The sequence below is a fragment of the Pseudoxanthomonas sp. SGT-18 genome (assembly GCF_003931645.1).
Classification (GTDB): Bacteria; Pseudomonadota; Gammaproteobacteria; order Xanthomonadales; family Xanthomonadaceae; genus Pseudoxanthomonas.
Genome location: NZ_RRYJ01000002.1, coordinates 109,912 through 164,677, shown reverse-complemented (window position 1 = coordinate 164,677; position 54,766 = coordinate 109,912). Strand labels below are relative to the sequence as shown.

Sequence of the window (54,766 nt, the reverse complement as noted above, 5' to 3'; positions counted from 1 at the left end):
GCCATGATGGCGCCCCTTCTTTTTCACGGCGCCTGCACAATTCCCATACGTATTCATATTTCCGGGATAATCAGGGACTTGCGTATATACAATGCAAATCGGACGGCATTTACCCGATAGAGAAAAACTTCTGAAATAACGAATAACTCAACAATTATTTTTTCCTGAAGGTCCTAGCATTCTGGCGTCCCCCAAAGCGCAGGTGGCCGTATGAATGACAGGATCGTCATCCCCCGCAACCGCCTCACCGCTGCCCTGGTGATGGCATTGCTCGCACCCCTCGCCAGTCCCGCCCTCGCCCAGGAATCCGGGTCCCAGGACGGCGCACCCACCCAGCTGGACCAGGTGATCGTCACCGGCTCGCGCATCGCCCGCACCGGCTTCATCACCCCCGCCCCGGTGACCGCGGTCACCGCCGAGGAAATCCGCGGCACCGGCGCCACCAACATCGGCGACCTGATGGCGCGGATGCCGGCGCTGTCGCCCACCTACACCCTGGGCAATTCCACCCGCTTCATCGGCACCGCGGGCCTCGGCCTGCTGGACCTGCGCGGCATGGGCACGTCCCGCACCCTGGTGCTGGTCAACGGCCGCCGCCACGTGGGTGCCAGCCCCGGCTCCACCGCGGTCGACGTCAACACCATCCCGGTGGAATGGATCGAGCGCGTGGAGGTGATGACCGGCGGCGTGTCGGGCGTGTACGGCGCCGATGCGGTGGCCGGCGTGGTCAACTTCATCCTCAAGAAGGACTTCGAGGGCATGGAGTTGCGCGGCCAGCACGGCATGGCCGACGAAGGCAGCTTCGACCGCTCCTTCGTCAGCTTCACCGCCGGCAAGAACTTCGCCGACGACCGCGGCAACGCGGCCTTCTCGCTCGAGTACAGCACCCAGGACCGCTTCGGCCGCGGCGACCGCGAGATCGGGCGGCGCTTCATGGTCTCGGTGCCCAACCCGGACTTCGACCCCAGCCAGCCGCCCAGCCAGCGCAACCCGCAGAACGTGTTCGCCAGGCCCGGCGGCAACCACTCAATCTCCTACGGCGGCGTGTTCACCATCGGCAGCTTCAACGTCAACAACCCGACCAACCGCTACCTGTTCAACCCGGACGGCACGTTCCGCCGCGCCCGCTACGACGGCGTGGTGGTCAGCCCGACCTCATGCGTGGACTGCGATTTCGCCGACCTCAACGCGGTGGCCGACCTGGAGCCGGCGTTCGACCGCTTCAGCGCCAACTTCCAGCTGAACTTCGAGCTCAACGAGAACCACCGCATGTTCTTCGAGGGCAAGTACAGCAAGACCGAGTCGAACTTCTACGGCCAGCCGGCGTTCGACCAGCCGATCCGCATCCGCCGCGACAACGCCTTCATCTCGCCCGAGCTGGGCGCGCTGATGGACGCCAACGGCCTGACCCAGCTGCAGGTCACCCGCTTCAACGTCGACGCCGGCCGGCGCGGCGAGGACGTGGACCGCCAGACCGTGCGCGCGGTGTTCGGCTTCGAGGGCAACCTCGGCGAGGACTGGACCTACGAGGCATCGGTCAACTACGGCCAGTCCAAGATCGACCGCCGCAACCTCAACAACCGCATCAACGAGCGCTGGCACGCCGGCCTGGACGCGGTGCGCGACGAGAACGGCAACATCGTCTGCCGCGCCAGCATCGACGAGGACGCGGTCAACCCGCACACCGGCACGCGCTACTCCAGCTTCGCCAGCAACGGCTGCATCCCGTTCAGCGTGTTCGGCGACGGCGCGGTGGCGCGCACGCCCGAGGCGATCGCCTGGTTCAACACCACCTCGCTCAATTCCTCGACCCTGGAGCAGAACGTGGTGGCGGCCTCGGTGGCCAACAGCCGGCTGTTCTCGCTGCCGGCCGGCGACGTGGGCTTCGCCGCGGGCGTGGAGTACCGCAAGGAGAAGAGCCAGGAGAACACCGACCCGCTGGCCGCGCTGGGCCTGACCTTCCTCAACGCCATCCCCAGCCGCGGCGGCGAGTACGACGTCACCGAGGTGTTCGCCGAGACCACCATCCCGCTGCTGGCCGACCTGCCCGGCATCTACAACATGTCCCTGGACCTGGCGGCGCGCCACTCCGACTACAGCAGCATCGGCGAGACCCTGGCCTGGAACATCGGCCTGAACTGGGAAATCATCGACACCCTGCGCTTCCGCGGCACCTTGGCGCGGGCGGTGCGCGCGCCGAGCATCGGCGAGCTGTACAACCCGCAGTCGGAGAACTTCGCGACCATCAACGACCCCTGCAACTACCAGCCCACCAACCCCAACCGCCCGGATACCGCCGAGGACCGCGCCCTGCGCGTGGCCAATTGCAGCGCGCTGGGCATCCCGGAAGGCTGGATCGACACCTTCAGTGCCAGCCGGCCGGGCGTGAGCGGCGGCAACCCGGACCTGGAGGAAGAGCGCGCCCGCAGCTGGACCCTGGGCCTGGTATGGCAGCCGGACTTCATCAACGGGCTGGGCGTGTCGGTGGACTACTGGAACATCACCCTCAAGGACGCGATCGGCGCGGTCAACGCGCAGACCCTGGCCACCCGCTGCGTCGACTCGCCCGGCGGCATCGGCAACCAGTTCTGCGCCATGATCACCCGCGCCCCGGTGGGCGGCTACGTCGACCCGCAGGGCCGCGACTTCCCGGCCTACTCGATCACCCGCTGGGTGGCGCTGAACGAGAACCTGGCCAAGTCGCGCCGGGTCGGCGTGGACCTGGAGATCGACTACCGCTACAACCTGTTCGGCGCCAGCGCGGTCTCGCGCTTCGTCGGCACCCGCCTGCTGCAGTCGCGGGAGTGGCAGTTCCAGGACTTCCCGGACGAGTTCGACGAGAACGTCACCTACTACACCGACCCGCGCTGGCGCGCCACGCTGGACAACAGCTTCGAGTTCGGCAACTGGAGCGCCAGCTGGAACATGAAGTACGTCGACGGCAACCTGCGGGTCCAGCCCAAGAGCTACAACGCCAACCCGGGCTCGGCCAGGCCGATCATGAATGGCTCGTACACCTACCACAACCTCCGGCTGGGCTACACCTTCCCGGAGAGCGAGCTGAACGTGTACCTCGGCATCGACAACGCCTCGGACAAGGACCCGCCGCTGAACTACTTCGGCGCCGACATCGGCAGCGCCAACTACGACAGCATCGGCCGGTTCTTCTACATGGGCGCGACCTACCGCTTCTGAGCGCCGCCGCGCACGGGCCCGGCCCCGCCGGGCCCGTGCGCGGCGGCGCCGGCAGCCGCCCGGCGGGCCCGGAGCGCCCGGCATGCGATAATCGGCGGTCCCTTTCCCCACCGACCGCCATGTCCCGCTCCGTCCTCGTCACCAACGCCCTGCCCTACGCCAACGGCCCGCTGCACCTGGGCCACCTGGTCGGCTACATCCAGGCCGACATCTGGGTCCGGGCGCGGCGCATGCGCGGGGACGCGGTGTACTACGTCTGCGCCGACGACACCCACGGCACCCCGATCATGCTGGCGGCGGAGAAGGCCGGGGTCACCCCGGAGGCCTTCATCGCCCGGATCAAGGCCGAGCACGAGCGCGACTTCGACGCCTTCGGCGTGGCCTTCGACTGGTACCACTCCACCCATTCGGAGGAGAACCGCGAGCTGACCGGGCGTTTCTACGCCGCCCTGGAGGCGCGCGGTAGCATCGAGCGCCGCTCGATCGAGCAGCTGTACGACCCGGTCAAGCAGATGTTCCTGCCCGACCGCTACGTCAAGGGCACCTGCCCGCGCTGCAAGTCCCCGGACCAGTACGGCGACAACTGCGAGGTCTGCGGCGCCACCTACGGCCCCACCGACCTGATCGATCCGCGCTCGGCCGTGTCCGGCGCCACCCCGGAGCTGCGTGCCTCCGAGCACTTCTTCTTCCGCCTGGGCCAGTACACCGAGGTGTTGCGCGAGTGGCTGGCCGGCGACGTGGCCCTGCCCGGGGTCAAGGCCAAGCTGGCCGAGTGGATCGAAGGCGAAGGCGGCCTGCGCGACTGGGACATCTCCCGCGACGCACCCTACTTCGGCTTCGAGATCCCCGGCCACCCCGGCAAGTACTTCTACGTGTGGCTGGACGCGCCGATCGGCTACTTCTCCAGCCTGCTGGCCCTGGCCCGCAGCGGCAAGGCCGGCGGCTTCGACGAGGCGGCCATGGAGCGGCTGCTGCAGCCGGGCGACCACGCCGAGCTGCACCACTTCATCGGCAAGGACATCGTCAACTTCCACGGCCTGTTCTGGCCGGCGGTGCTGCACGGCAACGGCCTGCGCAAGCCCGACCGCCTGCACGTCAACGGCTACCTGACCGTGGACGGGGCCAAGATGTCCAAGTCGCGCGGCACCTTCATCATGGCCCGCACCTACCTGGACGTGGGCCTGGACCCGGACGCGCTGCGCTACTACTTCGCGGCCAAGTCCTCCGGCGGCGTGGACGACCTGGACCTCAACCTGTCCGACTTCGTCGCCCGCGTGAACAGCGACCTGGTCGGCAAGTTCGTCAACATCGCAAGCCGCTGCGCCAAGCTGCTGGACGTGCACTTCGGCAACCAGCTGCCCGCGCCGGGCGCCGACACCGGCACCAGCGGGGGCTGGGCGCAGGACGCCGAGCAGCTGCTGGCCCAGGTGCGCGAGGCGCTGGCCGGCGCGCCGGAGCTGTACCAGCACGACAACTTCGCCGCCGTGGCCCGCAACGCCATGGCCGCGGCCGACCTGGCCAACGAATACATCGCGCGCACCGCGCCGTGGGCGCTGGCCAAGGACCCGGCACGCCGCGCCGACCTGCACCTGGTGCTGGGCACCGCGCTGCAGGCCTTCGCCGACATCGCCGGCGTGCTCAAGCCGATCGTGCCGGCCACCATCGCCCGGGTCGAGGCCTGGCTGGGCACGGAGCTGGCGCTGGACCGCCGCACCGGGCTGGCCGGCCGCACCCTGGCCGCCTACACCCCCCTGTTCACCCGTATCGACCCCAAGCTGATCGACGCCATGACCGAAGCCTCCAAGGACACCCTCGCCGCCGCTCCCGCCGCCCAGCCGGAAAAGAAGGCCGAGGCGAAGAAGGACGCCGCGCCGGCGGCCAGCGCGCCGCAGTACATCGGCATCGAGGACTTCGCCAAGCTCGACCTGCGCATCGGCAAGGTGCTGGAGTGCGGCTTCGTGGAAGGCTCGGACAAGCTGCTGCGCTTCCTGCTGGACGCCGGCGAGCTGGGCCAGCGCCAGATCTTCTCCGGCATCCGCGCCAGCTACGGCGAACCGGAGAAGCTGGTCGGCCGCAACGTCGTGTTCATCGCCAACCTGGCCCCGCGCAAGATGCGCTTCGGCATCAGCGAGGGCATGATCCTGTCGGCCGGCTTCGACGGCGGTGCGCTGGCCCTGCTGGACGCCGACGAAGGCGCCCAGGCCGGCATGCCGGTGCGCTGATCCGCACTGCGGCCTGCGCCGCCCGGTGGCGCAGGCCCATCCGCGGGCGCGGCAACGGCGGCACCCGCAACGGCGGCCCGCGCCGCCCCATGCAAGGGACGCGAGGGAGGCCGATGGAACTGGCCCTGGTCGACTTCGACCACACCGTCACCACCTGCGATACCTACGGCCGCTTCCTGCGCCGCCTGGCCACGCCAGGGCAGCTGGCACGGGCGCGCTGGACCATCGGCCCCTGGGTGGCCGGCTACCGGCTGGGCCTGGTGTCGGCCTCGGCGCTGCGCGTGCGGGCCACCCGCAAGGCATTCGCCGGGCGCGACGCTGCCTGGGTCCGCGCCGCCGGCGCCGACTACGCCGAGCGCGAACTGCCGGGCCTGCTGCGGCCGGAGATGATGCAACGCATCGCCGCGCACCGCGCCCGCGGGCATACCGTGGTGATCGTCTCCGGCTCGCTCGACGCCTTCCTGGCGCCGTGGTGCCGACGGCACGGGCTGGAGCTGGTCTGCAACCGCCTGGAAAGCGTCGATGGCCGCCTGACCGGCCGCTACGCCGGCGGCGACCGCGGCGCGCACAAGGCAGACGACATCCGCGCCCGCTACGACCTGTCGCGCTACGCGCGCATCCACGCCTACGGCGACAGCCGCGAGGACCAGGCGATGCTGGCGCTGGCACACGAACGCTGGTGGCGCGGCCGGCGCATCGCCTGAGGCGCCGGATCAGTCGGCCGGCACAGGCTCGAAGAACACCGGCACGAAGCGCCCGTGTTCGAACACGAAGTAGTGGCGGCCATGGCCAGGGCCGTCCCCGAGCCGGCCGCTGACCACCAGCAGGCGGCTGTCGGCGCGGTAGTCCAGCATCTCGCCCTCGCCCGCCCAGCAGCAGGCCGCGCCCGGCAACTGCACCAGCCGCCCGCTGCCGCGGTCGGCGGCCAGCAGCCGCAGGCAGTCGGTGCCGCAACCCCATTGCACCAGCACCTGGCCGCCGGCGAAGTCCGGCGCGCCGGCCAGGGCCTCGCGCAGCACCGGTTCCAGTTCGCGCAGCTCCGGCGCCTGGATGTCCGGCGCCACCGGCGCCGTGTAGGCCTGCACCGCCACCGCGTGCGCCGCGTGGGCCGGCGGCTGTGCGGCCAGCGGCGCGGCCGCCAGCAGCGCCGCCACCGGCCAGATCCGTTTCCAGGACATCGGTTGCCCTCCTCTCGTCCACGCAGCATGCGGCGCCGCGGCGCGTGTGTACAGGCGGCGCAGCGGCGATAATGGCCGGCCCGCCGCATCGCCCGCGCATGTCCGCTCCGCTTCCGCCCCTGGTCGAACGCCTCGACCGCCTGCTGCCGCAGACCCAGTGCGGCCAGTGCGGCTATCCCGGCTGCCGCCCGTACGCCGAGGCCATGGCCACCGGCCAGGCCGGACCGGACCATTGCCCGCCCGGCGGCGACGAGGGCGCGCGTGCGCTGGCACGGGTGCTGGGCGTGCCGCCCGTGCCCTACGACCGCAGCCGCGGCCAGTGCAAGCCGCCGGCGGTGGCGGTGGTGGTGGAGGCGGACTGCATCGGTTGCACCAAGTGCATCCAGGCCTGCCCGGTGGACGCCATCATCGGCGGCCCGAAGCTGATGCACGTGGTGCTGGATCCACTGTGCACCGGCTGCGAGCTGTGCGTGCCCGCCTGCCCGGTGGACTGCATCGTGATGGAGCCGGCGCCGGCCGCCTGAGGCCGGCGCGGAACGCTAGCGGCCGGCGCAGGCGCGGCACACGCGCTCGACCCGGTACCCCTGCGCGCGCAGGCGCTCGACCAGGCCGTCGCTGCCCAGCAGGTGCAGCGCGCCGACCACCACCAGCACGTCGCCCTGGCCCCGCTCCAGGCGTTGCCGGATCTGCGGCAGCCAGGCCTCGTTGCGGGCCACGTTGATGTGCCGGTACAGCTCCGGGTACTGGCGCCGCAGGTCCTCGCCCAGCAGCCGCCACAGGCCCTCGGCATCGCCGCGGCGCCAGGTGCGGTACATGGCCTCGATGGCCTCGTCCCCGGCCTCGGCCTGCGCCAGGGACTGGTCCAGCATCTGCACCTGGGTGGCCAGCGGCATCCCGGCCAGCACCGCGATCTGGTCGGCCGCCCGCTCCAGCCCGGACGCCGGCTTGCCGGCACTGGCGGCGGCCTGCATCAGCTGCCGGTCCAGGCCCAGCGCCGGGTCGAAGCCCATCCGCTGCAGCTGCCCGATCGCCAGGGTGAGCCCCAGGAACCACGGCTCGACCCCGGACAGCTGCGCCAGCGGCAGGCCGGTGGCGGCGGCGTGCGCCTGCATCCGCGCCCACAGCGCCGGCCCCAGGTCGTCCTGCAGCGTGCCCGGGCGCTTGCGCAGCGCGGCCCGCAGCATGGCGGCCGCAAGCGTGGGCGAGGTCGCCTCGTCCGGCGCCAGTTCGAACACCAGTGCGTCGGCGGCGGCGAAGGCGTCCTCGACCTCGGCGGCCAGCACCTCGTCGCCGGGGCGCAGCATGTGGAACGAGCCCAGCAGGTACACGGAATTGTCCGCGTCGGAGACCTTCCACAGCAGCGGCACCGGCGGCGCGGCCAGCACCGGCAGCGTCAGCAGCAGCCCCAGCAGCAGTACCGCCAGGCGGGCGAAGCGACGGGACGGGCCGCAGGCGCGGGGAAACAGGGCGTGCATCGGCGCTCCCGGGGTCAGTGCACGTTCCCGGTGTAGTTCTTCTCGCCGGCGGTGATCGCCAGGTCCAGGCGGTTCTCCGGCGGTGGCAGCGGGCAGGTCGCAAACAGGGTGAACGCGCACGGCGGGTTGTAGGCGCGGTTGAAGTCCAGCACCACCTTGCCGTCCTCGCCCGGCCAGTCGGCGTCGAGGAAGCGTCCGGCCGGATAGCTGCCGTGGCCGCTGGTGCGGTCGGCCAGCACGAAGAACAGGCCTTCCTCCGGCCCGCCCAGCGCCTCCAGGCGGAAGCTGCGGCCGTCGCGCTCGAACTCGACGTAGCCGGGATTGGGCGAGTCGTTGCGGGTGCCGACGATGTCGGCGATCGGCAGGGTCTTGCCCGGCGGATGCGGCACGAAGCGCGCCTCGATCCGCCAGGCCGGATCGGCCGGCCAGTACTGCAGCCCGGCAAAACCCACCCGGGTGGGCGCGTCGGCGTGGCGCACGCGCAGGGCATGGCGGTTGCCGCGCTGGACCAGGGTCAGCCTGCCCTTGTCGCCGTCGAAGCCGATCACCGCCTTCTCCGGGTCATGGTCGCTGTAAAGCCGCACCTTGCCCCGCAGCGGCTCGCCGTTGAGGGTCAGCTCCACGCCCTGCTCCGGGGTGAACCAGTAGCGGCCGTCGTCGTCGCGGGTGACCAGGCCCATGCGCTCCGGGCCGAAGGCCAGGCGCATGTTGCTGGCGATGCGTTCGCCGCTGCCGATGTAGTGCGCCTTCAGCTCCAGCCAGTGCAGGCCGACCAGGCTGGTCCAGCCGTCCGGCCGCAGCAGCTCCTGCTCGCGCTCCCGGCGCCAGGCCTCCTGCCCGGCCTGGAACACCGCCGCGGCGGCCGCGCGCTCGGCCTCGGCGGAGATATCGTCGCTGCCCGCCTCGCCGCCGCAGCCGGCCAGCGCCGCCAGCAGCGCCGCCATCCCCATGGCGCGCAGGGCCCTCATCTTCCCCTCAGGAACCATCGATCGATTTCCCCCAGCGTGAATCGCGCCCAGGTCGGGCGCCCGTGGTTGCACTGCCCGGAGCGCTCGGTGGCTTCCATGTCGCGCAGCAGGGCGTTCATTTCCGGAATGGTCAGGCGCCGGTTGGCGCGCACCGCGCCATGGCAAGCCATGGTCGAAAGCAGCTCGTCGCGCGCGGCGGCCACGCGGCGGGTGGCACCGTGCTCGCGCAGGTCGGCCAGGACGTCGCGCAGCAGCGCTTCCGGATCGGCATGCGCAAGCAGCGCCGGCACGCTGCGCACGGCCAGGGTCTGCGGGCCGCTGCGGGTGACCTCGAAGCCCAGCTCGGCCAGGGTCTGCGCCTCGCACTCGGCGACGTCGGCGTCGCGCTCGCCCACCGCCAGCGACAGCGGCACCAGCAGTGGCTGCGCGCGCAGGCCCATGCCGTCGTGCGCGGCCTTCAGGCGCTCGTAGCCGATGCGTTCGTGGGCGGCGTGCATGTCCACCACCACCAGGCCGTCGGCGTTCTCGGCCAGGATGTAGATGCCGTGCAGCTGCGCGATCGCGTAGCCCAGCGGCGGGATCTCGCCGCTGCCCTCGGGCAGGGCCTGGTCCTGGCGTGGCAGCGGCGGCGCGGCCGGCGTGGCCCCGTCCGCCTGTCCGTACAGCGCCGCGTACGCGCCCATCGCCTCGTCCACGCGCAGGCCCAGCGGCTGTGGCGCCGGCGTCCACGGCACGAACGGGCGGGCACCGCCATCGCTCACGGCCGGTGCGGCAGCGGGCGCGGCGCCGCCCCAGGCCGCGGCCGGCTGGCCGGCGGGCATGGCGGCGGCGACGCCGGCCTCCATGCCGGCGCGGGTCTGCGCCAGCGCCTCCTGCAGGGTGCGGAACACGAAGTCGTGGATCAGGCGGGCGTCGCGGAAGCGCACCTCGTGCTTGGCCGGGTGCACGTTGACGTCCACCCGGGTCGGATCCAGCTCCAGGAACAGCACGTAGGCCGGCTGGCGGCCGTGGTAGAGCACGTCCTGGTAGGCCAGCTTCACCGCGTGGGCGACGTTGCGGTCGCGCACCGCGCGGCCGTTGACGTACAGGTACTGCTGGTCGGCGCTGGCACGCGAATAGTGCGGCTGCGCGATCCAGCCGTGCAGGCGCAGGCCGGCGCCGCTGTGGTCGATGCGCAGCGCGCTGCGCGCGAAGTCGTCGCCGAGGGTCTCGCCCAGGCGCGCGGCCGCGTCCAGGTCGCCGGCGCGGTAGCGGCGCGAGGGCTTGCCGTTGTGGCTCACCCGCAGCTCCACGTCCGGGCGCGCCAGCGCCAGCGAGCGCAGCCATTCCTCGATGTGGCCCAGCTCGGTGCGCTCGGCGCGCAGGAACTTGCGCCGCGCCGGCACGTTGTAGAACAGGTCGCGCACTTCCACCGTGGTGCCCGGCGCGTGCGCCTTGGGCACCACCTCGCCGATCTGGCCGCCGTCCACGTGCAGCGCCGCGCCGTGCTCGGCGTCGCGGGTGCGCGAGGCGAGCATGAAGCGGCTGACCGAGGCGATCGAGGGCAGGGCCTCGCCGCGGAAGCCGAGGGTGGCCACCGCTTCCAGGTCGTCGAGCGAGGCGATCTTGCTGGTGGCGTGGCGGCTGACCGCCAGCGGCAGTTCCCCGGGCGGGATGCCACCGCCGTCGTCGCGGATCCGGATCAGGCGGATGCCACCCTCCTCCAGGTCGATGTCCACGCGCGTGGCGCCGGCGTCGAGGGCGTTCTCGACCAGTTCCTTGACCACCGAGGCCGGGCGTTCGACCACCTCGCCGGCGGCAATCTGGTTGATCAGGGTGTCGGGAAGCTGTCGGATCGGCACGGCATCACGGCGGCGCGCAGGCCGTCAGGAGGATCAGGCGTGATGATAGCCGCCGCGCCGCCGGCGCGCCGGCCCGCGCTTGGATCAGGGCGTGCCGCCCGCGCCGCCGGCCGCGGCCAGGTCGGCCTCGGCGCGCATCGCGAACAGCGTGCCCGGCGGCGGCTGCCGGCTGAAATAGGTGGTGATGCCTTCCAGCACCGCGCCGGCGACCTTGCGCTGGAACGCCGGGTCGGTGAGGCGCTTCTCCTCGTCCGGATTGGAGATGAAGGCCGTCTCCACCAGCATCGCCGGCATGTCCGAGGTGCGCAGCACGGCGAAGTTGGCGCGCTCGATGTTGGGCTTGTGGTTGTTGCCCACGCGCTTGAGGCCGCCGAGCACGTGCAGGGCCGCGTCCTCGGAGGCGCGCATGTGCCCGCTCTGGGCCAGGTCCAGCAGCACGTTGGCCAGCACCGCCTCGGTCTGCTGCAGGCGCACGCCGCCGACCAGGTCGGCGGCGTTTTCCTTGTCCGCCAGCCAGCGCGCGCGCTGCGAGGAAGCGCCCTTGGTCGACAGCACGTAGACCGAGGAGCCGCGCGCGTTGCGGTTCTCGGCCGCGTCGGCGTGGATCGAGATGAAGATGTCGGCCTTGGCCGCGCGCGCGCGCTGGGCGCGCATCGGCAGCGGGATGAACACGTCGCTGTCGCGCACCAGGAAGGACTTCAGGCCCGGGGTGGCATCGATCTGGCGCGCCAGCTCGCGCGCCATGGCCAGGGTCACGTCCTTCTCGCGCTTGCCGGTGGGGCCGATCGCGCCCGGGTCCTGGCCGCCGTGGCCGGCGTCGATGGCCACGATCAGCGGACGCGCGGCGGCGGCATTGACCGCCGGGCGCACCGGCGCGGGCGCCGGGGTGGCGGCCGGCGGCGGGGCATTGTCGGTAGCGGGCGTGGCCGGCGTGGTGGTCGCAGGCGCCGGGGTGCCGGCCAGCGCACCGGCGCGGCCCTCGAGGATGGCCTGCGGCGAGACCGCCGCCGGTGCCGGCTGCGCCGGCTGCGACGCCGGCTCGCTGGCACGGCCGGCCCGCACCACCTGCGCGGTCAGCAGCGCGGTGGCACGCGCGGCCTCGGCGCGCGCGGCCGCATCGCTGGCCGGCGCGGGCGTGTCGCCGGAACCGGAAGCGGTGGCGGCTGGAGCCGCGGCGACCGTGGCCGGCCCCGGCCCGGATGGGCTGGCAGCGGTAGCCGGGGTCACCGGGCCGTCGCCCGGCCATTCGATCACCAGGCGCGCGCCTTCCGGCGTGGGCTCGGCGCGCACCGGCAGGCTGGCCACCGGCGCGGCCAGTTCGAACACGATGCGGTAGGTGCCTGGCACCGGCTGCCCGGTGCGCACGTTGGTCACCAGGCCGGCAGGGGCCGGCAGCTTCAGGCCCGCGGCGGCGTGCGATTCGGGCAGGTCCAGCACCAGCCGGTGCGGCCCGCTGAGGCTCAGGGTCTTGAACTGCCCGGCGCCGTGCAGCTGCACCTCGGCGCGGGTTCCGGTGGGCCCCTGCTGCAGGCTCAGGCCCTTCACCTCGCCGGCCAGGGCATCGCCCACGCAGCCGATCACGGCGAGCACGAGGCCCGCCGCCAGCACGCCAAACCGGGCGAGGAGGTGGCACATGGGCCGGATTCAATCACCAGCCGGCGTGCATTGCAAGTGAAAATCCTTTAAGAATCCGCCACCTGGGGGATCTTTTTGCGATCACCCGGCAGGAACGCCCTGCAACCGCCCGTTCAGGTCGAGGGCTGACAGCCAGGCCTGGCCCGCCGCGGAGCGGGCTTCCAGGCGGGCGCGGCGCCCGGCTCCGGCGACCGCCAGGTGCACTTCCAGGTCCGGCGCCGGCAGCGCGCCCTGGCCGCGCTCGGGCCACTCCACCAGCCACAGCGTGGCCTCGTCGCCGTCCAGGCCGAGGAAGTCCAGCTCGCCGGCATCGGCGATGCGGTAAAGGTCCAGGTGCCAGGCCTCGCCGCCGGGCACCGGGTAGCGCTCGACCAGGGTGTAGGTGGGACTGCGCACCGGCCCCTGCACCCCCAGCGCGCGCAGCAGCGCGCGTGCCAGGCTGGACTTGCCGGCGCCCAGGTCGCCGTGCAGGTGGACCACGGCCGGCTGCGGCCGGCTCGCGGCCAGGGCGCGGCCCAGTTCGTCGGTGGCCTCGGGACCGGGAAGCTCGATCAGCATCGGGAAACTGCCTGCAAAGAAGGGGGATTGGCCAGCCGCCGCAGCCACGGCAGCAGGTCCGAGGGCAACAGGCCACGCTGGCCGCCGTCGGCTGCCGCGGCGTCACCGGCGGCACTGTGCAGCAGGGCGCCGGCACAGGCGGCCTGGAACGCGTCCAGCCCCTGGGCGCGCATGGCGGCGATGGTGCCGGTCAGCAGGTCACCCATGCCGCCGGTGGCCATGCCGGGATTGCCGGCGTCGAGCACGCAGGGCAGTTCGCCCGGCGCGGCGATGATGCTCCCGGCGCCCTTGAGCACCACCACGCAGCCGTAGCGCTGCGCCAGCGCGGCCGCGGCGACGTAGCGGTCCGCCTGCACCGCGGCGGTGCTGCTGCCCAGCAGGCGCGCGGCCTCGCCCGGATGCGGGGTGAGGATCGCGTCGCCCAGTGGCATGGGCGCTTCGGCCAGCAGGTTCAGGGCATCGGCATCGAGCACGTGCGGCAGGTCGCTCTCCAGCACCTTGCGGAACAGCGCACCGCCCCACCACGAGCTGCGCCCCAGGCCCGGTCCGCAGGCGACGACGCTGGCGCGCGCCAGCAGCGGCGCCAGCGCCTCGGCATCCTCGACCGCGTGCACCATCGCTTCCGGGCGCCGCGCCAGCAGCGCCGGCACGTGCGCCTCGCGCGTGGCCACGCTGGCCAGGCCGGCACCGCTGCGCAGCGAGGCTTCCACCGCCAGCAGCACCGCGCCGCCGCTGCCGTGGTCGCCGCCCACGCACAGCACGTGGCCGGCGCGGCCCTTGTGGCTGTCGCGCGGCCGCGGCGGCAGCCATTGCGCCAGCGCGGATGCATCCAGCAGGCGCGCGCATGGCGGCGCCACCGCCGCGTACGCCGCGGCGTCCACGTGCAGGGTGTCCAGCAGCAGTTCGCCGGTGTGGTCCAGGGCCATGCCGGTGCGCAGGCCGCTGTGTTCGACGATGAACTGCAGGGTGCAGTCGGCGCGCAGGGCGACGCCCGGCGCGCTGCCGCGGTCGGCGTCGATGCCTGAAGGGACGTCGAGCGCGAATACCGGCGCCTGCGCCGCGTCCAGCGCCGCGACCAGAGCGGCCACTGGTTCGCGCGGCGCCGCCTCCAGGCCGATGCCCAGCAGCGCGTCGACCAGCAGCTCGGCATCGTCCAGCGCGCAGGGGAAGTGTTCCAGGGTGCCGCCGATGCTGGCGTAATCGGCCGCGGCACGTTGCGCCAGCGGCGTGCGCGGCTGCACGCCGGCCGGCAGCACCACGCGCACGTCCAGGCCGGCCTGCAAGGCCAGCCGCGCCAGCACGTAGCCGTCGCCTCCGTTGTTGCCACTGCCGCAGGCCACCACGATCCGGCGCGCATGCGGCCAGCGTTCGCGCAGCACCCGCCAGGCAGCTTCGCCGGCGCGTGTCATCAGCACGTAGCCGTCGCCGCCGAGCGCGGCGGTCGCCTCCTGGTCGATCCGGCGGGCGGCGCGGCTGTCGAACAGCAGGGTGGCGGAGGCAGGCATGGCGCAATTCTAAGCCGCGGGCGCCGGGGCCGGCGTTGCGGCGGCTCCTATAATCGGCGCATGTCCCCCACCCCGCCCGCAAGCCCGGCCCAGCCCGCGGCGATCGACCTCGTCGCTGCCGCACGGCGAGTGCGCGAGCTGGCGCGCGAGCACGGCTTCCAGCGCTGCGGCATCAGCGGCGTGGACCTGGCCGAGGACGAGGCCCACCTGCGCGACTGGCTGGCCCAGGGCCTGTACGGAACCATGGACTGGATGGCGCGCCATGGCACCGCGCGCAGCCGTCCGCGTGAACTGGTGCCGGGAACGGTGCGGGTGGTCTCGGTGGGCCTGGACTACGGCCAGGACGGGGACCAGGCCTGGGCCACGCTGGCCGATGGCCGCCGCGCCTACGTGGCCCGCTACGCCCTGGGCCGCGACTACCACAAGCTGATGCGCAACCGGCTGCAGAAGCTGGCCGAACGCTTGCAACGGGAATTCGGCGCCTTCGGCTACCGCGTGTTCGTGGACTCGGCGCCGGTGCTGGAGCGCGCACTGGGGCGCAACGCCGGGCTGGGCTGGATCGGCAAGCACACCTGCCTGATCGACAAGGACGGCGGCTCCTGGTTCTTCCTCGGCGAGATTTACCTGGACCTGCCGCTGCCGGTGGATCCGCCGGCCAGCGCGCATTGCGGCACCTGCAGCCGCTGCATCCCCGCCTGCCCGACCGGGGCGATCACCGCGCCCTACCGGCTGGATGCGCGGCGTTGCATCTCCTACCTGACCATCGAGCACGACGGCCCGATCCCGGAGGAGCTGCGCCCTGCGATCGGCAACCGCATCTTCGGCTGCGACGACTGCCAGCTGGTGTGTCCCTGGAACAAGTTCGCGCGGCGCACCGACGAGCCGGACTTCCGCGCCCGCAACAACCTCGACCAGGCCACCCTCGCCGAGCTGTTCGCCTGGGAAGAGGAGGAGTTCCTGCGCCGCACCGAGGGCAGCGCGATCCGCCGCAGCGGCCACGAGCGCTGGCTGCGCAACATCGCCGTGGCCCTGGGCAACGCTCCGACCACGCCGGAAGTCGTCGCCGCGCTGGAATCGCGCCGCGAGCACCCTTCGCAGCTGGTACGGGAGCATGTGGCCTGGGCGCTGGAGCGGCATCGAGGGGCGTGATTGGTGATTGGTGATTTGGGGGGCGCTGCCGGGCGCCGCGACGGCTCGCTCTGGGCTGGCCGCCCGGAGCGCCTCCGGCACCACGCACGCTGCCGCGCTATCCTGTCCCGCCGAGCCGTACGCGCCGATGTCCGAGCAGAACCCCGTCCTCACCCCCGCCCAGCTCAACACGCTGGCGCGCGACCTGCTGGAGAGTGCCTTCCCGCTGGTCTGGGTCGAGGGCGAGCTGGGCAACGTCACCCGTCCGGCCTCCGGGCACCTGTACTTCAACCTCAAGGACGCGCGCGCCCAGGTGCGCTGCGCCATGTTCCGGCCCAAGAGCCAGTGGCTGAAGTTCGTGCCGCGCGAGGGCATGAAGGTGCTGGCCCGCGGCCGGCTCACCCTGTACGAGGCACGCGGCGACTACCAGCTGGTGCTGGACCACCTGGAGGAAGCCGGCGAAGGCGCCCTGCGCCGCGCCTACGAGGCGTTGAAGGCGAAGCTGGAGGCCGAGGGCCTGTTCGACCCCGCACGCAAGCACCCCCTGCCGCGCTGGGTGCGGCGCCTGGCCGTGATCACCTCGCCCACCGGCGCGGCGGTGCGCGACGTGCTGAGCGTGCTCGGCCGCCGCTGCCCGCTGCTGGACGTGGAAATCCTCCCCAGCCTGGTCCAGGGCGAGACCGCCGCGGCGCAGATCACCTCGCTGCTGCAGCGCGCCGGCGCCAGCGGCCGCTACGACGCCATCCTGCTGGCGCGCGGCGGCGGTTCGCTGGAAGACCTGTGGGCGTTCAACGACGAGCGCCTGGCGCGTGCGATCGCCGCATCGCCGGTGCCGGTCGTCTCCGCGGTCGGGCACGAAACCGACTTCACCCTGGCCGACTTCGCCGCCGACGTGCGTGCGCCCACGCCGTCGGTGGCCGCCGAGCTGCTGGTACCGGACCGGCGCGACCTGCTGGCGCGCATCGGCGTGCTGCACGGCCGCCTGCGCGCGATCCAGGGCCATCGCCTGCGCCAGGCCATGCAGCGTGCCGACCGCGCCGCGCTGCGCCTGCAGGCACAGTCGCCGCAGAACCGGCTGCGCCTGCTCGGCCAACGCCAGGAAGCCCTGCGACGCCGGCTGGAAGCACGCTGGCGCGAACAGCTGCAGCACCAGCACGCACGCCTGCGCCACGCCGGCGCGGTACTGCGCGCCCACCATCCGCAGCGACGCGTCGCGCAGCTGCGCGAACGCCTGCTGCGCCTGCAGTCGCGCCCGCAGGCCGCGATCGCCCGGATCCTGCAGCGCGATGCGCTCAAGCTGCGCGCCCTGGCGCGCTCGCTGGAAGCGTGCAGCCCGCTGGCCACGGTGGCGCGCGGCTATTCGATCGTCACCCGCGGCGACGATGGCGCCCTGGTGCACTCGGTCGCCCAGGTCGCGCCGGGCGACCGCGTGCAGGCCCGCCTGCGCGACGGCACCGTGGCGCTGACGGTCGGGTCGGTCACACCGGATCCGCCGTCACGGCCGTGAGCGGGCGCATCCGCGCGGCGTCTGTCACCAGGCCGTCATCCGGCGGTAATCGCCCCGGCATCGACCGCAGGCAGGCTGGAAGCGCAACCGGAGACGGCCCATGCGCTACGCCCTCGTCACCGAAACCTGGCCACCCGAGGTCAACGGGGTCGCACTGACCGTGCAGTCACTGGCCTTTGGCTTGCGCGGGCGCGGCCATGCGGTCGAGGTCGCCCGTCCGCGCCAGCCCGGTGCTGGCCCGGACGAAGGCCTGGAAACCCTGCTCCTCCCCGGCGCGGCGCTGCCGCATTACCCCGGCCTGCGCATCGGACTGCCCGCATCCGGCGCGCTGCACCGGCAGTGGCGCCGCACGCGACCGGACACGGTGTACATCGCCACCGAAGGCCCGCTGGGGTGGTCGGCACTCCGCACCGCCAGGCGCCTCGGCATTCCGGTCGCCAGTGGCTTCCATACCCGCTTCGACCACTACATGCGCGACTACGGCCTGGCCTGGCTGCAGCCGGGGGCATTGCGCCTGATGCGCCGTTTCCACAATCGCGCCGACGCCACCCTGGTGCCGACCATGGAGCTGGAGCAGGCGCTGCGCACGCAGGGTTTCTCGCGCGTGGTGCGGCTGGCGCGGGCGGTGGACACCACGCAGTTCACGCTGTTCCGTCGCGACACGCACCTGCGCCGCGACTGGGGCGCCGATGCCGCCACGCCGGTGGTGGTGTACGTGGGGCGGATCGCAGCGGAGAAGAACCTGGACCTGGCAGTCCGGGCGTTCCGCGCCCTGCAGCGGCAGCGCGCGGATGCGCGCTTCGTGTGGATCGGCGACGGCCCCCTGCGCGAGGCGCTGGCGCGCGGGAATCCCGACTTCGTGTTCTGCGGGATGCAGCGCGGGGAGGCATTGGCGCGGCACTTCGCCAGCGGCGACCTGTTCCTGTTCCCCAGCCTCAGCGAGACCTTCGGCAACGTCGTCCTCGAAGCGATGGCCAGCGGCGTGCCGACCGTGGCCTTCGACACCGGCGCCGCCCGCGAACACCTGCATACCGGCGTACACGGGCTGCTGGCGCATGACGACGCCGGCTTCATCGCCGCCGCCGTCGCCCTGGCGGGCGATGCCACCCTGCGCCGCGAGATGGGCGTGGCGGCGCGCACCGCGGTGCTGGGGCTGCGCCCGGAACAGGTCGCGGCCGACTTCGATGCCCTACTGGCGACGCTGGCCCGCCGTGGAGCCCTCGATGCACCTCTCGCCGCCTGATCCGCTCCCCGCCGAGCTGCCGGCGCGCGCCGGCCCCGGTGCACGCCTGCATGCACGCGAGCAGCGCTGGTGCCTGCTGGCCAACCGCATGTGCATGCGCAGGTCGGTGCGCGGCTATTTCGCCTGCGTCAGCCGCCTGGGCGACGGCTTCGCCTGGTACGCGCTGATCGCCTCACTGGCGGTGCTGGGCGGCGAGGGCGGCCGCCTGACGGCCCTGCACATGGCTGCCGTGGGCCTGGCCTCGCTGGCGTTGTACCGTGGCCTCAAGCGATGGACCAGGCGACCGCGCCCGTTTGCCGCCGACCTGCCATCCGCGCATGGGTCGCGCCGCTGGACGAGTTCAGCTTCCCCTCCGGGCACACCCTGCACGCCGTGGCCTTCAGCGTGGTGGCCCTGGCCCATTATCCGGTGCTGGCGCCGCTGCTGCTGCCGTTCAGCGCCTCGGTCGCGGCCTCGCGGGTGGTGCTGGGGCTGCATTATCCCAGCGACGTCCTGGCCGCCATCGCCATGGGCCTTGCGCTGGGCGGCGGTTCGCTCTGGCTGGCGGGCGTTGCCTAGCCGGACGCGCCAGGCAGCGCATCGAAGCCTTCCACCCGCGCGCGCACGATTGCCGGTGCGAGCTGCGCCGGCCAGTCGCGGTCGTTGGCGACCTGGGCGGTGAGGCGCGTGTCTTCCAGCCGCGCGAAGTCGAGCTCGGCGATCGCCCATTCCTGGCCGGCACCGGCGCTGGCCAGGATGCCGTCGGCCGGGAAGCCCACGTCCATCGGCGCGTAGATCGCCGCGTCGCCGGTGTTCGTATCCAGCGCCGGGCTCCAGGGCGCGTCGCCGGCGGTGACGGCCTGGGCGACGAAGAAGCGGTTCTCCAGCGCGCGCGCCAGGCAGCCCACGCGCACCCGGGTGGCTCCGGCGGCGGTGTCGGTGCAGCTGGGCACCAGCAGCAGGCGCGCGCCGGCCTCGTACTGGGCGCGCACCGGCAGCGGGAACTCGCTGTCGTAGCAGATGCTGATGCCCGCGCGCACGCCGGCCACATCCACCACCTTCAGCGCCTCGCCGGGCACGATCACCCCGGTCCGCTTCTCGAAGCCGGTCAGCTGCAGCTTATCCTGCCACTGGTGGCCGCCATCGGGCGCGAACAGGTCGGCGCGGTTGCGATGGCGGCCGGCGCCGATGTCCAGCAGGAAGCTGCCGGCGACGATGTACATGCCCAGCTCTCGGGCGAGGCCGGAAAACAGCGCCAGCCAGGCCTGGCGATGCTGCTGGATCGCCTGCAGCGAGGCGTGCAGGTCGGCGTAGACCTGCGGCCCGTGGATGGCCGCCAGCTCCAGCGACAGGTATTCCGGCAGCACCGCGACGCGCACGCCCTGCGCCGCGGCCTGTTCCAGCAAAGCGCGCTGGCGCGCGGCAAACGCCTCGAAATCCGCGGGCTTGCCGACTTCGTAGCGGCAGGCGGCAACTTTCATGGTTTCTCCTTCCAGTCGCGCGACCAGAAGGTCAGCGCATGTTCGATTTCGCCCCTGCCGATCTCCTCCCACGCCAGGCGGACGGCCAGTCCCGGCAGGCGCGCATAGCCGCGGCCGTGCCAGAACGCATCGTTGGGCCGGTACCCGGGCGGGCGGCGCGGATCATCCGGATCGCGGTCCACCGCGCAGAACGCGGTGAAGCGGAAGCGGCCAAGCCTGCGTGCATGGGCCTCGCGTTCGTCGAAGAAGGCATGGCCCACGCCCAGTCCACGGTAGGCGGGCAGCAGCACCGACTCGCCGAAGTAGAACACCTCTTCGGCCGGCAGGCCGGCGTGCTGCAGCGGCGCGGCGAACGCCTCGGCGTCGTCCAGCAGCGGCAGGCCGGTGGAGGCGCCCACCACGCGGCCCTCGTCCAGGGCCAGCACCAGCACGCTTTCGCGCGAGGCGACGTAGGGTTGCAGGTACTGGCGCTCGTAGTCGCTGGAACTGTCGCCTTCGTACAGGTACGGCCAGTCGCGGAATACGGCCACCCGCAGGCGGGCGACCTCGTCGAGCCAGGGTTCGATGTCGGCACCGTGGACGGTGCGGATCCGGGGCTTGGATGGCATGCGCGGATTCTACGCGCCTGCGCGCGGCGCCTTCAGTCGGCGCCGCGCCCCAGGCGCTGCAGCTGCGCGGCCATTTCCCACGATGCGAGCGGGCGCGGCCCGAGGTGGTGGGCGAGCACCGCGCGCAGCGGCAGGCGCAGGCTTGCCAGGTCCTCCGGACCCGGCTGCACGTCGGCGGCCAGCGCCAGCAGCGCGGCGCCGGTGGCGGCGGCGTTGCGCTCGCCGTGGCCGCGGTCGCTGAGCAACCTTCGCGGGCCGTGTTCCGGATCGAGCCGGTAGCGCGCGGCCGGGTCCAGCGGCTGGCCGTCGCCGTCCACGTCCAGCTCGAAACCCACGCCGAGGGCGCCGAGCAGGTCGCGCTCGAAGCGGCGCAGGGTCCAGGCCAGGGAGCCGGCGTCGGCCAGCGCGGCGCGGGTGCGGGCGTAGGCCCCGAACAGTTCCGGCAGCGGATCCTGGCGCGGCGCCAGGCGAAGCACCAGCTCGTTGAGGTAGAACGCGGCCAGCTGCACCTGCCCGCCCAGCCGCGGCGCGGCGTCCACGGCCTCGGCGCCGCGCAGCTGGGCCAGTTCGCCGGCCAGCACCGCGTCGTAGCGGATGTGCTGCAGCGGCTGCAGCGCGGCGCGCAGCACCTGCCGCTTCGGCGAGTTCACCCCGCGCGCGACCAGCCCCAGGCGGCCGTGGGTGGCGCTGAGGACCTCGACCAGCAGGCTGGTCTCGCGCCACGGGCGGGCATGCAGGACGAAGGCGCTGTCGCCCTCGATGCGCATGTCAGTCCCCGCCGGCCATGCGCGGCTTACTCCTGGCCGTAGCCGAAGGCCTTCAGCGCGGCCTCGTCGTCGGACCAGCCCTCGCGCACGCGCACCCAGGTCTCCAGGAACACCTTGCGCCCGAACAGCCGCTCCATCTGCTGCCGCGCCTTGCTGCCGATCTCGCGCAGGCGCGCGCCGCCCTTGCCAATCACGATCGGCTTCTGGCCCTCGCGCTCGACCCAGATCACCGCGCCGATGCGCAGCAGCGCGCCATCCTCGGCGAAGCGCTCGATCTCCACGGTGGTGGCGTACGGCAGCTCGTCGCCGAGCTGGCGCATCAGCTGCTCGCGCACCAGTTCGCCGGCCAGGAAGCGCTGGCTGCGGTCGGTGATCTCGTCCTCGTCGTAAACCGGCGGTGCCTCCGGCAGCTGCGCCAGGATGTCGGCGACCAGGTCGTCCAGGCCCTTGCGCTTGAGCGCGGAGATCGGATGCACGGCCGCGAAATCCCGGTCCTTCGCCACCTCGGCCAGGAACGGCAGCAGGGTGGTCTTGTCCTTGAGCCGGTCGACCTTGTTGACCACCAGCACCACCGGCACGCCGGCGTCGTGGAGCACGTTGAACGCCAGCGTGTCCTCCTCGTCCCAGCGCCCGGCCTCGACCACCAGCACCGCCGCGTCCACGTCCTCCACCGCGCCGCGCGCGGTGCGGTTCATCACCCGGCTCATCGCCGAGGCCTTGAACCGGCCCTGCTCGCGGTGCAGCCCGGGGGTGTCGACCAGCAGCATCTGCCCGCCCGGCACCGTGGCGATGCCCAGCAGGCGGTGGCGCGTGGTCTGCGGGCGGTTGGAGACGATGCTGACCTTGGCCCCGACCAGGGCGTTGACCAGGGTGGACTTGCCGACGTTCGGGCGGCCGACGACGGCGACGCTGCCGCAGCGGTGGGGGGCTTCGTTGTTTCCGGGATTCACTTGTCGGACCGTCTATGGCTGCCGGAGCGGGGGCTCCAGCCGTTCCAGCACCGCCGCGGCCGCGGCCTGTTCGGCCAGGCGCCGCGAGGTGCCCTGCCCTTCGGCGCTGGCCGGAGGCTCGCTCAGGGTACACCGGGCGAGGAACACCTTGGCGTGTTCCTCGCCGCTTTCGGAGACCAGCTCGTAGGCCGGCAGCGGCTTCTGCCGCGCCTGCAGCCATTCCTGCAGGCGGGTCTTGGCGTCCTTTTCCGGCTTGCCGACCGGCAGCGCCGCCAGCGCCTGTTCGAACCAGGGCAGCACGACCGCGCGGCAGGCCTCGTAGCCGGCGTCCAGGTAGATCGCGGCGACCACGGCCTCGACCGCGTCGGCCAGGATCGAATCGCGGCGGAAGCCGCCGGACTTCAGCTCGCCCGGCCCCAGGGTCAGGCGCTCGCCCAGCTCCAGCTGGCGGGCGATCACCGCCAGCGAGGCTTCGCGCACCAGCTCGGCGCGGGCCCGGGTCAGCACGCCCTCGTCGGCCTTGGGCCAGCGCTGGTACAGGGCCTCGGCGGCGATCAGGTTGACCACCGCGTCGCCGAGGAATTCCAGCCGCTCGTTGTGCGGCGAACCGGCGCTGCGGTGGGTCAGCGCCTGCTGCAGCAGCGACGGATCGGCGAACGCATGGCCGATCCGGTCGCGCACCAGCTTGCGGTCATTCCTCGCCACTACCGCGCCGCGTAAGGGCCTGGCGGGTATCAAAGTTGCCCACCACGTCCAGGTTGTAGATCAGGGGCCGGCGCACCTCGTAGGTGACGCGCATCACCCAGCCGCCGTTGGCGCGCTCGAACTTCACGTTCTGCGGCTTCACGTTCTCGGAATAGTTGATGTACAGGCGGCGGAAGAACAGCTCCTGGATCCGCTGCGGGCTCATGTCGGCCACGCCCGGCTCGTTGGACAGGCCCTTCATCGCCGACCGCACCGCATAGTACTCCTGGTACATCGGGAACAGCTTCATGCCGACGTAGGCGGCGAACCCCAGCACCGCCAGCACCATCAGGAACCCGACCAGGCTCAGACCGCCTTGCTTGCGCTTCATTGCCATTCCCCCAACCGGCGCCTTGCGCCTTACTTGATCCTCGTCCCGATCCGTCCCGGATCGAAACTCCCCGTGCAGAACCAGCCCTCGCAGTTCAGCCAGATCAGGAACGCCTTGCCGCGGAGGTTCTCCTCCGGCAGGAACGACGTCTGGGTCCAGAACCGGCTGTCCTCGCTATTATCACGATTGTCGCCCATCACGAAATAGTGGCCTTCCGGCACGGTCCACTCGCCCTGGCCAGCGGGCGCGGCGCGGTCGATCCACTCCAGCACGCGGTGGTCGCGCCCGGGCAGGTGCTCGGTCAGCAGGGTCGCGCCGTCCATCTCCGCGCCGCGGCCCTTGCCCACGTACTGGCCGATCGGGGTGTAGCGCACCGCCTCGCCGTTGATGTACAGGGTGTCGCCGTGGAAGGCGATGCGGTCGCCCGGCAGGCCGACCACGCGCTTGATCCAGTTCTGGTCCGGGTCGTGCGGCGGCTTGAACACCACCACGTCGCCGCGTTCCGGCTCGCCCAGCGGCACGAACTTGCGGTTGGTCACCGGCAGGCGCAGGCCGTAGGAGAACTTGTTGACCAGGATGAAATCGCCGATCAGCAGGTTCGGCATCATCGAGCTGGACGGGATCTTGTACGGCTCGGCGACGAAGCTGCGCAGGACCAGCACCGCGGCCAGCACCGGGAAGAACGCGCGCGAGTAGTCCACCACCGCCGGCTCCTCGTCCAGCAGGCCGGCGCGGGCGGCGCGGCGCCGGGCGAAGAACAGGCGGTCCAGCAGCCACACCAGGCCGGTGGCGAAGGTCAGGACCACCAGGCCGATCTCAAACCATTTCATGCTCGTTCCTTGGCGAGGGAAACCGGGACCGCGGCGCGCGGGAGCGGCGCTCGGGGCATCACTTGCTGTCCACCTGCAGCACGGCCAGGAAGGCCTCCTGCGGGATCTCCACGCGGCCGACCTGCTTCATGCGCTTCTTGCCTTCCTTCTGCTTCTCCAGCAGCTTCTTCTTGCGGGTGATGTCGCCGCCGTAGCACTTGGCCAGCACGTTCTTGCGCAGCGCCTTGACCGTGGTGCGGGCGATGATCTGCGAGCCGATCGCGGCCTGGATCGCCACGTCGAACTGCTGGCGCGGGATCAGGTCCTTCATCTTCTCGCACAGCTCGCGGCCACGGCGGTCGGCGTGGGTGCGGTGGACGATGATCGACAGCGCATCCACCCGGTCGCCGTTGATCAGGGTGTCCACGCGCACGAACGGACCGGCGTCGAAGCGCAGGAAGTGGTAGTCCAGCGAAGCGTAGCCGCGGCTGACCGACTTGAGCTTGTCGAAGAAGTCCAGCACCACCTCGGCCATCGGCAGTTCGTAGCTGATCTGCACCTGGCTGGCCATGTAGGTGATGCCGATCTGCACGCCGCGCTTTTCCTCGCACAGCTTGATGACGTTGCCGATGTACTCCTCGGGGGTGAGGATGTTGGCGCGGATGATCGGCTCGCGGACCTCCTGGATCAGGTTGGCCTGTGGCAGCTTGGCCGGGTTGTCCAGCGGCACCACCGTGCCGTCGGTCTTCAGCACCTCGTACACCACGGTCGGCGCGGTGGTGATCAGGTCCAGGTCGTACTCGCGCTCCAGGCGCTCCTGCACGATCTCCATGTGCAGCATGCCGAGGAAGCCGCAGCGGAAGCCGAAGCCCATCGCCTCCGAGCTCTCCGGCTCGAAGCGCAGCGCGGCGTCGTTCAGGCGCAGCTTCTCCAGCGCCTCGCGCAGGTCCGGGTAGTCCTCGGCGTTGACCGGGAACAGGCCGGCGAACACGCGCGGCTGCATCTCCTGGAAGCCCGGCAGCGGCGCCGGGGCCGGGTCGGCCGCCAGGGTCAGGGTGTCGCCCACCGGGGCGCCGTGTACGTCCTTGATCGAGGCGGTGATCCAGCCCACCTCGCCGGCCTTGAGCACCGGCAGTTCCTTGCGCTTGGGGGTGAACACGCCGACCTTGTCCACCTCGTGGGTACGGCCGGTGGACATCACCAGGATCTTGCTCCTGGGCCGGATCTCGCCCTGCATCACCCGCACCAGCGAGACCACGCCCAGGTAGTTGTCGAACCAGGAGTCGATGATCAGCGCCTGCAGCTTGTCGGTGTCGCGCGGCTTCGGCGGCGGGATGCGGTGGACGATGGCCTCCAGCACCTGGTCCACGTTCAGGCCGGTCTTGGCGCTGACCGCGACCGCCTCGGAGGCATCGATGCCGATCACCGCCTCGATCTCGGCCTTGGCGCGCTCGATGTCGGCGGTCGGCAGGTCGATCTTGTTGAGGACCGGCACCACCTCCAGGCCCTGCTCCACCGCGGTGTAGCAGTTGGCCACCGACTGCGCCTCCACGCCCTGGGCGGCGTCGACCACCAGCAGCGCGCCTTCGCAGGCGGCCAGCGAGCGGCTGACTTCGTAGGAGAAGTCGACGTGGCCCGGGGTATCGATGAAGTTCAGGTAGTAGGTGTTCCCGTCCTTGGCCTTGTACGGCAGGGACACGGACTGCGCCTTGATGGTGATGCCGCGCTCGCGCTCGATCGGGTTGGAATCGAGCACCTGGGCTTCCATCTCGCGCGCTTCCAGGCCGCCGCACAGCTGGATGATGCGGTCGGCGAGGGTCGACTTGCCGTGGTCGACGTGGGCAATGATGGAGAAGTTGCGGATGAACCGCATGGAATCTGCAGACATGAGGGGCGGCGGTCTCGGCCGTCGTCGGGTAGCGGCGGATTATCGCACGCCGCGGGGGCATCCACGGATGTCCCCGCCGCCCCGCGCCCGCGGGCATGCGCCGGCGCCCGGCCGCACGGGCCGGGCGCCGCGCCGGATCAGTCTTCCTGCACGGTGAGGGCGACGAAGCTGGTGGCGCCGGCCGGAGTGCGCACCAGCAGCATCACCGCGTCGCCGGCCGAGGCCGACTTCAGCTCGCGCTCCAGCGCGGCCACGCTGCCCACCGGGGTGCGGCCCACCCGCAGGATCACCATGCCGGGCGACAATCCGGCCTCGCGCGCCTCCGGGCTCAGCACGCCGGTGATGCGCACGCCCTCGTTGTTGCCCAGGCCCAGCTGGCGGCGGGTGGCGGCGTCCAGGTCGGCCACGCGCAGGCCGATCCGGGCCGCCGGCGACACCGCCGCGCCGGAGCTGCTGCCGGAACCGTCGCGCAGGCCCGGCCGCTGGGCGTCGCTGGTCAGCTCGCCCAGGGTCACGTTCAGCTCGCGCTTGCGGCCGTCGCGCACGATCTCCAGCCGCGCCTTCGAGCCCGGCGGGAGCATGCCGATGATCGGCGGCAGGTCGGCGCTGCTGTTGACCGGGTGGCCGTTGACCGCGGTGATCACGTCGCCGATCTCCACTCCGCCCTTCTCCGCGGCGCTGCCCGGCTCGACGCTGTTGACCAGCGCGCCGGCGCTGCTGGACAGGCCCAGCGCCTTGGCCCGGGCCGAATCGATCTCCTGCACCACCACGCCCAGCATGCCGCGGCTGACCTTGCCGGTCTTCTTGATCTGCTCGGCCGCGTTCATCGCCAGGTCGATCGGGATGGCGAAGCTCACGCCCATGTAGCCGCCGGAATTGCTGAGGATCTGCGAGTTGATGCCCACCACCTCGCCGGAGGTGTTGAGCAGCGGGCCGCCGGAGTTGCCGCGGTTGATCGCCACGTCGGTCTGGATGAACGGCACGTACTGCTGACCGCGGCCGCCGCTGCGGCCCAGCGCGCTGACGATGCCGGCGGTGACCGACTGCTCCAGGCCCAGCGGCGAGCCGATCGCCACCACCCACTGGCCCGGGCGCAGCGAGGAGGAATCGCCCAGGCGCAGGGCCGGCAGGCCCGCGGCCTCCTTGCCCTCCAGCTTGAGCAGGGCCACGTCGTAGCCCTCGTCGCTGCCGACCAGCTTGGCCTGGAACTCGCGGCGGTCGGACAGGCGCACGGTGATCGATTCGGCGCCGTCGACCACGTGGTGGTTGGTGAGGATGTAGCCGTCGCCGATCAGGAAGCCGGAGCCGACCGAGCGGCCCGGGGCGGCGTTCGGAGAAGGCATGCCGAAGCCGGGGCCGAAGAAGCGGCGGAAGATCTCCGGGATCTCCTCGTCGTCCGGCATGCCGCGGGCGGCGGTGCGCGCGCCGATCCGCGCCTCGATGTTGACCACGCCCGGGGTCACCTGCTCCACCAGCCGGGTGAAATCCGGCAGGCCCGTCACCAGCGGCGCGGCGGGTGCGGCCGGGGCGGCGGTGGCAGCGACGGCGGCCGGCGCGGCCGGGGCCGGCGACGGCTCCCGGGCGCACGCGACCAGCGGGATGCTCAGCGCCAGCGCGGCCAGCAGGGGGTTGCGCACACGTGCAGTCATGTAATGGACCTCATCGCTTGCATTGGGAATGGGCCGGCACGCCCCGCCGGCGCCGCCCCGGCAAGGGGCAGCCCGCGGTCACGGCAGGAAGGCCCGGGAAGCCGCTCAGCGCGGCGCGTCTTCGCTTGCGGCCGGCGGCTCGGCCAGATCCGGCCTGGCGTCCCCGCCCGCGGGCGCCGGCAGGGCCGGCTCGAACGGATAGAAGGCGCGACCGGCCGATTGTGCCCCCGCGTTGCCGAAGCTGGCGGTGAAGGCGCCGGTCGCCGGCTGCGGCAGCACCGCCCGCGGCCACGGCCGCGCATGCGGCGCCACCGCGGAGGCAAAGGGATCCTCGTTCGCAGCCTGTCCGGCGAACGGCGCGGCCGGCAGTTCCGCGGCCACCACGGTCATGGCGTCCGCCGGGGCCAGGACCTCGCGCGCCGGCTCGGCCAGCGGCAGCGGCTCGCGCACCACCGGCTGCACCCGCGCCGGACGGCGCGAGGCGGCCGCGGCCGCGGCGGCGACCACGGCCACGGCCGCCGGCTCGGCGGCGGCCAGGTGGGTCGCCGGCGCATCCTCCGGAGTGGCATCCCGGGCGGCCGGGGCCGCCTCGGCGACTACCGGCGCTGCCGGCAGTTCCGGCGTGCTGGCCACGGTCGGCGCGGACGCCGCCGGCAGCGCGCCCGGATCGCGGGCCTGGCCCATGAACAGGGCCACCACCGCGACCGAGGCCGCCAGCGTCGCGGCGCCGCCGCCCCAGCGCATCCAGCCGTGGCGCGCGCCGCCGCGGGTGCCGGTGGCGGCCACCGCCGCCGCGTCCTCGCGCACGGCCAGGGCCACCGCCTCGGCGAAGCCGGGGGCAGCCATGCGCCCGAGCCGGCCGCGCATCACCTGCCCGTACAGCTGCCAGCGTTCGTAGCTGTCGGCCAGTTCGCGGTCGTGCTCCAGCCGGCGCAGCAGGAAGCGGGCCTCGTCCGGGGCCAGCGCGCCGTCGACCAGCGCTGAAAGCTGCTGGCGATAGTGGAGTTCAAGCCGGTCGACGCCGGGGGCGTCGTTGCGGGGGCGGATGTCCTGGCTCATGTTCTGTTTCGTTCGCGGGTAGCGCTTTGGACCTCGAGCAGCGGCCGAAGTTCGGCATCGATCGCTTCCCGGGCACGGAAGATGCGCGAGCGGACCGTGCCGATCGGGCAACCCATCTTCTGCGCGATCTCCTCGTAGCTCAGGCCGTCCACCTCGCGCAGGGTGATGGCGGTCCGCAGTTCCTCCGGCAGCGCGTCCACCGCCTTCATCACCGTGCGCTCCAGCTCCTCGCGCATGGCCTCGCGCTCGGGGGTGTCGGTGTCGCGCAGGCGGGTGCCGACGTCGTACTGCTCGGCGTCGCTGGCGTCGATGTCGTCCGTCGGCGGGCGCCGGTTGTGGGCGACCAGGTGGTTCTTGGCGGTGTTCACTGCGATCCGGTGCAGCCACGTATAGAACTGGGCGTCGCCGCGGAAGTTCCCGATCGCGCGGAAGGCGCGGACGAAGGTGTCCTGGGCGACGTCCTGGCACTCGCTCCAGTCCGGCACGTAGCGGCCGATCAGGGCGACGATCCGGTGCTGGTACTTGCGCACCAGCAGGTCGAACGCGGCCGTCTCGCCACGCTGCACGCGACGGACCAGTTCGAGGTCCAGGTCCTGGGGTGAATCCTTTTGCGTTCCTTCGGCCATGCCGGGCCGTACTCCTGTCGGCGCGGCCGAGCCGTGCCCTGTGACCGCCGTTGCCGGGAAAAGTTCAGCGGCCTGGCGCGGACCGCTTCCGGATCTCCACATTGTGACGTGCTGCCGTCCGCCCATGCAGGAACTTAACCGCCCGCCGCTTACCGTCGCGCAGGCCGCCCGCCGGCCGCGCGCGCCTTCTCCTGTTATGGGATTTGACGCGGCGGAAACAACCTCGGGATGATAGCCGCCCCTTCCATACACAACCGGATGGTGCACCCATGCTCCCAGGCCTCGACGGACTCCGATTCAGCCACTGGCAAGCCGCCAGGCGCGACGACGGAGTCGTGGTACTGGCGCTGGACCGGGCCGACGCGGCGGTCAACGCGCTCTCGCAGGACGTCCTGATCGAACTGGGCGACATCGTCGAGCGCCTGGCGATCGACCCGCCCAGGGGCGTGGTGTTCCGTTCGGGCAAGGCCAACGGCTTCATCGCCGGCGCCGACCTGAAGGAGTTCCAGGAATTCGACCGCAAGGGCACGGTCAACGACGCGATCCGCCGCGGCCAGGCCGTGTTCCAGAAGATCGCCGAACTGCCCTGCCCGACCGTGGCCGCGATCCACGGCTTCTGCATGGGCGGCGGCACCGAACTGGCGCTGGCCTGCGACTACCGCGTGGCCAGCAATGATCCGTCCACCCGCATCGGCCTGCCGGAAACCCAGCTGGGCATCTTCCCGGGCTGGGGCGGCAGCGCCCGCCTGCCGCGCCTGGTCGGCGCCCCGGCGGCGATGGACATGATGCTCACCGGCCGCCGCCTGGCCGCCAAGGCCGCGCGCAACATCGGCCTGGTCGACAAGCTGGCCGAGCCGGCGGTGCTGGAGGACGTGGCCGCCGCGCTGGCGCTCAAGGGCCTGGAGCGTCCGTTCGGCCAGCGCTTCAAGGGCTGGGCCACCAATACCTGGCTGGCGCGCAAGATCCTGGCCCCGCAGATGGCCAAGCAGGTCGCGCGCAAGGCGCGCAAGGAGCACTACCCGGCCCCTTACGCCCTGATCAGCACCTGGGAGCGCAGCGGCGGCGCCGGCATCCAGGCCCGCCTGGACGCCGAACGCAAGGCCGTGGTCAAGCTGGCCGCCAGCCCGACCGCGCGCAACCTGATCCGGATCTTCTTCCTCAGCGAGCGGCTCAAGGGCCTGGGCGGCAAGGAGCATGGCATCGCCCACGTGCACGTGGTCGGCGCCGGCGTGATGGGTGGCGACATCGCCGCCTGGGCGGCCTACAAGGGCTTCAGCGTCACCCTGCAGGACCGCGAGCAGCGCTTCATCGACGGTGCCCTGTCCCGCGCGCAGGAGCTGTTCGGCAAGCGGGTCAAGGACGCGGCCAGGCGCGCCGAGGTCGCCGCGCGCCTGCAGGGCGACCTGGCCGGCGACGGCGTGGCGAAGGCCGACCTGGTGATCGAGGCGATCATCGAGAACCCCGACGCCAAGCGCGAGCTGTACCAGTCGCTGGAGCCGCGGATGAAGCCGGACGCGCTGCTGGTGACCAACACCTCCTCGATCCCGCTGGACGAGCTGCGCGGCCACATCGCGCGCCCGGCGCAGTTCGCCGGCCTGCACTACTTCAACCCGGTGGCGCAGATGCCGCTGGTCGAGATCGTCCGCCATGCCGCGCTGGATCCGGCCACCGAGCAGCGCCTGGCGGCGTTCTGCAAGGCGCTGGACAAGTTCCCGGTGCCGGTGGCCGGCACCCCGGGCTTCCTGGTCAACCGCGTGCTGTTCCCGTACATGCTCGAGGCCGCGCACGCCTATGCCGAGGGCATCCCCGGCGCGGTGATCGACAAGGCCGCGGTGAAGTTCGGCATGCCGATGGGCCCGATCGAGCTGATCGACACCGTCGGCCTGGACGTGGCCCAGGGCGTGGGCGCCGAGCTGTCGCCGTTCCTCGGCCTGTCGCTGCCGGAGGCGCTGTCCACGGTCGAGCCGGGCAAGCGCGGCAAGAAGGACGGCCAGGGCCTGTACAAGTGGGAGAAGACCGAGAAGGGCAGCAAGCCGGTCAAGCCGGAAGTGCCGCAGGGCTACAAGGCCCCGGACGACCTGGAAGACCGCCTGGTCCTGCCGCTACTCAACGAGGCGGTGGCCTGCCTGCACGACGGCGTGGTCGACGATGCCGACCTGCTGGATGCCGGCGTGATCTTCGGCACCGGCTTCGCGCCGTTCCGCGGCGGCCCGATCCAGCACATCCGCGCCACCGGCGCCGACGTCCTGCTGGAGAAGCTCAAGGCCCTGCAGGCACGCCACGGCGAGCGCTTCGCCCCGCGCCCGGGCTGGGACAGCCCGCTGCTGCGCCAGCCGCCGGCATAAGCGGCGGCCCTGCCGCGCCGGCGCCCGCGCACCGGCGTGGCCGGCCCCTGGAAGACAGGACCGGGCGGCCCATGGCCGCCCCGTCCCGTTTCCATGCCCGGCACCGCTCCGGGCGGCCTATTCGATCCCGGCTTCGTCCAGCATCCGCCGCAGGAACGCGACCTGGGCGTCGCGGCGGTCCGGCCCGTCGTAACGGCGCACGATCCACCACTGCCGCGCGCTGGTGGATTGCCCCGGCTCCAGGGCCACGTAGGGCGCGTGCACCTCCAGCTCCATCAGGCTCGGATAGGCCGGGTCCGGGCGCCAGTCCAGGTACAGCTCGACCTGGCCCTGCTCGGGGTGGATCCGTTCCAGCGGCTGTTTCTCGAAATGGATCACGAAGGCCTGCCCGGCGTTGAAGCCGGCGATCCAGCCGGCCTGCGGCTGGATGAACACCTTGCCGCGGCGGCCCAGCAGGCCCTCGCCCGGCGGCAGCAGCTCCAGCGAGAACAGGCCGTCGTCGCTGCGGCTCACCAAGGCGTCGTAGCCGCCGTCGGTATCCGAGCGCACGCGCACGCCGCTGCCATCGGCGGCCACCGGCACGTACACCCGCGTCTGCGGCGGCACCCGCGAGTTGAACCAGATGTCGCGCGCCACCGGTTCCTTGCGGATGTTGCGCATGTCCACCACCAGCTCGGCGCGGTCGTGGGCGAGGTTGAACGACTGGGTCAGCTGCACGCCGCTGACCGGGCTGGCCGCGCCCTCCACCACCAGGCGGGCATCGCCCTGCTCCAGCACCTTCGCCGGGGCATGCGCCAGCCACGGATCCGGCGGCCAGATCGCGCCGGCCTTGCGCCGCGCCGGGTTGAGGGCCTGGTGCGTCCACCACTCCGACTGCGGCCCGACCCAGACCTCGTGGCCCAGGTAGGGGATGTTGTCGCCGTCGGCGCGCACCTGCGGGTCCGGCTCGGCCTGCACCGCCGGGCCCTCCAGCAGCAGGTTGGGCGCGCCGGGCAGCGACAGGTGCAGGATGCGCCCGCCCAGCCGCGGCGATACGTCCATCTGCAGCGCGGGGCCCTGCAGGCGCATGCGCAACGGCACCGGCGGCTCGGCCGCGACCGCGGCCAGCGAGGCCGCGCCCAGCAGCGCGGCCAGGAGGGACTTGCGCACGTGGAGTCGGGTTTCGGGCATATGTACCCCCTGGGGTTGTCCGGCCTGCCCGCGTCCGCATGCAGCGGGGGACGCCCCCGCCGGGCAGGTCACATGGTGTGGGTGGGCTTGTCGCCGTTGAGGGTGCCGGCGAGCAGGGTCTCGATCCGGTTCTTGACCGCCTCCCCGTCGGTGCCTTCCGGGAACTGCACGCCGATGCCGGCGACGCGGTTGCCCTGGGCGCCGGCCGGCGTGACCCAGACCACCTTGCCGGCGATCGGCAGGCGCTCGCTGGAATCGGGCAGGGTCAGCAGCAGGAACACCTCGTCGCCGAGGAAGTAGCGCTTGGGCGTGGGCACGAAGATGCCGCCGTTGCGCACGTAGGGCATGTACGCCCCGTACAGGCCGGCCTTGTCCTTGACCGCCAGCGACAGGATGCCCTGGCGTCCGCTTGCAGCACTCATTGGATCATTCCCCTTTACTCGCGCCGGCTAGGTCTTCGTGCTGCGTGCCAGGTCGCGCCAGCCGAGCAGCAGGTCCGCCATCACCAGGTCCGCCCGCACCGTGCTGCGCAGCAGTTCGCGGGCACGGTTGGCGCGGTCGAACCACTCCGCCAGCTTGTGCAATCGGGCTGGATCGGTCAAGCCGGAAGCGGCCTCGCCCACCGCGTGTTCGGCGGCGTGGCGCAGGCGTTCCTCGCCACGCTCGTCCGCGCCCCAGCGCTGCGCCACCTCCAGCGGATCGGCGCGGCCGCCGCCGATCGCGGCCAGGTCGGCCGCGACTTCCTTGCGCAGGGCCAGGCCATCGCCTTCCAGCCAGCTGGCCGCCAGCCCCGGGTGGCCGCGCGCGGCGTCCAGCGCCTCGCCCGCGGCCGCCTGGGCGTGGCCGCGCGCCTGCAGCCAGGCCAGCGCCTCGGCACGCGGCGGCAGGCGCATCTCCAGGCGCTGGCAGCGGCTGCGGATGGTGGCCGGCAGGCGCGCCGGACTGGCCGTGACCAGCCACAGGTAGCGCCCCGGCAGCGGCTCCTCGAGGGTCTTGAGGATCGCGTTCCAGGCGCTGTAGTTGACCGCGTCGGCCGGCTCGACCACCGCCACCCGCGAACTGAACGTGGCCGAGACCTCCAGCCGCTCGGACAGCTGGCGCATCTGCTCGATCACGATCTCGGTGCGCATGCGCGGCGGCGACGGCTTCAGCCGCCACTCGTAGCCGACGAAGATCAGGTCCGGGTGCGCGCTGTGGCCGTCGGGCTGGGCCAGGGAACCGTCCGGGCGGGTTTCCACCGGATCGCGCTGGGTACGGGTGGCGAACAGCTCGCAGCTGCGGCAGCGGCCGCAGGCCCGGCCGCCGGCGCGCGCCTCGCACAGCACGTACTGCGCCAGCGCCTCGATCACCGCGCGCTTGCCCAGCCCGGCCGGGCCACACAGCAGCAGTGCGTGCCCCAGGCGCCCGGCGTCCACCGCCGCGGCCGCCTGCTCGTACAGGCGCTGCTGCCAGGGCGCGAAACCGTCCGGGCTCATGCGCCCTCCCGCCGGTCCAGCCACGCCGCCACCGCCGCGGCGACGTCGCGGCCCACCGCCTGCGGCGGCTGCGCCGCGTCGATCAGGGCGAAGCGCTCCGGCTCGGCCCCTGCGCGCTGGCGGAAGCCGCGGCGCACGCGCTCGAAGAATTCGTCCTGCTCGCTCTCGATCCGGTCCGGCCACAGGTCGCGGCCGCTGGTGCGGGCGCGGCCCTCGCGCACGTCCAGGTCCAGCAGCAGGGTCAGGCCGGGGCGCAGGCCGACGGTGCGCCGTTCCAGGTCGCCGATCCAGGCCGGGTCCAGGCCGCGGCCGGCGCCCTGGTAGGCGTAGCTGGAATCGGTGAAGCGGTCGCTGACCACGAACGCACCGCGCTCCAGTGCCGGACGCACCACCTCGGCCACGTGCTGGGCACGGGCGGCGAACATCAGCAGCAGCTCGGTCTGCGGGTGCAGCGGCTCGGCCACGTCCTGGCCGGGCGCCGAGCGCGCCAGCAGCAGCTCGCGGATGCGCTCGGCCAGCGGCGTGCCGCCCGGCTCGCGGGTCAGCACCACCTCGTGGCCGCGCGACAGCAGCAGGTCGCGCACCGCCGCCAGCGCGGTGCTCTTGCCGGCGCCCTCGCCGCCCTCGAGGCTGACCAGGCGCGGATGCATGGGCAATGCCTGGCTCACTGCTGCGGCTCCGCTTCGGCGCGCGGCGGGCAGTTGCGCCGGCGCTGGTAGCAATCCACCGCGCGGTTGTGCTCGGCGTAGGTGGCCGAGAACACGTGCGAGCCGTCGTTGCGCGAGACGAAGTACAGCGCGTCGCCGGGCGCCGGGTTCACCGCCGCGTGGAGCGCGGCGCGGCCGGGCATGGCGATCGGGGTCGGCGGCAGGCCCGGGCGGGTATAGGTGTTGTACGGGGTGTCGGTGGCCAGGTCGCGCTTGCGGATGTTGCCGTCGTAGGCGCTGCCCATGCCGTAGATCACGGTCGGGTCGGTCTGCAGCAGCATGCCCTTCTGCAGCCGGCGCGAGAACACGCCGGCGATCTGCGGGCGCTCGTGCGCCTGGCCGGTTTCCTTCTCCACGATCGAGGCCAGGATCAGGGCCTCCTCCGGCGAACGCAGCGGCGTGTCCGGCGCGCGGTTCGCCCAGGCCTCGGCCAGGGCCTGCTCCATCGCCGCGTAGGCACGGCGCAGGATGTCCAGGTCGCTGTCGCCGCGCTGGTACAGGTAGGTCTCCGGCAGGAAACGCCCTTCCGGGTGCTGGCCGGGATGGCCCAGCGCCGCCATCAGCGCGGCGTCGTCCAGGTCGGTGGCCTCGTGCAGCAGCGGCTCGGCCGCGGCCAGCGCGGCGCGCAGCTGGCGGAAGTTCCAGCCCTCGACGATGGTGACGCGGTAGTGGATGACGCGGCCATCGCGCATCCGCCGCAGCAGCTCGCGCGGGGTGATGCCCGGCTCCAGCGCGTACTCGCCGACCTTCAGCCGGCCGGCGGCGTCCAGTTCCCGGGCCAGCAGGCGCCACTCCAGGTCGTGCCCGGCCACCACGCCGGCCTGGCGCAGGCGCGCCAGCACCGTGCGCAGGCCGTCGCCGCGCTCGATGCGCACGCTGGCCGGTTCGCCGGTCCAGGCCGGAGCGTCGGCGAAGCGCTGGTAGTGGTTCCAGCCCCAAGCCGCCACGCCGCCGGCCAGCAGCAGCACGGCCAACAGCACGCCCAGCGAAATCCCGATTGCACGCCTACATCCGCCGGCCACGGCCACCTCGTTCCCAGGAAGGTCGCTCAGGATACCGCGCCGCACGTGCCGCCCGCCGCCCCCGCGCGGTTCACGCCTCCGGCACCAGCGCGCGCAGCAGGCCGCGCGCCTTGGCCCGGGTCTCGTCCAGCTCGCGGCCGGGAACCGAGTCGACCACGATGCCCGCGCCGGTGCGGAAGCTGGCGGTGTCGCCCCGCACTTCCGCGCTGCGGATCAGGATGTTGAGGTCCATGTCGCCGTTGCGGCCCAGCCAGCCGAAGGCGCCGGTATAGGCACCGCGCGGTACCTGCTCCAGCTCGGCGATGATCTGCATGCAGCGCACCTTGGGGCAGCCGGTGATGGTGCCGCCGGGGAACACCGCGGCGATCACCTCGCCCGGGGTGGCGCCGGGGCGCAGCTGGCCGCGCACGTTGCTGACGATGTGGTGGACGTGGGCGTAGCTCTCCACCGTCATCAGTTCGTCGACCTCGACGCTGCCGGGCGTGCACACGCGACCGAGGTCGTTGCGCTCCAGGTCGATCAGCATCACGTGCTCGGCGCGCTCCTTGGGATGGCCGACCAGCTCGCGGATGCGCGCGGCATCGTCGTCGCCAGGAAAGCGCGGGCGGGTGCCGGCGATCGGCCGGGTCTGCACCGTGCGCCCGTGCACCGCCACCAGCCGCTCCGGCGAGGAGCTGGCCACCGCCCAGCCCTCTCCGGCGAACAGGCCGGCGAACGGCGCCGGGTTGGCCTGGCGCAGGCGTGCGTACAGCGCGGCCGGATCCAGCGGCGCGTCGAAGCGCGCCTGCCAGCCGCGCGAGAGGTTGACCTGGAACACGTCGCCGGCGCGCAGGTAGTCGAGCACGCGCGCCACGCCGTCGAGGAAGCGCTGCGGTTCGTCCTCGCCGATTTCCGCCGGCGGCTGCCACGCCGGCAGCGGCGGCAGCGCGGCGCTGGCCTCCAGGTCGGCGCGCAGCACCCCGAGCAGGTGCCCCTGCCCCGGCTCGGCGATGGCCACGCACTGCCCGCTGGCGCGGTCGCGCAGCACCGCGGCCGGACAGCGCAGGGCCAGCGCCGGCGGGCGCCCGTCCTGGCGCTGCGGCAGCTGCAACACCGGTTCGACCTGGGCGGCCAGTTCGTAGTCCAGCAGCAGGGCCCAGCCGCCTGCGAACGGCCAGCGCGGATCGGCGATGCCGGCATGCTCGCGCCGCCACCAGGCATCGAGCGCCTGCAGGAAGGTACCGGCGTGCTCCGCACCGTCGAGATCGCGGGTGGTGCCGTCGGCATCCAGGCGCAGGCCGCGGCCGTCGGCCACCAGCAGCAGGTCCCAGCGCCCCTGGGCGGTGCCGGAGGCGACGGACTCGAGCAGCAGCGGATAGCGCGACGGCGCCTGCCGGTGCAGGGCCAGCAGGTCGACCGACGCCGGAAGCGCGAAGGGCTGGAGCATGGGATGGGCGGCCCCGGCGGCGGATGCCGTTGCAGTGGCGGGCGCCGGCCGCGGCCGGCGCCGTAGCCATCAGATGCGGCCGAAGACCAGGGTGCCGTTGGTGCCGCCGAAACCGAAGCCGTTGGACACGGCCACGTCGACCCTGGCCTGGCGCGCCACGTTGGGCACGTAGTCCAGGTCGCAGCCCTCGCCCGGGTTCTCCAGGTTGATGGTCGGCGGCACGATGCCGTGGTGGATGGCCAGCACCGAGAAAATCGCCTCCACGCCGCCGGCGGCGCCCAGCAGGTGGCCGGTCATCGACTTGGTCGAGCTGACCATCATCTTGTAGGCGTGGTCGCCAAAGGCGCGCTTGATCGCCAGGGTCTCGGCCAGGTCGCCCAGCGGGGTCGAGGTGCCGTGCGCGTTGAGGTAGTCGACCTTCGCCGGATCGATCTTCGCGTCGCGCAGCGCGGCCAGCATGCAGCGCGCGGCGCCGTCGCCGTCCTCGCTGGGGGCGGTCATGTGGTTGGCGTCGGCACTGGCGCCGAAGCCCAGCAACTCGGCGTAGATGCGCGCGCCGCGTGCCTTGGCGTGCTCGTACTCCTCCAGCACCAGGATGCCGGCGCCGTCGCCCAGGACGAAGCCGTCGCGCTCGGCGTCCCACGGGCGCGAGGCGCGCTCGGGCTCGTCGTTGCGGGTGGACATGGCCTTCATCGAGCAGAAGCCGCCCATCGAGGTCGGCGAGGAGCCGCGCTCGGCGCCGCCGGCCACCATCACGTCGGCGTCGCCGTGCTGGATCAGGCGCATCGCCGTGCCGATGGAATGGTTGGAAGTGGCGCAGGCGGAGACGGCCGAGAAGTTCGGCCCCTTCAGCCCGCGGATGATGCTCAGCTGGCCCGGCAGCATGTTGATGATGGTGCTGGGCACGTAGAACGGCGAGATCTTGCGCGGGCCGCCCTCGAGGTACTTGGCGGTCTGCTCCTCGATGCCGAGGATGCCGCCGATGCCCGAACCGATGATCGCGCCCACGCGCTCGGCGTTGGCCTCGGTGATCTCCAGGCCGGAGTCGTCCAGGGCCATGAACGCAGCCGCCAGTCCGTAATGGATGAACGGCTCCATCTTCTTGGCGTCCTTCGGCGGCAGGAACGCGGTGGGATCGAAATCGCGGATCTCGCCGGCGATGCGGGTGGCGTAGGCGCTCGCATCGAAATGCGTGACCGGGCCGATGCCCGACCGGCCGTTGACGATGCCATCCCAGCTGCTGGCCAGGTCGTTGCCCAGCGGCGAGACCATGCCCATGCCGGTGACGACGACGCGACGCTGACTCATTGGCGGCTCCTGCTGCTTCTCGGTGCGGGATTGCGCATGCCGGCGGGTTTCCGCCGGACATGCACGGGGCCGCATGCAGCGGCCCCGTCGGAATGTGGTCGCCGCGGACCACGCGGGTCCGCGGGCACGGCGCGCGTCAGCTCTTGACGTGGGCCTTGATGTAATCGATCGCCTGCTGGACGGAGGTGATCTTCTCGGCCTCTTCGTCCGGGATCTCGCACTCGAACTCCTCTTCCAGGGCCATCACCAGCTCGACGGTGTCGAGCGAGTCGGCGCCCAGGTCGTCGACGAACGATGCGCTGTTGGTCACTTCCTCTTCCTTGACGCCGAGCTGTTCGACGACGATTTTCTTGACGCGCTCTTCGATGGTGCTCATGGGTTTGCTGCTCCAGGCGGAGTGGTTGTTGGTCGAACCGGCGCGAGGATGCGCGGCCCGGGTTTCACTGATCCACAAGGCGGATAGTGTAGTCAAAAGCCGGGGCCACTGGCACCCGCGGGAAAATGCAGGCCATTCAGAAGCTTGCGCGGCTTTTGGGGTCTTGTTTGGCAGCTGCGGGCCGGTGTCAGGCCATGTACATGCCGCCGTTCACGTGCAGGGTCTCGCCGGTGATGTAGCCGGCGTCCGGGCCGGCGAGGAAGGCCACGGCGCGGGCGATGTCCGCCGGTTCGCCGAGGCGGCCCAGCGCGATCTGGCCGAGCATCGCCTCCTTGGCGTCCGCCGGCAGGTCACGGGTCATGTCGGTGTCGATGAAGCCCGGGGCAACCACGTTCACGGTCACGCCGCGGCTGCCGATCTCCTTGGCCAGCGACTTGCTGAAGGCGATGATGCCGGCCTTGGCCGCGGCGTAGTTGGCCTGGCCGGCGTTGCCGGTGGCGCCGATCACCGAGGCGATGTTGACGATGCGGCCCTTGCGCGCCTTCATCATCCCGCGCATCACCGCCTTGCAGCTGCGGTAGACGCTGGTGAGGTTGGTGTCGAGGATGGCCTGCCAGTCCTCGTCCTTCATCCGCATGAGCAGGTTGTCGCGGGTGATGCCGGCGTTGTTGACCAGGATCGAGACCGGGCCGAACTCCTTGGCGATCGCGTCGACCAGCGCGTCGATGGCGCCGGGCTCGGTGACGTCGAGCCGGCGGCCGTGGCCGCCCTTGCCCGCCAGGCGCTCGCCGATCGCCTGCGCGCCGGCATCGCTGGTGGCGGTGCCGACCACGGTGGCACCGCGCGCGGCCAGCTCGTCGGCGATGGCCGCGCCGATGCCGCGGCTGGCGCCGGTAACCAGGGCGATCTCGCCGCTCAGGGGCAGGTTGCTCATGTCGACCTCTTGAATCTTCAGCTAGGACGGCCGCGGCGCGGCCGCGTGGATGTCAGCGCCAGTCGGCCAGCGCCGCGTCGAAGTCGGCCGCCGCGCCGATGGCGCGCGCGTCCAGCGACTTGTCGATGCGCTTCACCAGGCCGGCCAGGACCTTGCCCGGGCCGCACTCGGCGATGCGGGTGGCGCCACGCGAAGCCAGCGCCTGCACGCAGCCGGTCCAGCGTACCGGCAGGTAGAGCTGGCGCACCAGGGCGTCGCGGATCGCGTCCACGCCCTCGTGCACCTGCGCGTCCACGTTCTGCACCACCGGCAGGGCCGGTGCCTGCCACTGCAACTGCGCCATCGCCTCGCCAAGGCGGTCGGCCGCCTGGCGCATCAGCGGGGTATGCGAGGGCACGCTCACCGCCAGCTTGACCGCCTTGCGCACGCCGCGCTCGGCCAGCAGCGCCAGCGCCGCGTCGACCGCGGCCGCGTCGCCGCCGATCACGATCTGGCCGGGCGAGTTGTAGTTGGCCGGGACCACGATCCCGCTGGACGAGGCCTGGGTGCAGACCTCCTCCACCACCGCGTCCTCGGCGCCCAGCACCGCGGCCATCGCACCGCTGCCGGCGGGCGCGGCCTCCTGCATCAGCTGGCCACGCAGGCGCACCAGGCGCGCGCCGTCGTGCAGCGACAGCGCGCCGGCGGCCACCAGCGCGGTGTACTCGCCGAGGCTGTGGCCGGCCAGCAGCGCCGGCTGTGCGCCGCCCTGGGCCTGCCACGCGCGCCAAGCCGCCACGCCCGCGGCCAGCAGCGCCGGCTGGGTGAACTCGGTGCGGTTGAGCTGCTCTTCCGGGCCCTCCTGCGAGAGCTTCCACAGGTCGACGCCGGCGCCTTCGGAGGCCTCGGCGAAGGCCTCGCGCACCTGCGGGTGCGCCGCCGCCAGTTCGGCGAGCATGCCGACGGACTGGGAACCCTGGCCGGGGAAGACAAAGGCAAGCGTCGCTTGGGTCACGTGCTGTCGCAATTCGAAGAAGGACGGCGATGATACGGGCGCAACGCGCCGTTTGTCTGTACGACCGCGTATGTGCAGGCCGCGGCGAACGCGCCCGGGACTGCCCGGAAACGCGGAAAGGCCGCACGGTGGCGGCCTTTCCGGTTCGCTGGACGTGGTGCCAGGCTCAGTAGCGCAGCAGCGCCGAGCCCCAGGTGAAACCGCCGCCGAACGCTTCCAGCAGCAGCAGCTGGCCGCGCTGCACCCGGCCGGAGCGCACCGCCTCGTCCAGCGCCAGCGGCACCGAGCCGGCGGAGGTATTGCCGTGGCGGTCGACGGTGACGACCACGCGGTCCATCGGCATCTCCAGTCGCTTGGCGGTGGCCTCGATGATGCGCAGGTTGGCCTGGTGCGGGATCAGCCAGTCCAGGTCGCCGCGGCCCAGGCCGTTGGCCTCCAGGGTCTCGTCGACCACGCCGTCCAGCGCCTTGACCGCGTGCTTGAACACCTCGTTGCCGGCCATGAGGATGCGCACGCCGGCATTGGTGGCGCCGGCGTCGAAGCCACTGGACACGCCCGCCGGGCAGTGCAGCAGCTCGCGCTTGCTGCCGTCGGCGTGCAGGTGGGTGGAGAGGATGCCGGTCTCGCTGTCGGCCTTGAGCACGACCGCGCCGGCACCGTCGCCGAACAGCACGCAGGTGGTGCGGTCGGTCCAGTCGACGATGCGGGTAAGGGTCTCTGCACCGATCACCAGCGCGGTGCGCGCCGCGCCGGAACGGATGAACTTGTCGGCCACGCTCAGGGCGAACACGAAGCCCGAGCAGGCGGCATTGACGTCGAACGCCGGGCAACCGGCGATGCCCAGCTTCTGCTGCACCAGGCACGCGGTGGACGGGAAGATCACGTCCGGCGTGGTGGTGCCGACCACGATCAGGTCGATCTCCTCGGCCGCGATGCCGGCGGCCTCGATCGCCTTCAGCGCGGCCTGGTAGGCCATGTCGCTGGTGGTCTGGCCCTCGGCCGCCACCCGGCGCTCGCGGATGCCGGTCCGCGTACGGATCCACTCGTCGCTGGTGTCGACCACCTTGGCCAGGTCGTCATTGGTAACCACCTTCTCCGGCAGGTAGCTGCCGGTTCCGGCGATGCGCGAATAGATCCGCTCGCTCATGCGTACTCCCGCAGGGAAGGCTCCCGCGGGAGCCGGAGATTGGCCGCAAACCGGGCGGGCGCGACGCGTCCGCCCGGATGGGGGTCTCAGTCTTCCTCGACCACGTTCTTGGTGGCGATGACCTTCTTGCCGCGGTAGTAGCCGTCGGCGGTCACGTGGTGGCGCAGGTGGATCTCGCCGGTGGTCGGGTCGGTCGACAGCTGCTTGGCGGTCAGCGCGTCATGCGAACGACGCTGGCCACGGCGGGACGGGGTGACACGGGATTTCTGCACAGCCATGGGATTGCTCCAAACTCGGTTGAATTGCGTGTTCTGTAAAGCCTCGAAGCCACCCGCCGGTGCCGTTCCAGGGCGCCTTTGCGCGGCGGCGCGGCCGTACTACTTCTTTTTCAGGGCCGCCAGCGCCGCGAACGGGCTGGCCGCCTGCTGTTCTTCCTCGCTGGCCGACCAGGTCCGGTCGACCGGCTCGCTGTCCGGCGAGACCGGGACCACCGGCAGCGCCAGCACCAGTTCGTCCTCCACCAGGTCCAGCGGCCGCAGGATGCCGTCCTCCGGCACCAGCAGCGGCTCGTACCCCGGCGGCAACGCCGCCTCCTGGGCCTCGTCGCGGATCAGCCCCAGGCGCTGCACCGCCTTCACCGGGAACACGAAGCGCTCCAGGCTGCGCTGGCATACCAGCGGCAGGCCGGCCTCCAGCGCCAGCTCGATGAACGGCACCTGCAACGCGTCCTGGCCGAACTCCAGCGTGAAGCTGCATTCGCCCTCGGTGTCGGCGAGGCTGCCCTGCAGGCGCGGCAGCGCCGAAAGCGCCACCCGCCCCTCGAACTGCCGCCGCGTGGCGACCATCCTCCAGGCGTCCAGCGTTTCGGGGACCTGCACTGCGGGCACACCAGCGGACATAAGCCGCTGAATGTTAAGGACCGCCCCGCCCCCTGTCAAACCCGCGCCATGAACGTTTGCCGGTGGGCGCGCGGCGCGGGAGACTGGCGCGCCATTTTCCCACGAACCGGCCATGCTCGTCCTCGCCTCGACCTCCCCCTACCGCCGCGAACTGCTGCAACGCCTGCGCCTGCCCTTCGAATGCGCGCGCCCGGAGGTCGACGAGACCCCGCTGCCGGGCGAGGAAGTGGCGCCGCTGGTGCGCCGGCTGGCGGCCGCCAAGGCCGGCGCGGTGGCGGCCGCGCGCCCGGGCGACTGGGTGGTCGGCTCGGACCAGGCCGCCGAGCTGGACGGCCGCATCCTCGGCAAGCCCGGCGGTCGCGAGGCCGCGATTGCGCAGCTGGCGGCGATGGGCGGACGCGTGGTGCGCTTCCACACCGCGGTGTGCGTGCAGGGCCCGGGTGGCAGCTTCGCCGCCACCGACCTGACCCGGGTCCATTTCCGCCCGCTTGGGCGCGCGGAGATCGAGCGCTACGTCGACGCCGAGCAGCCGTTCGACTGCGCCGGCAGCTTCAAGTGCGAAGGCCTGGGCATCACCCTGTTCGAGGCGATCGAATCGACCGACCCCACCGGCCTCGTCGGCCTGCCGCTGATCGCCCTGTCCGGCCTGCTGCGCCAGGCCGGCTACGCCCTGCCCTGAAGCCCGCTCAGCCGCCGGCCGCGCAGCGCGGCGTGCGCACGAGTTGCATCCAGCCGTCCTCGACGCTGCCGTCGCGTCCGTGCACGCGCAGCGCCAGGCGATGGCGCCCGGGGCGCACCCAGTCCGGCAGCCGGCCGCGGGCGACGAAGCCCACGTCCGGATGGGTGGGATCGGTGCTGTTGCGCCAGTACTCGGCCACCTGCGGCGCCGGTCGGCCATAGTCGGCGCGCGCCAGCACGCGCCCGTCCAGCAGCAGTTCCACCGCCTCCACGCCGACCCCGTCCTTGAACGCCCAGCCGCTGGCCTCGTACGCGCAGTCCAGGACCGCGCCAGCCGCCGGCGCGTCCATCCAGGCCAGCGCCGGCAAGGTGCACTGGCCCTCGGCGCGGCCGGGCGGCAGCCGGAACAGCAGGAAGCGCTGGGCGAGGTTGTCGACCGCCAGCACCTGCGGCGGCGGCAGCGGCCCCAGCCAGTCGCACAGCGACTGGTAGTACTGCAGCGTGTTCTTGAACGGCACGTCGCTGGCGGCGGCCACCAGCAGCACGTCCGAGTCCAGCGGCTGGTCCACCAGCAGGCCCCACAGCGCCAGCTGCGGCGAGCGGCCGTGGTGGGCGTTGAGCGGGTGCGGCAGCACGCGGATGTCCGGATCGCCCATGGCGAAGCCCAGCTGCGCGCCGACCTTGAAGCTGTCGCCCACCAGCACCGTGCCGTCGGGCATGTCGGCCAGCGCGCCGCGCACTTCCGCCGCCAGCGCGTCCCAGCCGGCGAAGTTGCGCGGATAGTGCTTGCTGCCGGCCAGTTCCGCGCGCACCGCCGGGATCGACACCGCCAGCAGCCAGGCGAACGCCAGCACCGCGCCGGCCGCGGTCGTGGCCCAGGCCGCGCGGCGCCAGTGCCGCGGCCAGCCCTGCAGCAGCAGCGCCGCCAACGGCAGCAATGCCAGCCAGGCCGGCAGCGGCCAGTGGAAGCTGACCCGCTCGGCATCGGTGAAGAACCCCAGCAGGAAGAAGCCGCCGGCCACCAGCCCGCCGAACAGGCCGAGGAAGCGCCACGGCGGCCGCAGCGCGCGCAGCGGCCGCGCGCAATGCCATGCGCCGCGCAGCATCGCCGCCAGCAGCAGCGGGGTGACCATCGCCGCCTGCACCGGCAGGAACGCCAGGCCGCCGGCATGCAGCGCCCACGGGTGCCGGTCCACGAACTGGAAGCGCACGCCCGCATCGCCGTGGTCCAGGTTCCACATCAGCAGCGGCGCCCACGCCAGCAGGCCCACCGCCAGGGCCAGCAGCACCCGCGGATCCTCCAGCAGGCGCCGGCCCTGCGGCAGGACCAGCATGGCCGCCGCGCCGGCCACCATCACCCCGGCGAAGCGGTAATGGCTCAGCGCGCCCAGGGCCAGGCCGATGCCCAGTTCCAGCACCGCCAGCGCGCTCACCTGGCGGGTGAGGTGGGTGCCGGCGTGCAGGCACAGCACCGTGGCCAGGGCCAGCGGCACGTCCGGCAGGGCCAGCAGCCCGAGCGTGCCGGACAGCGGCATCAGCACCGCCAGGCTGCCGGCATGCCAGCCCAGGCGGTCGCCGAACCAGCGCCGGCCGATCCGCGCCACCCACCACGGCACGAACGCGCCCACCAGCAGGAACGGCATGCGCAGCGCCAGCAGGTGGTCGCCGCCGAACTCGGTGCCGAGCCGGGCCAGCCACGCGGTCATGCCCGGCAGGTCGGAATAGGCCGGGGCCAGGTGGCGGCCTTCCTGCCAGTAGAAGGCCTCGTCCACGAACAGCGGCAGCCTTGCGGCCACCACCAGCTTCAGCACGCACGCCGCCGCCCACAGCAGGACGAAGGCGCGCCGCGCGCCTAGCCCGTCCTGCATACCCGGTACACTCCAGGCCGATCCGGTAACGCAGGCATGCGATGGCGAACTCCAGGGAAAGACAGTCACTGATCCTACCCGACCCGCTGGCCGACGCCCTCGCCCGTGCGCAGGAACAGGTCAATGCCATGGTCCTCGGCAAGGCGCACGAGGTACGCCTGGCCCTGGTGGCGCTGCTGGCCGGCGGCCACGTCCTGATCGAGGACCTGCCGGGCCTGGGCAAGACCACCCTGGCGCATGCGCTGGCGGCCACCGTGGGCCTGTCGTTCCAGCGCGTGCAGTTCACCTCCGACCTGCTGCCGGCGGACGTGCTGGGCGTATCGGTATACGACGCCAGTGCGCGCCAGTTCCAGTTCCATCCCGGCCCGGTGTTCACCCAGGTGCTGCTGGCCGACGAGATCAACCGCGCCCCGCCGCGCACCCAGAGCGCGCTGCTGGAGGCGATGGCCGAGCAGCAGGTTACCCTGGACGGCACCACCCACCGCCTGCCCGACCCGTTCTTCGTGATCGCCACCCAGAACCCGGTCGACCTGTCCGGCACCTTCCCCCTGCCCGACTCGCAGCTGGATCGTTTCCTGCTGCGCTTCTCGCTGGGCTATCCCGGCGCCGAGGCCGAGCGCGCCCTGCTCACCGGCGCCGACCGCCGCGAGCTGATCGCCCAGGCCGCGCCGGTGCTGGGCGAAGGCGAGGTCCCGGCGCTGCGCGAGGCCGCGGCCCGGGTGCATGCCAGCGAGGCCCTGGTCGACTACGTCCAGGCCCTGCTGGCGCGCAGCCGCCGCCACCCCGGCGTGCGCGTCGGCCTGTCCCCGCGCGCCGGCCTGGCCCTGCTGCGCGCCGCGCGCGCCTGGGCCCTGCTGCTGGGGCGCGGCCACGTGCTGCCGGAGGACGTGCAGGCACTCTTCATCCCGGTCGCCGGCCACCGCCTGGTGCCCGAGGCCGAGGCCGACCAGGGCGCGGCCTTGGCCAAGGCGGTGCTGCACGCGGTGCCGGTGGACTGATGGAACGCCTGCGGGGCTGGGGCGCGCGCATGCGGGCGCTGGCCGCCGCGCTGGAGCGTCCGCGCGCGCCGGAGCCGCTGCCGGCGCTGATCGACCGCCGCCGGGTCTACGTGCTGCCCACCGGCTTCGGCCTGTTCTACGCCGCCCTGGTCCTGGTGATGCTGGTGGGCGCACTCAACTACAACAACAACCCGGCCCTGCTGCTGGCGCTGCTGCTGGGCGCCTCCGGGCTGGCCAGCCTGATCGCCACCCATCTGCAGCTGTCCGGGCTGCGGGTGGAGGCGGCCTCCGCCGAACCGGTGCAGGCCGGCCAGCCGCTGGCCCTGCGCCTGTCCCTGGCCAGCCGCGACGGGCGTGCGCGGCGCGGCCTGCGCGCCGACCTCGACGGTGCCCAGGCCTGGGCCGCGGTGCCGGCCAACGGCTCGGCCGAACTGGTACTGCCCCTGCCCACCCGGCGCCGGGGCTGGCTGGCGCCGGGCCGCATCCGCCTGTCGACCACCCAGCCACTGGGCCTGGTGCGGGCGTGGTCGCGGGTCTGGCCACGCCAGCCGCTGCTGGTCTACCCGCGCCCGGAACCGAGCCCGCCGCCGCTGCCGGACAGCGCCGGCAGCCTCGGCCGCGGCCGCCCCGACCCGCTGGGCGAGGAACCGCACCAGCTGCGCGCCTACCGCCCCGGCGACCCGCCGCGCACCATCGCCTGGAAGCACAGCGCGCGCCGCGATGCCCTGGTGGTGCGCGAGTTCGAACGCGCCGAAGGCCGCGAGCTGGTGCTGGACTGGCGCGACCTGCCGGCGCTGGCGGTGGAGGCGCGGATCAGCCGCCTGGCCGCCTGGGTCGACCAGGCCGAACGCGAAGGCCGTCGCTACCGCCTGCGCCTGCCGGCGCAGGACGACATCGGCCCCGGCCAGGGCCCCGAACACCGCCACGCCTGCCTGCGGGCGCTGGCCCTGCTGCCGGACGGCGCCGCATGAGCCGCGCCGACGCCCCGCTGCTGCCCTCCTCCACCCGCGCCTGGACGGTGGCCACCGCCGGCCTGGCCCTGCTGCCGCTGCTGCTGCTCCTGCCGCCGGGCCTGGCGGTGGGGTTCGCCGGCGCCGCAGCGGTGGTGACCTATGCCTCCTGGGCCCGTCCCCTGCCGGCGTGGCTGCGCCTGCTGCTGGCCCTGGCCATGCTTGCCCTGGTGCTGGCGATGATGGGGCCACGCCTGGGCCGCGACACCGGCTGCGCCCTGCTGGCGGCGATGCTGGCGATCAAGCCGGGCGAGTCCCACCACCTGCGCGACGCGCGCAGCCTGCTGGGCTTCTCGCTGTTCGCCCCGTTCGCCGCGTTCCTGCTCGACCAGGGCCCGCTGTCGATGCTGCTGGGCCTGGCCGCGGTGCTCAGCGCGCTGCTGGCGCTGCAGCGCCTGGCCGACGTGGAGAACCAGGCCACCCCGCTGCCCCTGCGCGAGCGCTTGCGGGTGATGGGGCGGCTGGTCGCCATCGGCCTGCCCCTGGCGCTGGCCGCGTTCTGGCTGTTCCCGCGCCTGGCCACGCCGCTGTGGGGCGTGCCCGAGCGCGCGGTCGCCCGCCCCGGCCTGGCCGATCGCATGGAGCCGGGCACCTGGATCGACTTCATGGCCGATGACACCCCGGCGCTGCGGGTGCGCTTCGACACCCTGCCGCCGGCGCCGGAGCAGCTGTACTGGCGCGGCACGGTGCTGTGGAACTACGACGGCCGCGCCTGGACCCGCGAGCCGGGCCTGGACCTGCTGCCACCGCCCGCGCTGCAGCCGGCCGGAGGCGATACGTGGGCGTACGAGCTGGAGATGGAACCCACCGACCGCCGCCAGCTGGTGGCGCTGGACCTGCCGCTGCATGCCCCGGACGGCGCGCAGCTGGGCTTCGACCACACCCTGGCCAGCGACCGCCCGCTGGCGTCGCTGAGCCGCTGGCACCTGCGCTCGGCGCCGGCACGCCAGCGCGACCTGCAGCTGCATCCGCGCGTGCGCGCCCTGGCCCTGGCGCTGCCGCCCGGGCGCGACCCGCGCACCCGCGAACTGGCCCGGCACTGGCGCGCGGAAGCCGGCGACGACGATGCGGCGATCGTGCAACGCGCCCTGGACTGGATCCGCGCCGAATTCGGCTACACCCTGGAGGTGCCGCTGCCGGCACGCGACGCCGCCGACCAGTTCCTGTTCGAACTGCGCCAGGGTTATTGCGAACAGTTCAGTTCCTCCTTCGCCATCCTGATGCGCGCCGCCGGCGTGCCGGCCCGGGTGGTGATCGGCTACGCCGGCGGCTACCGCAACCCGTTCGCGGACTACTGGATCGTGCGGCGCATGGACGCCCACGCCTGGGTCGAGGTATGGCTGGAAGGCCGCGGCTGGACCCGGGTCGACCCCACCGCCGCGGTCGCCCCCGAGCGGGTCTACGACACCCTGGAGCAGCGCCGCGCGATGCAGGACGCCGGCGCCGGCCTGCGCGCGCTGCGCCTGCACAACGTCGGCCACCTCACCGACTGGCTGCGGCGCGGCTGGAACGACCTGGTCCTGGGCTTCAATGCCCAGCGCCAGCAGGCCCTGCTGCGGCCGCTGGGCCTGCAGCGGCTGGAACCGGCGCAGCTGCTGCTGGCGTTCGCCGCGCTGGCCGCGCTGGCGCTGGCGGCGATGGCCTGGTGGCTGGCGCGCGCCGAACGCGAGCGCGACCCGCTGCTGCGCGCCTGGCACCGCCTGGGCCGGCGCTATGCGCGCCTGGGGCTGGGCCGCGCCACGCACGAACCGGCCCTGGCCTGGGCGCAGCGGGTGGCCGCGGCGCGGCCGCAATCGGGCGCGGAACTGGTTGCACTCAGCCAACGTTTCGCCGATTCGCGCTACGCTCCGGTGCCCAAGGGGGAAATGCACCAGCTGGTCCGCGACCTGCGGAGGCATCGCCCCTGATCCTTCCGGAGGTTGAGATGACCTTGCGCAACACCATCCGAATCCTTGCCGCGGCCGCCAGCCTGTCGCTGCTGGCCGCGTGCGCCACCGCGCCCAAGCCGCTGCAGGGCAGCTTCCCGCAGCTCACCCCGCAACAGGCCGCCGGCAGCGTGCCCGCCGCCAGCCCGGTGCGCTGGGGCGGGCGCATCGTCGAGACCCAGCCCAAGCAGGACCGCACCTGCTTCCAGATGGTGGCCATGCCGCTCAACAGCAGCGGCCGCCCGCAGCGCAACGCCAGCGACGCCACCCAGGGCCGCTTCGTCGCCTGCCGCGCCGGCTTCTACGATCCGGCCGTGTTCACCCCGGGCCGCGAGGTGACCTTCGTCGGCCAGGTCGAGGGCACCGATACCGTGCGCATCGGCGAGTACGACTACAAGCTGCCCAGGCTGGCCGCCGACGTGGTCTACCTGTGGCCGGAAGTGCGCGAGGTCGAGGTGGTGGTCCCGCCGCCGGGACCGTACTGGGGTCCGTACTGGGGCCCGTACCGCCGCGGCCCCTGGGGCTGGTGGTGGTAAGCCGCGCCGGCCTTCCCCGGGCCAATGCGAAGACGCCGCCCGATGGGCGGCGTCTTCGTTTGTGGCATGCGCGGCGGAAGTCTGCCGCCGCTCAGCTGCCGAAGCGGCCCAGCGGCGCGCCCGCCAGCAGGTGCAGGTGGACGTGGAACACGGTCTGCCCCGCGTGCTCGCGGCAGTTCATCACCACCCGGTAGCCGTCCCGGGCCAGGCCCTCGCGGCGCGCGTACTCGGCCGCGGCCAGCATCAGCCTGCCCAGCAGCTGGGCGTGTTCGGGACGGGCGTCGTCCAGGGTCGGGATCGCCTCGTGCTTGGGGATGAACAGCACGTGCACCGGCGCCTGCGGCGCGATGTCCTTGAAGCCGAGGATGTCCTCGTCCTCGTAGACGATGGTCGCCGGGATTTCGCCGCGGATGATCTTGCCGAAGATGGTGTCGCTCATGGTCCGTATGCGGTTGGGCCTGGCGAGGCAGCTTACCGCAGCCGGGGTCCCTGTCCGCCCGGGAGGGGCCGCTGCGGCTTCAGGGCATTTCCGAGCGGCTGCCAAAGGCGTGCGAGAGCGTGCCGCGGTCCACGTATTCCAGCTCGCCGCCCAGCGGCAGGCCCTGGGCCAGGCGGCTGGGGCGCACGCCGTGCTGGCGCGCCAGCTGCGCCAGGTAATGCGCGGTGGCCTCGCCCTCGACCGTGGCGCTGGTGGCGATGATCATCTCCGCCACCTCGCCGCCGGCCAGGCGCGTGGCCAGCGTGTCCAGCCCCAGCTCGCGCGGGCCGATCCCGTCCAGCGGCGACAGCCGCCCCTGCAGCACGAAATAAAGCCCGCGGTAGCCGGTGGCGGTCTCGATCGCCATGCGGTCGGCCGGGGTCTCGACCACGCACAGCTGCTGCCGGTCGCGCGCGCTGCTGGCGCACACCGGGCACAGCTCGTCCTCGCTGAAGTCCCGGCACTGCGTGCAATGGCCGATCCGCTCCACCGCCTCGGCCAGCACCGCCGCCAGCCGCTTCCCGCCCTCGCGCCCACGCTCGAGCACGTGGTAGGCCATGCGCTGGGCGCTCTTGCGGCCGACGCCCGGCAGCACGCGGAAGGCTTCGATGAGTTCCTCTAGAAGCATGTGATCAGTAATTCGTGATTGGGGATTCGAAGGTCCCGCCGCGCTCCGGGACGCGGCGCCGGCGGCCTGTGACATCAAGCGAGCACTGCAGTTGCCGTTGGCTCTTGCGAATCACGAATGACCATAACGAATCACGCTCTTCAGAACGGCAGCTTCATCCCCGGCGGCAACGGCAGCCCCGCCGAGGCGGCGGCCATCTTCGCCTTGGACTCGGCGTCGACCTTGTTGGAGGCGTCGTTGAAGGCGGCGGCCACCAGGTCCTCGACCATCTCCGGGTCGGACATCAGGCTGGGGTCGATCCGCACCTTGCGGCATTCCTTCACGCCGGTGAGGGTCACGCTGACCATGCCGCCGCCGGCGCTGCCGGTGACCTCGAGCTTGGCCAGTTCTTCCTGGGCGCGCTGCAGGTTCTCCTGCATCTTCTGCGCCTGTTGCATCAGCTGGGCGATATTGCCGCGCATCGGTTCAATTCTCGTCTACGGGTCGGATGGAGTCCGGCACCACGCGGGCGCCGTGCTGTTCGACCAGGCGGCGTACCGTCGGGTCGTTGAGGAAGGTCTCCTCGGCCGCGGCCTGGCGCGAGCCGCGCTCGCGGTCCAGCCGCTGGTGCAGGGTCTCGGCCGGGGCCGGACCGGTCTGGATCACGATCTTCGGCGCCCCGCCCAGCTGCCCGGCCAGGGCCTCGGCCAGCGCGTTCACCGAACGCTCGCTGCGCAGGTATTCGAAGCCCGGGTCCAGGGCCAGGGTCAGCACGCCATTGGCGTGGCTGACGAAGGCGGTATTGGTGGCCAGCTGCAGCGCCGGGCCGCTGAGGCCGCCGAGCTTGCAGCTGGCGACCCGCTGCAGCCAGTCCTCGGCATCGGCGATCACCGCGCCATCGGTAGCGGCGGGCGCCGTGGCCGCGGTGGCGGGAGCAGCGGGCACGACCGGCTCCGGCGTCGGCTCGCGCTGCGGCACCGGCGCACCCGGCTTCATCACGATGCCCGGCTGCAGCGCTTCGGCCGCGGCCGGAGGCGCACTGCCGGTGGGCGCGCGCGCCGGCATGGCCGGGGCTTCGTCCTGCGCGGCGGGCCAGGATGGCGGCGCCATCGGCGGCACTTCGCGCGCCGGCGGCTGCGGACGCGGCGGCGCGGCCGCCGCGGGCACCTCCCACGGCGGCGTGTCGGAAGGATCCGCGGACGGCGCTGACACGGGCTCGGCCCGTGGCGCGGCCCGCACCGGCGACGCGGCCACGGCCGTGGCCGCTTCCGGCGCCGGCGCGGCCGGAGCCGCCGCGGCGGCACCCGCCGCCGGCACGCGCTGGCCGCCACCGGAAGCGGCGGCCCCGCTGTCCGCGCCGGCGCCCGGCGGCGGCGCCCCGGCATCGGCCTCGGGCCGGAACGCCAGCATGCGCAGCACGCTCATCTCGAAGCCGACCCGCGGCGCCGGGGCCAGGTCCAGGTCGCGGCGGCCGTTGATCGCCATCTGGTACCAGATCTGCACCACCTCCGGCCGCACCCGGCCGGCGTAGGCGTCCACGTCGATGCCCTCGTCCTCGCGCCGCGCGCCCGGCACCAGCTGCCGCACCTGGATCCGGTGCAGCGCCTCGGCCAGCGCCTCCAGCACGTTGCCCCAGTCAGGGGCGAACCCGGCCAGGCGCTCGACCGTGGCCAGCAGGGCCTCTCCGTTGCCGTCGGCCAGCGCATCCAGCAGCGCCGCCACCTGGGTGCGGTCGACGCTGCCGAGCATGGCCCGCACTGCATCCTCGCGCAGCGCGCCGCCGGCGTAGGCGATGGCCTGGTCCAGCAGCGACAGGCCGTCGCGCAGGCTGCCGTCGGCCGCGCGCGCCAGCTGGCGGATCGCCCCGGCGTCGGCCTCGATGCCCTCGGCGGCCAGGATCTTCGTCATCTGGCCTTCGATCTGGCCCTCGTCCAGCCGCTTGAGGTTGAACTGCAGGCAACGCGACAGCACCGTGACCGGCAGCTTCTGCGGGTCGGTGGTGGCCAGCAGGAACTTCACGTGCCCCGGCGGCTCCTCCAGGGTCTTCAGCAGCGCGTTGAACGCCGCCTTGGAGAGCATGTGCACCTCGTCGATCAGGTACACCTTGTACTGCCCGCGCGAGGGCATGTACTGCGCGTTCTCGATCACCTCGCGGACGTCGTCCACGCCGGTGTTGGAGGCCGCGTCGATCTCCAGCAGGTCGATGTAGCGCCCGGCGTCGATGTCCTGGCAGGCGGCGCACTGGCCGCAGGGCTCGGCGCTGGTGCCCTTCTCGCAGTTGAGCGACTTGGCGAAGATGCGGGCGATGGTGGTCTTGCCCACGCCGCGGGTGCCGGTGAACAGGAAGGCATGGTGCACCCGCCCGCTGTCCAGGGCGTTGCCCAGGGCGCGGACGACGTGTTCCTGCCCGACCAGCTCGGAGAACCGCTTCGGGCGCCACTTGCGGGCGAGGACCAGGTAGGACATCGGCAGACCACGTTCGGCCGGGTTTCCGGCAGGACCGGCATTGTGCCATGCCCGCCGCGCCGGCCGCCCCGCGCTTGTGGCAAGGCCGCGCGGGCGCTAGAATCCCCGGCCCTGCTGGCCGTTGCGACGGCCCGGCAGGTTCCGGAGAGGTGTCCGAGTGGTTGAAGGAGCACGCCTGGAAAGTGTGTAGGCGGCTAAACACCGCCTCGGGGGTTCGAATCCCCCTCTCTCCGCCAGATACGAAAAGCGAAGGCCCCCGCAAGGGGGCCTTTTTCGTGTCTGGCGGAGAGATGGGCTGGTTCAAACCCCTCACGGTTCGACCACCCGCGTAGCAGGTGGCGCGAGGCGCGCAGCGGCTCGCAATCCCTCCTCGCGCTGGCGGAGAGAGGGATCCTGACTCGAACCACCCGAGGCACCGGGACACCGGAAAACCTGAAGGATCGGCAGGCTCCTGCTCGCACGGATGGAGCACCGGCGAAGCCATCACCAGGCGGCGAGGCCGCACAGGCCGATTGCCCCCATTCCCCGTCACCGAAGCCTCCCAGGCATGGAGCGAACTGCGCAGACGCGGCGAGAACGCCTTCGGAACACTTCCGTCGCCCACGCCGGTAGTGGCATGACCTGGGTCGCGCCACGGCGACAAGTACGGGGTGCCGCCAACGCGCCTGCTCCCCGGGCGCGCTTCGCTCAGCCGGGCTACGCGCCAGCGCCTTGCCCACGGCGATGCGAGCTTCTCCTGCTCAGCTGGCCTGGCAGAACTCCAGCGGCACCAGCTCCACCGCCCACCCGGCTTCTTCGCCCAGCACCGCGGCCGGGTGCATCGCGGCGATCCGCAGCGCCTCCTCCTCGCTGTCGGCCACGATCACGAACAGGCCGCCCACCACTTCCTTGGACTCGGCGTACGGGCCGTCGCTGATGCTCGTCCTGCCGCCGCGCGGGCGCAGGGTCTTGCGCGCCGGCGGCTCGGCCAGCGAGGCCGAAAGGCGCATCCTGCCGGTGGCCTGCATCTTCCGGTCCAGCTCCGGGCATTGGCCGACGAGTGCGGCGACGG

At 72.6% G+C, this 54,766-nt stretch carries 50 protein-coding genes, 1 tRNA gene and 1 pseudogene (1 of these 52 cut by a window edge); 15 read left to right on the top strand and 37 right to left on the bottom strand.

Features of this window, described 5'->3' with window-relative positions:
• Nucleotides 1-210 precede the first annotated feature (210 nt).
• The 3 genes from EIM47_RS03815 (at nucleotide 211) to EIM47_RS03805 (ending at nucleotide 6,121) form a co-directional block, all read left to right on the top strand.
• Nucleotides 211-3,195 carry a TonB-dependent receptor gene (locus EIM47_RS03815; RefSeq protein ID WP_028914780.1) on the top strand — a complete coding sequence of 995 codons (2,985 nt, stop codon included), beginning with the start codon at nucleotides 211-213 and terminating at the stop codon, nucleotides 3,193-3,195.
• A 119-nt stretch (nucleotides 3,196-3,314) separates the two neighbouring features.
• Nucleotides 3,315-5,417 carry a methionine--tRNA ligase gene (gene metG, locus EIM47_RS03810; protein ID WP_125076183.1) on the top strand — a complete coding sequence of 701 codons (2,103 nt, stop codon included), beginning with the start codon at nucleotides 3,315-3,317 and terminating at the stop codon, nucleotides 5,415-5,417.
• 113 nt (nucleotides 5,418-5,530) lie between these two features.
• Entirely contained in the window at nucleotides 5,531-6,121 is a 591-nt protein-coding gene (locus EIM47_RS03805; RefSeq protein ID WP_125076182.1) for an HAD family hydrolase, read from the top strand.
• A 9-nt stretch (nucleotides 6,122-6,130) separates the two neighbouring features.
• Here the strand turns inward: EIM47_RS03805 and EIM47_RS03800 are convergent, their stop codons facing one another.
• Nucleotides 6,131-6,595 (bottom strand): hypothetical protein, encoded by a 465-nt coding sequence (locus EIM47_RS03800; RefSeq protein ID WP_125076181.1) that lies wholly within the window; start codon nucleotides 6,593-6,595, stop codon nucleotides 6,131-6,133.
• Between the two features lie 98 nt (nucleotides 6,596-6,693).
• Here EIM47_RS03800 and rnfB point away from each other — a divergent pair, with 98 nt between their 5' ends.
• On the top strand, nucleotides 6,694-7,119 hold the full coding sequence (gene rnfB, locus EIM47_RS03795) for an Rnf electron transport complex subunit RnfB (protein WP_125076180.1): 426 nt from the start codon (nucleotides 6,694-6,696) through the stop codon (nucleotides 7,117-7,119).
• A 15-nt stretch (nucleotides 7,120-7,134) separates the two neighbouring features.
• Here rnfB and EIM47_RS03790 read toward each other — a convergent pair whose 3' ends face one another.
• The 6 genes from EIM47_RS03790 to EIM47_RS03765 form a co-directional block, all read right to left on the bottom strand.
• The gene (locus tag EIM47_RS03790; protein ID WP_125076179.1) at nucleotides 7,135-8,070 is read right to left on the bottom strand and encodes a TraB/GumN family protein; all 936 of its coding nucleotides are present in this window, start codon (nucleotides 8,068-8,070) and stop codon (nucleotides 7,135-7,137) included.
• Between the two features lie 14 nt (nucleotides 8,071-8,084).
• Nucleotides 8,085-9,038, bottom strand: coding sequence for a DUF1684 domain-containing protein (locus tag EIM47_RS03785; protein WP_051403648.1), 954 nt, complete (start codon nucleotides 9,036-9,038; stop codon nucleotides 8,085-8,087).
• Entirely contained in the window at nucleotides 9,035-10,879 is a 1,845-nt protein-coding gene (mutL, locus tag EIM47_RS03780) for a DNA mismatch repair endonuclease MutL (RefSeq protein WP_125076178.1), read from the bottom strand. Before mutL ends, EIM47_RS03785 begins: the two co-directional genes overlap by 4 nt.
• Nucleotides 10,880-10,963: 84 nt before the next feature.
• The gene (locus tag EIM47_RS03775) at nucleotides 10,964-12,514 is read right to left on the bottom strand and encodes an N-acetylmuramoyl-L-alanine amidase (RefSeq protein ID WP_125076177.1); all 1,551 of its coding nucleotides are present in this window, start codon (nucleotides 12,512-12,514) and stop codon (nucleotides 10,964-10,966) included.
• 81 nt (nucleotides 12,515-12,595) lie between these two features.
• Nucleotides 12,596-13,072 (bottom strand): tRNA (adenosine(37)-N6)-threonylcarbamoyltransferase complex ATPase subunit type 1 TsaE, encoded by a 477-nt coding sequence (tsaE, locus tag EIM47_RS03770; RefSeq protein ID WP_019399675.1) that lies wholly within the window; start codon nucleotides 13,070-13,072, stop codon nucleotides 12,596-12,598.
• Nucleotides 13,066-14,577: an NAD(P)H-hydrate dehydratase gene (locus EIM47_RS03765; protein WP_125076176.1), complete on the bottom strand. Its 1,512-nt coding sequence runs from the start codon at nucleotides 14,575-14,577 to the stop codon at nucleotides 13,066-13,068. The genes tsaE and EIM47_RS03765 overlap by 7 nt, the downstream gene beginning before the upstream one ends.
• A gap of 60 nt (nucleotides 14,578-14,637) precedes the next feature.
• Between EIM47_RS03765 and queG the strand changes: the two genes are divergently transcribed.
• The 4 genes and pseudogenes from queG (at nucleotide 14,638) to EIM47_RS03745 (ending at nucleotide 19,013) form a co-directional block, all read left to right on the top strand.
• Complete coding sequence (gene queG, locus EIM47_RS03760; RefSeq protein ID WP_028914787.1) at nucleotides 14,638-15,726, top strand: tRNA epoxyqueuosine(34) reductase QueG; 1,089 nt, start codon at nucleotides 14,638-14,640, stop codon at nucleotides 15,724-15,726.
• Between the two features lie 127 nt (nucleotides 15,727-15,853).
• Complete coding sequence (xseA, locus tag EIM47_RS03755) at nucleotides 15,854-17,212, top strand: exodeoxyribonuclease VII large subunit (RefSeq protein WP_125076175.1); 1,359 nt, start codon at nucleotides 15,854-15,856, stop codon at nucleotides 17,210-17,212.
• A gap of 100 nt (nucleotides 17,213-17,312) precedes the next feature.
• Entirely contained in the window at nucleotides 17,313-18,455 is a 1,143-nt protein-coding gene (locus EIM47_RS03750) for a glycosyltransferase family 1 protein (RefSeq protein WP_125076174.1), read from the top strand.
• Between the two features lie 88 nt (nucleotides 18,456-18,543).
• Nucleotides 18,544-19,013, top strand: a pseudogene (locus EIM47_RS03745) (phosphatase PAP2 family protein).
• Here EIM47_RS03745 and EIM47_RS03740 read toward each other — a convergent pair.
• The 11 genes from EIM47_RS03740 to rpoE form a co-directional block, all read right to left on the bottom strand.
• On the bottom strand, nucleotides 19,010-19,915 hold the full coding sequence (locus EIM47_RS03740; protein ID WP_125076173.1) for a carbon-nitrogen hydrolase family protein: 906 nt from the start codon (nucleotides 19,913-19,915) through the stop codon (nucleotides 19,010-19,012). The pseudogene EIM47_RS03745 and the gene EIM47_RS03740 overlap by 4 nt on opposite strands.
• Nucleotides 19,912-20,523, bottom strand: a complete 612-nt coding sequence (locus EIM47_RS03735; RefSeq protein ID WP_125076172.1) for a GNAT family N-acetyltransferase — start codon at nucleotides 20,521-20,523, stop codon at nucleotides 19,912-19,914. The genes EIM47_RS03740 and EIM47_RS03735 overlap by 4 nt, the downstream gene beginning before the upstream one ends.
• Before the next feature lie 32 nt (nucleotides 20,524-20,555).
• Entirely contained in the window at nucleotides 20,556-21,290 is a 735-nt protein-coding gene (gene recO / locus EIM47_RS03730) for a DNA repair protein RecO (protein WP_125076171.1), read from the bottom strand.
• Between the two features lie 26 nt (nucleotides 21,291-21,316).
• Entirely contained in the window at nucleotides 21,317-22,240 is a 924-nt protein-coding gene (gene era / locus EIM47_RS03725) for a GTPase Era (protein WP_019399684.1), read from the bottom strand.
• A 12-nt stretch (nucleotides 22,241-22,252) separates the two neighbouring features.
• A complete protein-coding gene (rnc, locus tag EIM47_RS03720; RefSeq protein WP_019399685.1) occupies nucleotides 22,253-22,945 on the bottom strand; it encodes a ribonuclease III in 693 nt (230 codons plus the stop codon).
• Nucleotides 22,932-23,315 carry a DUF4845 domain-containing protein gene (locus EIM47_RS03715; RefSeq protein WP_019399686.1) on the bottom strand — a complete coding sequence of 128 codons (384 nt, stop codon included), beginning with the start codon at nucleotides 23,313-23,315 and terminating at the stop codon, nucleotides 22,932-22,934. Before EIM47_RS03715 ends, rnc begins: the two co-directional genes overlap by 14 nt.
• Nucleotides 23,316-23,344: 29 nt before the next feature.
• Entirely contained in the window at nucleotides 23,345-24,145 is an 801-nt protein-coding gene (gene lepB / locus EIM47_RS03710; RefSeq protein WP_019399687.1) for a signal peptidase I, read from the bottom strand.
• A gap of 58 nt (nucleotides 24,146-24,203) precedes the next feature.
• On the bottom strand, nucleotides 24,204-25,997 hold the full coding sequence (gene lepA, locus EIM47_RS03705; RefSeq protein ID WP_019399688.1) for a translation elongation factor 4: 1,794 nt from the start codon (nucleotides 25,995-25,997) through the stop codon (nucleotides 24,204-24,206).
• Between the two features lie 152 nt (nucleotides 25,998-26,149).
• Nucleotides 26,150-27,661, bottom strand: a complete 1,512-nt coding sequence (locus EIM47_RS03700) for a DegQ family serine endoprotease (RefSeq protein ID WP_125076169.1) — start codon at nucleotides 27,659-27,661, stop codon at nucleotides 26,150-26,152.
• A gap of 105 nt (nucleotides 27,662-27,766) precedes the next feature.
• Nucleotides 27,767-28,720: an RseA family anti-sigma factor gene (locus EIM47_RS03695; protein ID WP_125076168.1), complete on the bottom strand. Its 954-nt coding sequence runs from the start codon at nucleotides 28,718-28,720 to the stop codon at nucleotides 27,767-27,769.
• The gene (gene rpoE / locus EIM47_RS03690; protein WP_026010294.1) at nucleotides 28,717-29,346 is read right to left on the bottom strand and encodes an RNA polymerase sigma factor RpoE; all 630 of its coding nucleotides are present in this window, start codon (nucleotides 29,344-29,346) and stop codon (nucleotides 28,717-28,719) included. Before rpoE ends, EIM47_RS03695 begins: the two co-directional genes overlap by 4 nt.
• Before the next feature lie 269 nt (nucleotides 29,347-29,615).
• Between rpoE and EIM47_RS03685 the strand changes: the two genes are divergently transcribed.
• A complete protein-coding gene (locus tag EIM47_RS03685; protein ID WP_026010295.1) occupies nucleotides 29,616-31,691 on the top strand; it encodes a 3-hydroxyacyl-CoA dehydrogenase NAD-binding domain-containing protein in 2,076 nt (691 codons plus the stop codon).
• Between the two features lie 117 nt (nucleotides 31,692-31,808).
• Here EIM47_RS03685 and EIM47_RS03680 read toward each other — a convergent pair whose 3' ends face one another.
• From EIM47_RS03680 to EIM47_RS03620, 13 genes are all read right to left on the bottom strand, one after another.
• The gene (locus tag EIM47_RS03680; RefSeq protein ID WP_084220800.1) at nucleotides 31,809-32,840 is read right to left on the bottom strand and encodes a DUF4380 domain-containing protein; all 1,032 of its coding nucleotides are present in this window, start codon (nucleotides 32,838-32,840) and stop codon (nucleotides 31,809-31,811) included.
• Between the two features lie 89 nt (nucleotides 32,841-32,929).
• Nucleotides 32,930-33,283, bottom strand: coding sequence for a PilZ domain-containing protein (locus tag EIM47_RS03675; RefSeq protein ID WP_019397631.1), 354 nt, complete (start codon nucleotides 33,281-33,283; stop codon nucleotides 32,930-32,932).
• A gap of 27 nt (nucleotides 33,284-33,310) precedes the next feature.
• Nucleotides 33,311-34,336, bottom strand: coding sequence for a DNA polymerase III subunit delta' (locus tag EIM47_RS03670; RefSeq protein WP_028914797.1), 1,026 nt, complete (start codon nucleotides 34,334-34,336; stop codon nucleotides 33,311-33,313).
• On the bottom strand, nucleotides 34,333-35,004 hold the full coding sequence (gene tmk, locus EIM47_RS03665; RefSeq protein ID WP_028914798.1) for a dTMP kinase: 672 nt from the start codon (nucleotides 35,002-35,004) through the stop codon (nucleotides 34,333-34,335). The genes EIM47_RS03670 and tmk overlap by 4 nt, the downstream gene beginning before the upstream one ends.
• Nucleotides 35,001-36,065, bottom strand: coding sequence for an endolytic transglycosylase MltG (gene mltG, locus EIM47_RS03660; RefSeq protein WP_028914799.1), 1,065 nt, complete (start codon nucleotides 36,063-36,065; stop codon nucleotides 35,001-35,003). The genes tmk and mltG overlap by 4 nt, the downstream gene beginning before the upstream one ends.
• 70 nt (nucleotides 36,066-36,135) lie before the next feature.
• A complete protein-coding gene (locus EIM47_RS03655) occupies nucleotides 36,136-37,491 on the bottom strand; it encodes an aminodeoxychorismate synthase component I (protein ID WP_125076167.1) in 1,356 nt (451 codons plus the stop codon).
• A 69-nt stretch (nucleotides 37,492-37,560) separates the two neighbouring features.
• The gene (gene fabF, locus EIM47_RS03650) at nucleotides 37,561-38,799 is read right to left on the bottom strand and encodes a beta-ketoacyl-ACP synthase II (RefSeq protein ID WP_083852382.1); all 1,239 of its coding nucleotides are present in this window, start codon (nucleotides 38,797-38,799) and stop codon (nucleotides 37,561-37,563) included.
• Between the two features lie 136 nt (nucleotides 38,800-38,935).
• Nucleotides 38,936-39,175: an acyl carrier protein gene (gene acpP, locus EIM47_RS03645; protein ID WP_013535667.1), complete on the bottom strand. Its 240-nt coding sequence runs from the start codon at nucleotides 39,173-39,175 to the stop codon at nucleotides 38,936-38,938.
• Between the two features lie 187 nt (nucleotides 39,176-39,362).
• Complete coding sequence (fabG, locus tag EIM47_RS03640) at nucleotides 39,363-40,109, bottom strand: 3-oxoacyl-ACP reductase FabG (RefSeq protein ID WP_125076166.1); 747 nt, start codon at nucleotides 40,107-40,109, stop codon at nucleotides 39,363-39,365.
• Nucleotides 40,110-40,161: 52 nt separating this feature from the next.
• Nucleotides 40,162-41,103, bottom strand: a complete 942-nt coding sequence (fabD, locus tag EIM47_RS03635) for an ACP S-malonyltransferase (RefSeq protein ID WP_028914801.1) — start codon at nucleotides 41,101-41,103, stop codon at nucleotides 40,162-40,164.
• Between the two features lie 166 nt (nucleotides 41,104-41,269).
• Complete coding sequence (locus tag EIM47_RS03630) at nucleotides 41,270-42,250, bottom strand: beta-ketoacyl-ACP synthase III (RefSeq protein WP_028914802.1); 981 nt, start codon at nucleotides 42,248-42,250, stop codon at nucleotides 41,270-41,272.
• A gap of 86 nt (nucleotides 42,251-42,336) precedes the next feature.
• Nucleotides 42,337-42,528: a 50S ribosomal protein L32 gene (gene rpmF, locus EIM47_RS03625; protein ID WP_019397640.1), complete on the bottom strand. Its 192-nt coding sequence runs from the start codon at nucleotides 42,526-42,528 to the stop codon at nucleotides 42,337-42,339.
• Between the two features lie 99 nt (nucleotides 42,529-42,627).
• The gene (locus EIM47_RS03620) at nucleotides 42,628-43,149 is read right to left on the bottom strand and encodes a YceD family protein (RefSeq protein ID WP_039730807.1); all 522 of its coding nucleotides are present in this window, start codon (nucleotides 43,147-43,149) and stop codon (nucleotides 42,628-42,630) included.
• A 112-nt stretch (nucleotides 43,150-43,261) separates the two neighbouring features.
• Between EIM47_RS03620 and EIM47_RS03615 the strand changes: the two genes are divergently transcribed.
• Nucleotides 43,262-43,828: a Maf family nucleotide pyrophosphatase gene (locus EIM47_RS03615; protein WP_019397642.1), complete on the top strand. Its 567-nt coding sequence runs from the start codon at nucleotides 43,262-43,264 to the stop codon at nucleotides 43,826-43,828.
• Nucleotides 43,829-43,835: 7 nt separating this feature from the next.
• Here EIM47_RS03615 and EIM47_RS03610 read toward each other — a convergent pair whose 3' ends face one another.
• A complete protein-coding gene (locus EIM47_RS03610; protein WP_019397643.1) occupies nucleotides 43,836-45,695 on the bottom strand; it encodes a glycosyltransferase family 39 protein in 1,860 nt (619 codons plus the stop codon).
• A 41-nt stretch (nucleotides 45,696-45,736) separates the two neighbouring features.
• On the opposite strand from EIM47_RS03610, the gene EIM47_RS03605 reads away from it, so the two are divergent.
• The 4 genes from EIM47_RS03605 to EIM47_RS03590 are packed head-to-tail and all read left to right on the top strand — an operon-like array spanning nucleotide 45,737 to nucleotide 50,164.
• The gene (locus EIM47_RS03605; protein WP_039730808.1) at nucleotides 45,737-46,693 is read left to right on the top strand and encodes an AAA family ATPase; all 957 of its coding nucleotides are present in this window, start codon (nucleotides 45,737-45,739) and stop codon (nucleotides 46,691-46,693) included.
• Entirely contained in the window at nucleotides 46,693-47,664 is a 972-nt protein-coding gene (locus tag EIM47_RS03600) for a DUF58 domain-containing protein (protein ID WP_125076165.1), read from the top strand. Before EIM47_RS03605 ends, EIM47_RS03600 begins: the two co-directional genes overlap by 1 nt.
• Entirely contained in the window at nucleotides 47,661-49,610 is a 1,950-nt protein-coding gene (locus tag EIM47_RS03595; protein ID WP_125076164.1) for a DUF3488 and transglutaminase-like domain-containing protein, read from the top strand. Before EIM47_RS03600 ends, EIM47_RS03595 begins: the two co-directional genes overlap by 4 nt.
• A 17-nt stretch (nucleotides 49,611-49,627) precedes the next feature.
• Entirely contained in the window at nucleotides 49,628-50,164 is a 537-nt protein-coding gene (locus EIM47_RS03590) for a Slp family lipoprotein (protein ID WP_037034491.1), read from the top strand.
• Nucleotides 50,165-50,255: 91 nt separating this feature from the next.
• Here the strand turns inward: EIM47_RS03590 and EIM47_RS03585 are convergent, their stop codons facing one another.
• The 4 genes from EIM47_RS03585 to dnaX all read right to left on the bottom strand — a co-directional run bounded on the left by EIM47_RS03585 (nucleotide 50,256) and on the right by dnaX (nucleotide 53,715).
• Nucleotides 50,256-50,603, bottom strand: coding sequence for a histidine triad nucleotide-binding protein (locus EIM47_RS03585; RefSeq protein WP_019397648.1), 348 nt, complete (start codon nucleotides 50,601-50,603; stop codon nucleotides 50,256-50,258).
• 79 nt (nucleotides 50,604-50,682) lie between these two features.
• A complete protein-coding gene (gene recR / locus EIM47_RS03580) occupies nucleotides 50,683-51,270 on the bottom strand; it encodes a recombination mediator RecR (RefSeq protein ID WP_019397649.1) in 588 nt (195 codons plus the stop codon).
• 140 nt (nucleotides 51,271-51,410) lie between these two features.
• Nucleotides 51,411-51,731, bottom strand: a complete 321-nt coding sequence (locus tag EIM47_RS03575; protein ID WP_019397650.1) for a YbaB/EbfC family nucleoid-associated protein — start codon at nucleotides 51,729-51,731, stop codon at nucleotides 51,411-51,413.
• Nucleotides 51,732-51,735: 4 nt separating this feature from the next.
• Nucleotides 51,736-53,715 (bottom strand): DNA polymerase III subunit gamma/tau, encoded by a 1,980-nt coding sequence (gene dnaX, locus EIM47_RS03570; RefSeq protein ID WP_125076163.1) that lies wholly within the window; start codon nucleotides 53,713-53,715, stop codon nucleotides 51,736-51,738.
• Between the two features lie 143 nt (nucleotides 53,716-53,858).
• Between dnaX and EIM47_RS03565 the strand changes: the two genes are divergently transcribed.
• Nucleotides 53,859-53,951 (top strand) — tRNA-Ser (locus tag EIM47_RS03565).
• 504 nt (nucleotides 53,952-54,455) lie between these two features.
• Here EIM47_RS03565 and EIM47_RS03560 read toward each other — a convergent pair.
• Nucleotides 54,456-54,766 carry the 3' portion of a YciI family protein gene (locus tag EIM47_RS03560; RefSeq protein WP_125076162.1) on the bottom strand. Its footprint extends 61 nt past the window's final position, so the window shows 311 of its 372 coding nt (coding positions 62-372); its start codon lies beyond the right edge, outside the window; the stop codon is at nucleotides 54,456-54,458.

Bases quoted from the DNA above. Each gene is read 5' to 3' on its own strand.
- EIM47_RS03675 (WP_019397631.1), bottom strand. From the start codon at position 33,283: ATGAGTGCTGCAAGCGGACGCCAGGGCATCCTGTCGCTGGCGGTCAAG.
- EIM47_RS03715 (WP_019399686.1), bottom strand. From the start codon at position 23,315: ATGAAGCGCAAGCAAGGCGGTCTGAGCCTGGTCGGGTTCCTGATGGTG.
- recR (WP_019397649.1), bottom strand. From the start codon at position 51,270: ATGCTTCTAGAGGAACTCATCGAAGCCTTCCGCGTGCTGCCGGGCGTC.
- EIM47_RS03595 (WP_125076164.1), top strand. From the start codon at position 47,661: ATGAGCCGCGCCGACGCCCCGCTGCTGCCCTCCTCCACCCGCGCCTGG.
- tsaE (WP_019399675.1), bottom strand. From the start codon at position 13,072: ATGCTGATCGAGCTTCCCGGTCCCGAGGCCACCGACGAACTGGGCCGC.
- EIM47_RS03620 (WP_039730807.1), bottom strand. From the start codon at position 43,149: ATGTCCGCTGGTGTGCCCGCAGTGCAGGTCCCCGAAACGCTGGACGCC.
- EIM47_RS03815 (WP_028914780.1), top strand. From the start codon at position 211: ATGAATGACAGGATCGTCATCCCCCGCAACCGCCTCACCGCTGCCCTG.
- EIM47_RS03700 (WP_125076169.1), bottom strand. From the start codon at position 27,661: ATGACTGCACGTGTGCGCAACCCCCTGCTGGCCGCGCTGGCGCTGAGC.
- EIM47_RS03785 (WP_051403648.1), bottom strand. From the start codon at position 9,038: ATGAGGGCCCTGCGCGCCATGGGGATGGCGGCGCTGCTGGCGGCGCTG.
- EIM47_RS03670 (WP_028914797.1), bottom strand. From the start codon at position 34,336: ATGAGCCCGGACGGTTTCGCGCCCTGGCAGCAGCGCCTGTACGAGCAG.
- EIM47_RS03575 (WP_019397650.1), bottom strand. From the start codon at position 51,731: ATGCGCGGCAATATCGCCCAGCTGATGCAACAGGCGCAGAAGATGCAG.
- dnaX (WP_125076163.1), bottom strand. From the start codon at position 53,715: ATGTCCTACCTGGTCCTCGCCCGCAAGTGGCGCCCGAAGCGGTTCTCC.
- EIM47_RS03585 (WP_019397648.1), bottom strand. From the start codon at position 50,603: ATGAGCGACACCATCTTCGGCAAGATCATCCGCGGCGAAATCCCGGCG.
- lepA (WP_019399688.1), bottom strand. From the start codon at position 25,997: ATGCGGTTCATCCGCAACTTCTCCATCATTGCCCACGTCGACCACGGC.
- acpP (WP_013535667.1), bottom strand. From the start codon at position 39,175: ATGAGCACCATCGAAGAGCGCGTCAAGAAAATCGTCGTCGAACAGCTC.
- EIM47_RS03775 (WP_125076177.1), bottom strand. From the start codon at position 12,514: ATGTGCCACCTCCTCGCCCGGTTTGGCGTGCTGGCGGCGGGCCTCGTG.
- EIM47_RS03615 (WP_019397642.1), top strand. From the start codon at position 43,262: ATGCTCGTCCTCGCCTCGACCTCCCCCTACCGCCGCGAACTGCTGCAA.
- EIM47_RS03655 (WP_125076167.1), bottom strand. From the start codon at position 37,491: ATGCTCCAGCCCTTCGCGCTTCCGGCGTCGGTCGACCTGCTGGCCCTG.
- rnfB (WP_125076180.1), top strand. From the start codon at position 6,694: ATGTCCGCTCCGCTTCCGCCCCTGGTCGAACGCCTCGACCGCCTGCTG.
- fabG (WP_125076166.1), bottom strand. From the start codon at position 40,109: ATGAGCAACCTGCCCCTGAGCGGCGAGATCGCCCTGGTTACCGGCGCC.
- EIM47_RS03605 (WP_039730808.1), top strand. From the start codon at position 45,737: ATGGCGAACTCCAGGGAAAGACAGTCACTGATCCTACCCGACCCGCTG.
- recO (WP_125076171.1), bottom strand. From the start codon at position 21,290: ATGCGCATCGAGGGCGACAGCGCCTTCGTCCTGCATGCCCGCCCGTGG.
- EIM47_RS03735 (WP_125076172.1), bottom strand. From the start codon at position 20,523: ATGCCATCCAAGCCCCGGATCCGCACCGTCCACGGTGCCGACATCGAA.
- EIM47_RS03765 (WP_125076176.1), bottom strand. From the start codon at position 14,577: ATGCCTGCCTCCGCCACCCTGCTGTTCGACAGCCGCGCCGCCCGCCGG.
- EIM47_RS03685 (WP_026010295.1), top strand. From the start codon at position 29,616: ATGCTCCCAGGCCTCGACGGACTCCGATTCAGCCACTGGCAAGCCGCC.
- EIM47_RS03610 (WP_019397643.1), bottom strand. From the start codon at position 45,695: ATGCAGGACGGGCTAGGCGCGCGGCGCGCCTTCGTCCTGCTGTGGGCG.
- queG (WP_028914787.1), top strand. From the start codon at position 14,638: ATGTCCCCCACCCCGCCCGCAAGCCCGGCCCAGCCCGCGGCGATCGAC.
- EIM47_RS03590 (WP_037034491.1), top strand. From the start codon at position 49,628: ATGACCTTGCGCAACACCATCCGAATCCTTGCCGCGGCCGCCAGCCTG.
- lepB (WP_019399687.1), bottom strand. From the start codon at position 24,145: ATGAAATGGTTTGAGATCGGCCTGGTGGTCCTGACCTTCGCCACCGGC.
- rpmF (WP_019397640.1), bottom strand. From the start codon at position 42,528: ATGGCTGTGCAGAAATCCCGTGTCACCCCGTCCCGCCGTGGCCAGCGT.
- EIM47_RS03790 (WP_125076179.1), bottom strand. From the start codon at position 8,070: ATGCACGCCCTGTTTCCCCGCGCCTGCGGCCCGTCCCGTCGCTTCGCC.
- EIM47_RS03800 (WP_125076181.1), bottom strand. From the start codon at position 6,595: ATGTCCTGGAAACGGATCTGGCCGGTGGCGGCGCTGCTGGCGGCCGCG.
- EIM47_RS03600 (WP_125076165.1), top strand. From the start codon at position 46,693: ATGGAACGCCTGCGGGGCTGGGGCGCGCGCATGCGGGCGCTGGCCGCC.
- EIM47_RS03750 (WP_125076174.1), top strand. From the start codon at position 17,313: ATGCGCTACGCCCTCGTCACCGAAACCTGGCCACCCGAGGTCAACGGG.
- fabF (WP_083852382.1), bottom strand. From the start codon at position 38,799: ATGAGTCAGCGTCGCGTCGTCGTCACCGGCATGGGCATGGTCTCGCCG.
- EIM47_RS03740 (WP_125076173.1), bottom strand. From the start codon at position 19,915: ATGAAAGTTGCCGCCTGCCGCTACGAAGTCGGCAAGCCCGCGGATTTC.
- EIM47_RS03630 (WP_028914802.1), bottom strand. From the start codon at position 42,250: ATGAGCGAGCGGATCTATTCGCGCATCGCCGGAACCGGCAGCTACCTG.
- EIM47_RS03695 (WP_125076168.1), bottom strand. From the start codon at position 28,720: ATGAGCCAGGACATCCGCCCCCGCAACGACGCCCCCGGCGTCGACCGG.
- rpoE (WP_026010294.1), bottom strand. From the start codon at position 29,346: ATGGCCGAAGGAACGCAAAAGGATTCACCCCAGGACCTGGACCTCGAA.
- EIM47_RS03805 (WP_125076182.1), top strand. From the start codon at position 5,531: ATGGAACTGGCCCTGGTCGACTTCGACCACACCGTCACCACCTGCGAT.
- metG (WP_125076183.1), top strand. From the start codon at position 3,315: ATGTCCCGCTCCGTCCTCGTCACCAACGCCCTGCCCTACGCCAACGGC.
- xseA (WP_125076175.1), top strand. From the start codon at position 15,854: ATGTCCGAGCAGAACCCCGTCCTCACCCCCGCCCAGCTCAACACGCTG.